Source organism: Bacillus sp. FSL K6-4563 (assembly GCF_038630405.1).
GTDB lineage: Bacteria > Bacillota > Bacilli > Bacillales > Bacillaceae > Bacillus > Bacillus pumilus.
On record NZ_CP152030.1, the window covers coordinates 2471715 to 2529385 of the forward strand.

Below are 57671 nucleotides of genomic sequence, written 5' to 3' on the forward strand. Positions count from 1 at the left end.
TTGCGGCATATGTCGTCATCCATTGTCTCAACTGATCCTCTGAAATCTCTGGGACGGACCATACTTCTTGAATAGAGAAAGAAGGGATTGTTTTTTTCTGTTTAGCTATTTGTTCAATTCTCCGTGCCGCTTTGTTTCCTAAAACGAGACCTTCCAAGAGAGAATTACTCGCCAATCGGTTCGCTCCGTGTAAGCCTGTACAGGCCGCTTCTCCGATAGCAAAAAGAGATGGAACCGTCGTTTCTCCATATTCATTCACGCAGATTCCGCCCATTAAAAAATGCATACCAGGGGAAACTGGGAGCCTGCCGCTTGCCATATCGACACCTACCCGCTCACACATTGCAGCAATGGCTGGAAAACGAACTGAGAAATGTGGAATTTCGCTGATATTGAGATACAGCTCATGACCTAATTGCTGCTCATGAAAAATAGCTCTAGCAACAATATCTCTAGGCGCTAAATCAGCTTGTGGGTGAATGCCTTTCATGATCCTCCTGCGTGTTTCATCTTCTAAATAGGCTCCCTCTCCTCGGACTGCCTCTGAAACGAGACCGACTGCTTTTCCAGCGATCGTCAAGAGGGTGGGATGGAATTGAACAAATTCGAGATCAGCTAATTGTGCTCCGGCTCGATAAGCCATCATCAGTCCGTCTCCTGTTACAGAAGGGTCATTTGTGTTTGTTTCATATAGGGAGCCGCAGCCGCCCGTGGATAAAACAACGGCATCTGCGGTCATGGTATGTACGCGATCTTTCTCATCTTTCCAGACCACTCCTATGCAGGTTCCTTCGTGAACGAGCAGATCAACGACATGGGAATTTTCATATAAATGAATATGTGAGCCAAGCTGATTTTTTAAATACTGCACGAGGGTTTTGCCTGTTTGGTCTCCTCCTGCATGCAAAATGCGATGAGTCGTATGCGCCCCCTCTTTACCTAATTGCGGCACGCCCGTCTCCGTTTGATCAAATGGACAGCCTTCTTCTACGAGCTGCTCCACCATATGCTTTCCAAGACGTACGATCTCTTGTACCGCCCTTTCATCATTGTGATCACAGCCGGCAGCTAATGTGTCTTGTACATGCTGATGAACAGAATCCTGTGCTGAAAAGGCAGCTGCGATTCCTCCTTGTGCAAGCATGGAATTACTAGAGGAAAATTGTTTTTTTGTCATCATGATGACTTCGCAGCTTTCTGAAATGGTTTTTGCAAAGGAAAGCGCTGCAATGCCTGATCCCACCACAATGATTTTTTTGATTGATGACACCATCGCCCCTCCTGTCATTTACACCTGTCTTGACACATATCATTACACAACACTACAATAAATACAAGAAAAAATTTTCTTATAGGAGATGGATGGATTGGTTTATTTAGATTACGCAGCTTCTACACCTGTTTCGGAGGAGGCACTGCATGTTTTTCAGCAGCTAAGTAAAGATTGCTACGGGAATGCAAGCAGTCTACATGATGCAGGCGGAAGAGCAAATGACATACTGACTTACAGCAGACAATCAATCGCTGCCATTCTTGAGGGCGAACCAGAGGGCATCTACTTTACAAACGGCGGAACGGAATCCAATCTTCTTGCGATTCAATCGATGGCAAATGGTCTGCCAGCAGACAGGCAGCATGTCATCACAACTTCTGTAGAGCATCCTTCTGTTCATCATGCGGTTAAAAGCTTAGAGCGTCTTGGCGCGAAGGTTACGATCATTGAACCGAATCAAGATGGGATCATCACTCAGGACATTCTCAAAGATGCATTATTGCCTGAAACAGGATTAGTATCTATCCAGCATGCTAATTCAGAAACAGGGATTATCCAGCCGCTCGCTGAATTAGCACCCATTTTAAAAGAAAGGCACATTCTTTTTCATACAGATGCCGTGCAAACATTCGGAAAGGTTCGTGTGTCCATCAAGGAGCTTGGGGTTGATGCCGTATCCATCTCTAGCCATAAAGTGTATGCACCTAAGGGCGCTGGTGCTGTCTATATGGGCGCTCACGTTCCTTGGAAGCCTTTATATTCAAGTGCAGTTCAGGAAAATGGCTTCCGCCCTGGAACAGTGAACGTTCCATGCATCGGTGCTTTTGCTGCTGCGAGCGAACAATTGATACTTAAGCTAGATGAGCAAAAACGGCAAAATGAGCAGCTTCGTGATTATTTTCTTCAGCAGCTGAAAATGAGACAGCTTCCTGTTCGTACACTTCAGAACAATGGCAATCGCCTTATGTTGCCTCATATTATTGGTTGTTTTTTTGAAGGGTTTGAAGGACAATATGTAATGTTAGCATGTAACCGGCATGGGATTTGTATATCGACTGGAAGCGCATGTGCTTCTGGTTATCATCATCCCTCCCCGGCTGTGAAGGCATTGCACGTATCAGACCGTGATGCTCTTCAATTCATTCGACTATCATTTGGATCGAAGTCGTCAAAAGAGGACATCGATCAGCTTTTGCATACATTTGAACAATTGCAAAAGGAGAAGAAAGGAGCATAAGACGTGGAGCAAGAGAGGAAACTCATTGGCGAAGAGAGAAGAAACGCCATTTTAGAGTGGCTGAAAGAAACAGATTCACCGCTCACCGGGAGCTTTTTGGCTAAAAAGGCAGCTGTCTCTCGACAAGTCATTGTACAAGATATCTCACTATTGAAAGCAAAAAACGAACCCATTATTGCCACAAGTCAAGGCTATGTGTATATGGCATCTCAGCATGCGCCAGAAAGAGAAATTGAACAAATCATCGCCTGCAAGCATGATCCTGTTCGTACAGAAGAGGAACTGACCTTAATTGTAGATTTTGGGGTGACGGTAAAAGATGTGATTATAGAGCACCCTGTTTACGGTGAACTAACGGCCTCGATTCGCGTCAGCACTCGCAAGCAAGTAGCTGATTTCGTTCATCATATTTCTAACACGGGCGCCTCCTACTTGTCAGAACTAACAGACGGTGTGCATTTACATACACTCACTTCTTACAGTCAAAAGCAGCTTGACCAAGCCATCCAAGCGCTCGATGATGCTGGCTTTTTAATTAAAGATTAAAAAAATAGTGTCCTGCAAGGGACACTATTTTTCATTCGTTAGTTCATATGTTTGGTAGCTGCCGAGCAATTTGACTTCACAGCCAATTGCTTCTAATTCCTGAATCGCACCAGGGACAAGGACATCATCCATTTCTTTTTCTATATCTATAATAAATAAATAGTGTCCAAGACCAGTTTTTGTTGGACGAGATTCAATTTTTGACAAGTTGAGATTTCGCCAAGAAAAGGCAGATAACACGCGGTGCAATGCACCTGATTGGTCATCCTTTGGCAGACTGACGACAATGGTCGTTTTTGGCTTCGATGAGAACCCTGCATTCATTGGGAACGATGCTTTAGGATCTTTATGTAAAATAACAAAGCGTGTATGATTGTGCGGATAATCATGAATGTCTTTTTTTGCAATCGTTAAACCATACGTTTGTGCGGCAATTTCATTCGCAATGGCCCCAGCAGCCTCATCCGGATGCTCACTGATATATTTCGCTGCATAACCTGTTGATTCAACTGGACGATGCGGAATATCTGGGTACTGCTTTTTCAGAAATTGATGACACTGGGCAATCGCGTGCGGATGTGATTGGATCACATCTAATGTCTCCCAGCTTTCCGCTCTTGATGGGTGGACAAGCAAATGCTGCCGAATCGGTGCTGTCATTTCACCAACAATGGACAGCGCTTCTTCATGAATTAAATAATCAATCGTTAAGTTTACAGATCCTTCGAGTGCATTTTCAAGTGGAACGACCGCCAAATCGACTTCGCCTTTTGACACAGCATCCATACATTGCGGAATCGTTGCATAGGCACGCTGCATTGCATCTGCTGGAAAGCAAGAGCATACGGCCAAATGAGTAAATGTTGCCTCTGGTCCAAAATAACCTACAGTTAATTGCTTCATCTGCTATGATCTCTCCTTTTACGCCCCAGAACCTAGAATTTCAACTTTTTCGACAAATTCAAGTTTTCTTAATTGATTCATGACTGTATTGATATCATCTGCCATACCAGCCGTGCTAATGGATAGCGTGACATTCGCTCTTCCTTGCAGCGGAATCGTTTGGTGAATGGATAACACATTACAGCCAGAGTCAGCCACAATTTGAAGCAGTCTTGACAAAGCCCCAGACCGATCCTCAAGGTGGAAAAACAATGTGATGATCTGCTCTTTCACCATCGTATAAAATGGAAAAACAGCATCTCTGTATTTATAAAAAGCACTGCGGCTTAAATCCGCTTGTTGAACAGCATCGGCAACTGAATCCGCTTTTTTGCGATCGAGAAGCTTTTTGACTTCAAGCGTTTTTCGCATCGCATCTGGAAGGACATCCTCTCTTACTAAATAGAACGTTTCTTCTTTCACCTGTTTTCTCCCCTTTTAAAAACGGGAGAGCCCATGGACTGGACCCTCCTTTTGATCAATCAATAAATTCAAATTCAAATTCAAGCAGACGAATGATGTCGCCGTCTTGTGCACCACGCTCACGCAAGGCATCATCGACACCCATTCCGCGCAATTGTCTAGAGAATCGTTTCACGGACTCATCTCTTGAGAAATCTGTCATCTTAAACAGTCGCTCAAGTGCTTTACCCGTTATGACAAATGTACCGTCAGGATCTCTTGTGATCTCAAATGGTGCATCTCCCTCATCAAACCTGTACATTACGCGGTTATCAGACAGTTCCTCTTCATTATAAAGCGGGAATTCCGGTGTTGTTTCAAGCTGATTGGCGATTTCAAATAAAAGCTCACGAAGCCCTTCTCTTGTGATCGCACTAATTGGGAACACTTTATAGTCATCCGTTAATTTTTCTTTAAATGCCGCTAGATTGTCAGCAGCATCTGGCATGTCCATTTTGTTCGCTACAATGATTTGTGGACGCTCAGTCAATCTCATATTGTATTGCTCAAGCTCTTCATTAATCGTCACATAATCTTCGTACGGGTCACGTCCTTCAAGTGCTGACATATCAATGACATGGACAATGACACGTGTCCGCTCAATGTGGCGTAAAAATTGATGACCTAAGCCAACACCTTCGTGCGCGCCTTCGATCAGTCCTGGCAGATCCGCCATGACGAAGCTTCGGTTATCATCTGTTTCGACAACTCCTAGGTTCGGCACAAGCGTTGTGAAATGATAATCCGCAATTTTCGGTTTCGCAGAAGAGACAATTGAAAGCAGTGTCGATTTCCCGACACTTGGGAAACCAACAAGTCCAACATCTGCAAGTACTTTTAATTCTAAGATGACGTCACGCTCTTTACCTGGCTCGCCATTTTCAGAAAGCTGTGGTGCAGGGTTTGCCGGTGTTGCGAAACGTGAATTTCCACGTCCGCCTCGTCCGCCTTTTGCAATGACTGCCCGCTGTCCATGCTCTGTTAAGTCTGCGAGTACCTGTTCCGTCTCTGCATCCGTCACAACCGTACCGGGCGGAACTTTGACAACCATTTCTTCCGCATTTCGGCCGTGCTGGTTTTTACTCATTCCGTGCTCGCCGCGATCCGCCTTAAAATGGCGCTTATAACGAAAGTCCATCAATGTTCTGAGTCCTTCGTCTACTTCAAATACAACATCTGCACCATTTCCACCATCGCCGCCAGCCGGCCCGCCTTTTGGCACATATTTTTCACGACGAAACGCCACCATACCGTTTCCGCCGTCACCGCCTTTAACATACACTTTAACCTGATCTACAAACATAACTTCCTCCGTTTCTCTGCATCACATATCTCATTCTTGCCTCAAACAAAGCTCGATCATGGACTCATGACTTGTCACATGAAATTGAACTACACTCATACATGGATAGTTTGCGTCATGAAACGCATTTAACGCATCCAAACTTGTTAATTTTCCTTTGAAATCAAAATATAAGATCACATCATTCTCTTCATGATCTGTTTGGAACGTGACCGTTAAATGATTTTCAGTTTTCTGGCAAACTGATTGATCGAATATCGAAAACAACTCCTGTGATACCGTTAGCAGCTGCGATTCATATGCTGATAAGTCTCGGGTTTCACCAAGCACTTCGTATTCTAAGGTGATAAAATGCGACTCCCAATTAAATGTTAGAAAGTAATAGGCCAATTGGGGAATTTTTAAATTTGAGAGTTTGGATTCATGCTGTGCTTCAATGACCATTTCTTCTATAATTTCAAACACACGGTCATATTTTTCTAATGTCAAGTTGCCCTTGATCAGCTGCAATTTATTCATCCAGTCATGTCTTGAACGACTGAGCAGATAGATCAATTCATTTGTTAATGCAACGTGAGTTAATTTTTCGTTTTGTTTACTTGATATCTCTTCCATTATCGCACTCCCAATCGTTTGGTCTCTCTTTTAGGAGTCTTATCATCAATATGTCTCCCTGAATTATAACAGAGAAGACAGCATAGAAAAACACTAGTTATGTGAGGAAAGGTTGTTTTTTCTGATCTATAGGAGAAAATGAGGCAAAGTCAGCAAACGTTCTTTGATATTGATGGAGTGCATCTCTTTTTCATCTTCGATACTACTTGTAAAAAGTGAAAAAAACTCCAGTCAATGACCGGAGTTTTTAGCAATTATTGTGCCGCAGGATATACGCTCACTTTTTTACGGTCACGACCGAAACGTTCGAATTTAACTGTTCCGTCGATTTTAGCGAAAAGAGTGTCGTCGCCTCCGCGTCCAACGTTTTCACCTGGATAGATTTTCGTTCCACGTTGACGATAAAGGATAGAACCACCAGTTACGAATTGACCATCAGCACGTTTAGCGCCTAAACGTTTAGACTCAGAGTCACGTCCGTTCTTTGTAGAACCTACCCCTTTTTTAGATGCGAAAAATTGAAGATCTAATCTAAGCATGAAGTTCACCTCCTATTTTTTTGTAGATATTCTCACATAATCGTGATAATCTCGTTCGATTGTTTCTAAGGAAACGACCATGCCTTCTAAAAGCAGCTGGGCTTTTTCAAAAGATACTGGATCTGTATCAGCCGGCAATTCAAAAGAGAAATAGCCGCCTTCCTCGCCAATATCAAGCAGAGGGTCCAATCCTGTCAGTGCAATAATTGAATTGACTGAGCCGAAAACAACAGCAGATACTCCTGCACAAACGAGATCCTGACCTTTTTCAGCAAACTCGGCATGTCCAGTCATCTGAAAAGACGTAATGCTTTCATCTGCTGCCGACCGAGTAATGGTTGCTTTGATCATATCACTCACACGCCTTAAGCGTTGATTTTTTCGATAACAACTTTAGTGTAAGGTTGACGATGACCTTGTTTCTTGTGGTTGTTTTTCTTCGGTTTGTACTTGAACACAGTAATTTTCTTACCGCGACCTTGTTTTTCAACTTTAGCCGTTACTGTTGCTCCAGCAACTGAAGGGTTACCCACTTTGACAGTGTCTCCGCCGACAAACAATACGTTTTCAAAAGTTACTGTTTCACCTGCTTCAGCAGCTAGTTTTTCAACATAAACAGTTTGACCTTCTTCAACTTTTACTTGTTTACCACCAGTTTCGATAATTGCGTACATCTCTGCACCTCCTAATAAACTCAGACTCGCCGAATACAGGGGGCCTTAGGCTCTTTACACCTGCTTCGCGCGGTTGTAGCACGGGTGCTACATATCCATAACATTAAAAAATATATCAAATTAGACGCAGAATGTCAACGTATTTTCATCACTAGTACGGCAAAAGAAGCTCTTCCATGGAGGAGGTAGTTCTTCGATCTGAAAAATATGCATGAAGCAGTTCATTTTCGTCAAGCTGGCTCATTTTCACGCCATCTCTTTCAATAATAATCGGATGCTTACAGCCTCTTTGGAATCGCGCCATGACTTCATATACTTTTTCCTCAGCGCTCGCTCTCAGCGGAATCAGCTTTTCTACCTTTTGCTCTTTTTTACCGTAATAACGTTCTAGTAAAAAACGAACCCTGACATAATGCCGCTGCCGGTACTCCATCACGAGTGAATAGGCTAAAAAGGTGAGCAGCACCCAGCCGTTGAATTGAAGCGGCGCAAACAAAAGTAATCCGCCTGTCAACAGACTAAAAAAGACAAGGGAGCCTTTTATGGCAAGGGCATGTGCACGTTGGAAAGGGTAATATGCTGATAAGAGCAAAAAGAATAATTTCCCGCCATCTAGCGGCCAAATCGGCAAAAGATTCACAAGGAAAATCGCCATATTATAAAAAGTGAACATCGTAAAAATGTCGTGTGAAATAAGAGAAGCTTCCATGAAAAACCACGCCATAAGCTGGAGCGGTACATGCTGGAGCGGCCCGCATAAAATGACCGCCAGCTCTTCCTTTAGCGGGCGGTTCCCATGCTCTTCTACTTCTACCGCTCCGCCAAACGGGAGTAGAAAAATCCGCCGAATGCGCCAATGATAATAGCAAGCAGCCGCTGCATGTCCAAGCTCATGGACAAAGACGATAATGAGCAGACAAAGCAGCGGCTTGATTTGACCAGAGAGGATCGCAAACGCCATCACAATCCACAGCAGCGGATGAATGTGAATTTTCGTCAGCATGACCAGCCATCTATTCAAAGGTCATCACCTGAATAGGATCGATAAACTGTTCATTTTGCTTAATGGCAAAGTAATATGTGCCCTTTCCTTGATCATCAAGTGAGATCTGGCCAATTTTCTCACCCTTGTCGACAAAATCGTATAAGGCCACATTGGCTTCCTTTAATTGACCGTACCAGCTATAGGTGTTATCCGCATGCTGCACGACCACTGTCAGCCCTGTGTCACTTTTCTTTTTCACTTCTACTACATAGCCTTCCTTCATACTGTCAATCGCTTCAGCCGATGTTTCGATTTTGACACCTGCTCCATTTTGCGTAAAGGATTCCTGTACTTTTCCAGAAGCAGGTACGGCCAGTTCTTGGTTCGCTTGTACATCTTTTTGGTCTTCCTTTTTGTCGGTTAAAAAGGCAAGGGGGTTTCCAACTGTTTTCTCAAACCAGCGATTGGCAGCAGCAAATTGAAAATCTTGCTCAAAGGTCTGCGTAATGATCGGCTTCAGCTGCTGAAACGGCCCTGCCTGACCTTTAAATGAAATGGCTACAATCAACACAAGAGACGCAGATAATAAACATTTCAGCACAAAGGCATTGGGGTTAAATAGCGGATGCTGATATTTCTTCGGCTGATGAGACGACGATTCAAAGGAAGACGACCCTGAATGCTTTTCTTCCTCTGTCAGCATGACCCATGGAGGGATATCCTCTTTTTTCTTGAAAGTCGTCTTCTTAGATGGAGCAGCTGACTGCTTCGTTTTGCGGCGCTGCGCGATTTTCTTTCGGTACTCGTCCACACTTTTCATGAGATCACCCTTTACATACAAACAGTTTGTACATTTTATGTGGTGACCTCATCTGATATGCAACAAAAAGACCGATTCTGATCGAATCGGTCTCATTTTACCTGAATGCTTATTAAGCTCTTACACCAAAAAATGCTTTCAGCTTCGCAAACATTCCTTTGTTTTCATCTTCAAATGATTGAAGTGGAACAGATTCGCCTAGTACGCGGCGGGCGATATTACGATACGCAATCGAGACTTTATTTTTAGCATCCATGACAATCGGTTCACCATTGTTTGAAGCCTTAATCACGTCATCATCATCAGCGACAATGCCAAGAAGATCAATCGATAAGTGATGGACAACTTCATCCACATCCATTGAATCGCCACTTTTCGCCATGTGTGTACGAATACGGTTGACAATCAAACGAGGTGGTTCGATATCTTCTTGTTCTAACAAGCCGATGATACGGTCGGCATCTCTTACAGCTGAGATCTCAGGCGTCGTCACGACAATTGCCTTATCTGCACCAGATACAGCATTTTTAAAGCCTTGCTCAATTCCAGCAGGGCAATCAATGACGACATAATCAAAGTCTTGTTTCAATGATTGAATTAATTCTTTGATCTGCTCTGGTTCTACAGCCGTTTTATCGCTTGTTTGAGCAGCGGGTAAAAGATACAAAAGATCCTCGAAACGCTTATCTTTTACAAGCGCTTGGTGAATTTTACATCTTCCTTCTACTACATCGACTAGATCATAAATAATGCGGTTCTCAAGCCCCATCACGACATCTAAATTCCGAAGGCCAATATCGGTATCAACTAGACACACCTTTTTCCCTTGAATTGCTAGTGCTGTGCCTAAGTTTGCAGATGTTGTTGTTTTGCCAACGCCGCCTTTTCCTGAGGTAATCACAATAGCCTCGCCCAATTTCACATTCCTCCCTCAAGCCTTGTCAGATTAGGTCTTATATGAGCCAATTGCTGCAGGCGTTCAATGATCATGTTGCCATCTATATCTAAATAAGCACATTCCATTTCATTTCCATCTTCTTTTTGATCTGGTGCACGGTTAAACACTTGTGCGATGCGAAGCTGTGTTGGAATCATACGAGATGCCGCAATGACAGCTTGTTTATTCCCATTACATCCAGCATGTGCCACGCCTTTTAAAGCGCCGAGCACAAAAATATTTCCCCCTGCACGAATCGTTCCGCCAGGATTGACATCTCCTACTAATAAGAGATCTCCTTCAACATACAGTACCTGTCCAGAGCGCACAATTTTGGCTACAGAGGTAATTTCGGCCTCTGCTTTTAATCGTCTCGCCTCTTCAGTTGACATGACGTCACTTTCAATAGAGTGAATGACGAGATGTTCATTTTCAGAGACTGCTTCAGTCAAACGCATTTCCTGATCCTCTGTTAAATACCGAAAACCAAGCTTAATATGCACATTAACCTTATGACCTTCCCTTCCATCTGTATATTGCTCAAGTAAAAGAACCTCTCGCAAGCCAGAAAGAAGGTCATCAAACGAACAGTCATCATTTAACTGTAATGTTAATCCGTTTTTTGTACCTTTTATTGTCACATATTGCTGTTTTTGAGTTTTCAAGATGCTCACCTCAACAACATACTCATTTCGCCGTATTTGGACAAACTCCTGCTTTTATTCGTCGATCAGTCCTTGTTTCATATTGATGAAAAAGAGCCTAAGCGGCACAACAAGTATGAGAGACGCAGCAGTATTTAAAAGAATCGTTGGAATAAAGCGTTCGATGACATACGTATTAAACGGCATAATACCTGGTTGAATTGTCGCTTGAACGCCGTATACATAAAACTCCATCACGGAAACAGCAATAATCGACAGAAAGACGACCACTAACATATTTGTTTGCAAAACTTTAAAGGCTTTCGCTAGCAAATAGCAGAGCGCTCCAAAGCCAAACATATGAACACCAAGTATGCCTGTATACGAAATATCATATAAAAGTCCAAAGATAAAACCGAAAATCACACCATATTTTTGATTCACAAAAGCCGTCATAAATACAAGTGCGAGTAAGATGAAATGAGGAGCTAAAATTTGATTGTCTGAAACAAATGGGAGCTTCACTAGATCGACAAAAATACTGTCAAATACGAAGATAAACAACATGACGAAAGCAAGAAGGAAACGTCTCACGATCCTTCCTCCTTCGTCAATTCAGATGCATCTGCCGTACTTGAGCTGCGATTCACCACAATCACGCGGTCTAAATTGTTGAGTTCAGCCGCTGGTTCTACATAAATGATTTTTGTCAGGCCGTAATGATCTGGCTCGATTTCACTCACCTTACCAATCGTCAAGCCTTGAGGGAATACGCCCCCTGCTCCAGATGTTTCAACAAGATCTCCTTTTTTGACATCTCCATCTGCATCAGATTTCAGAATATTCATTGTCAGCATTTTTTTCTTACTGTCATAGCCGTTAATAATTCCGTTGAGTTCTTCTTTGCCCTTTTTCGCAAAAATTTTCGTTGAAATTCTATTATTTTGGTCAGTAGAGCTTAGCAACCTTACAGTCGAAGTAAAATTGTTGAGCTTATCACTTTCAATTTTCCCAATTAACGCACCACTCTCATTTGTGACCGCCATATCTTTGTCAACGCCTTGTTTTTTCCCTTTATCAATCATGACAAAGCTATCCCAAAGGGACGGGTTTCTAGCGATAACCGTTGATAGAATTGGCGTATAATCACGAATAGAGTTCACATAACCGAGCTGCTTGCGAAGCTTTTTGTTCTCATCTTCTAGTTCTTGAAGTTTCGCCTCATATTGGGTTTGTCCATCAAGTTTTTTTCGAAGACGTTCGTTTTCATCGTATGTGTTCTTTAAATCTTGTACGTTCCCATAAATACCGGCAATAAATTGTGATGGTTTATGAAAGACACCTTGAAAAAAGCCTGTCGTATCCCCCACTAATTTTTCCGGCCACGAAGCACCTCTGCCGCTTTTCACTGAAAAACCAATCATGGCCACCAGTACGATGACACAGACAAGGAGCAACATTAATCTTTTATTCATAAAAAACTGCGGCATGTCTTACACCTCTTTATTTACGCCCGATTATCGATTATCTTTTGATTTTCCTTTGAACAAATGAATATGCTCTAGTGCTTTTCCTGTTCCGATCGCCACACAGTCAAGCGGATCTTCAGCAATAATGACTGGCATCTTCGTTTCATCACTAATGACTTTGTCAAGATTACGAAGCAATGCACCGCCGCCAGTTAAGACGATTCCACGGTCCATAATATCTGCTGCCAGCTCAGGCGGAGTTTTTTCAAGTGTCATTTTCACCGCATCAACAATTGTTTCCACTGTATCACGAAGCGCTTTTGCAATCTCATCTGCTGTAATCGAGATTGTTTTTGGCAGACCAGTTAAAAGGTCACGGCCCCGAATATCCATTTCATCATGTACATCAGGCTGCGCAGAACCAATTTCCATTTTAATAGCTTCTGACGTACGATCACCGATCATCAGGTTATACGTTTTACGGATGTAGCTGCTGATCGCATCATCCATTTCATCTCCTGCCACGCGGATTGATTGTGATGTCACAATACCGCCAAGAGAAATAATGGCTACCTCTGTTGTACCGCCGCCAATGTCAACAACCATACTTCCTGTTGGCTCCCATACAGGCAGGTTAGCACCGATCGCCGCAGCAAATGGCTCTTCAATCGGGTATGCGTCACGTGCACCAGCTTGTCTTGTTGCATCAATAACTGCACGCTCTTCTACAGCTGTAATACCAGATGGTACACATACCATCACGTAAGGTTTACGAGCAAAAAGCCCTTTGCCTTTTAATGCTTGATTAATGTAATATTTCATCATTGTTGCTGTCGTCTCGTAATCTGCAATGACTCCGTCTTTCATTGGGCGAAGTGCCACAATATTACCAGGTGTACGGCCAATCATGTTTCTCGCGTCATTTCCAACCGCCACTATAGACTTCGTATCAGTTTCCAAAGCTACGACCGAAGGTTCTCTTACAACAATGCCTTTTCCTTTAATAAAAACAAGCGTGTTCGCTGTTCCAAGATCTATTCCAAGGTCTTTTGTACCAATTCCAAACATATGTATGTATCTTCCTTTCTTAAACCAAAATTCCCTTTAGGGAAAAACTCATAAACTCTATTATATCGTAAAACATTGAAAAAAAAAGTGTTACAAATACCCTTTTTCCTTCAAACTCACAAATTTTTGATCACCTATGACCAGATGATCAAGCAGCTGTATTCCAATCAGCTTTCCACATTCAAAAAGTCGCTGTGTAACTTCAATATCTTCCCTGCTGGGCGTCGGATCTCCAGATGGATGGTTGTGCACACATATAAATGAAGCGGCCGATCGTTTAAAGGCTTCTTTGAAAATTTCACGCGGGTGAACGATCGATGAATTCAGGCTTCCAATAAACACGGTATGTTTATGAAGAACTTGATTTTTTGTATTGAGATAAAGACAAACGAAATTTTCCTGTGTCAAAAATCTCATATCTTCCATCACAAAGTTCGCTCCGTCTTCTGGTGTGCGGATCACATAGCGGTTATCCGTCGTTTGATGGTGTAATCTAGTGCCGAGTTCTAAAGCAGCTAAAAGAGAAATCGCCTTCGCCTTTCCAACTCCTCTAATCTTCGACATTTCTTCAATTGAGGCTTCTTTTACAGAGCGAAGACCGCCAAATGTTTGCAGAAGTCTTGCAGAAATTTGGAGAACTGATTCTTTTTTCGTGCCTGTTCTTAGAAGGATCGCAACAAGTTCATGATTTGACAAACTGCTGGGCCCGTATTTGATAAATCGTTCTCTCGGTTTTTCATCATGAGGGAGATGCTTTAGCAGCATAGGGAAATCGTTCAGGATGACCACTCCTTTTAGAATTCCTTCCTGTCTTCAAAAAGGGGTGATTCCAAAGGTTTCAAGCACTCTGACTGTTTTCGCAATAGGTAGACCGACAACGGAAAAATAATCACCATCTATTTTTTGAACAAACAGTGCGCCTTTCCCTTGAATGCCATAGCTTCCCGCTTTATCAAGGGGTTCGCCCATATCGATATAGCGGTCTATTTCATTTTGAGTCAGCGTCCAAAATGTCACTTCTGTCTGTTCATAAAATGTTTCTTTTCTATTCTCTGACTGAACCGTGACACCCGTCAAGACTTGATGTGTCTTTCCTGATAATAATTGAAGCATAAAAGCCGCTTCTTTCTTATCTTTTGGTTTCCCAAGACATTTGCCGTCAATTGCAACAATTGTATCTGCACCAATGACCACAGCTTTGGGATTTAATCTTTGAATATCATTTGCTTTTTGTTCTGCCAACCATTGGACGTTCTCAGCAGGGGAAAGGTTTCGATTAATTTCTTCTTTTAAATGACTTGCTTGAATGTCATAAGAAAACCCTGCTAGATCAAGCAATTCTTTTCTTCTAGGTGATTGCGATGCGAGAATCAATTGGTTCATGTTTGTTCATCCTTTCAGGGTTTAGCCTAAGAAGTAAGATACCCATTCATCCTAGCAAATGTACATCTTACCGACAATTTACGAAAATTCATTTTTCATGTACCTTCATCATTATGTTGGATGCAAAAGAAAAAAACTAGTCATTTTTTGACTAGTTTCGTTTCTTAAAAAATGATTTTACGTATTTAATTGATCAAGCAATGCCTGCTGAGATTTCCATCCATTTTCAGCAGTTGGGTCATTTAAGAGCTGCACAGCTTTTAGCAAACTGCTTTTAGCCGGTGCATCCTCTGTTTTGGCACTTTCAAGCTCAGAAATTAGCTGCGTGACTTCCTTTTGATCCACTTCATCGCCTGCAATCACTTTGGATGATAATACAGATGCCTTTTCTATTAAACTAGTCAGCTCATTCGGCACTTGAAATGAGAGCTCCTTTCCTCCCCACGCCTCAAAGTGCTGATCAATCAATTTCTTCCCTACAGCGCTTGTCATCCCCTGCTCTGTCGCAAGCCCGGCAATGACATAATATCCATCATCCATGGAAACCTTTTTCCCAGCATATCCTGCATCTTTTAAACTGCCAACTAAGTCATCTGCTCCTTTTTCAGAAGAGAATTTCCCAGCCTGTACAACAAAGGTTGATAAACTGCCAGAGGCACTTTTTTCATCTTTGTTCTCTTTTGATTCATCTGTAGTACCTGCATTCGGCGCATCCCCACCAGCTTTCATCGATGATTGATTTCCAGAACCAGATGCCGAGACACTGATATCTCCACCTGAAGGATTTGATGTACCATCTTGACTTAAACTAAGCGCAAACACCCCAAGGCCTGTCCCAAGAACGACCGCAAACACAATCGTTGTCATCACTCTCTTGAAGGGACCGCGATTTTTACCGAACTTCTGATCAAAGGAGCTTTTTTTCTTTTGATAAGGTGTGACGACTTTTGGATCAGAATGATAAATATGATCAGCAGCATCATCCCACTGGAAATCTTCTTCTTTCGGTTTAGACGAATCTTCCTGAGAAGCCGCTGTCTCCTGTTCAGAATGTCTCTTTTCCTCCCAATTCGAAAACGTCACTTGATCCTCTTGCTGTTTTGGCGGCTGATGATCATCTTCATGCACCATTTCTTCCTTGCCATTAATATTGACCTTTAGCCCTTGTTTTTTTGCCTGCCTCTTTTTCACTGTCATTCCCCGCTTTCTGACATGTTTGTAAGAAAGACCTTTCTGTCCAATGAATCAGCGCGAATTTAACCCGTCCTTCTTTCTGTTTCACACTTTACCATAGCAGTAAAAAAAAAGAACAAGACTTTTGTCGGCAGGGCAAAAAAGTGTTCGCCAATTTTTTCACCCCTTCGACTATCCAAATAGAAACAAGACAGGAGCACCACAGAGATACAGCAAAAAAGAAATAGTGATCGAAGGAACAAAAGGGAATGGCTCGTTTACTCGAAAGGAAAAGACCTTTGCATAAACCATTCCAGCGATACATGAGAGAAAAAGCATGAGAAGGAACGGCTTGAAGCCAAAGCAAAACGCAAGCACACTGAACAACTTCATATCAGCTCCGCCCAGACTATTCGGCTTAAAATAATCTAAACTAGAAAACAAAAGAATGCAAAAAATCAGAGAAGCCGCCCCTTCCCACCAGATAAGAAGCGGTTCCAACGTGCGGTATATGACGAAAAGAGGGAAAAAGAAGAGAAACAGCTCGTTCGGCACCCTCATATAGAGAAGATCACTCACGACAGCAATCACGAATAAACTACAAAGAATCACAAGGAAAAGACTTTCAAACGAAACACCAGCGATCCTATAAATGAACAAAAAAAGACCGCCTGACAGCATTTCAATCGTTGGATAGAGCCAAGACAGCCGAATGCCGCAATGTTTACAAGACCCCTTCCATACAGCATAAGAAACGAGCGGGATCATCTCATGCAGGGATAGCGGCTGTTTACAGGCTGTGCAGTGAGAGCGAGGGAAGAGAATAGACCGCTTCACTGGCAGCCTTTCGCCAGTGAGATGTAAGAACGATCCCATCGTGATGCCTGCAAGAAACAGAAAAATCTCAATCATATGTGGTGCTCCTTCCGGTAATAAGATAGACCGGATTTTACCATGACCCTATCCACCAAAGCATCTAGTGAAAATATGATTTTTCCCCTCTTCTACATATAAAAAGAAAAAGACGCAGGAGGCATCAAAGCCATTTGCGTCTTTTCGTTATCCAATCATACGATTTCGTAAATCTGAAATAAAATAAAGAGAGCCTGTCACAAGGATCACCGCTGAAGGATCATCACTTTTTTTCTGAATGAACTCAAGCACTGTACGAGGGTCATCATCATACGATGTTGCCTCTAACTGACTGCATGCATAAAGCTTTTCCGCTGATTCAGCTCTTGGAAAATCAAATGAAACAAAATGGATAGAGGAACTAATGGCTTCAAGTTTTTGAATCATTTGCTTGTACGGCTTATCTTTTAAAGCACTAAAACAGACATGCACTTGTTTACTAGAAAAATGAGCTTGTACCGTTTCAATTAAACGGTCGATTCCTTCTTCATTATGAGCGCCGTCTAAATAAACTGGTGGATGGTCTTTGACTTTTTCAAATCTTCCAGCCCAAACTGCATGCCGAATACCTTCATATACCTGCTCTTCTGTCACGCTAATATAGCCTTCTTGCTCCATCCATTCAATGAGAAGAACAGCAAGGGAAGCATTTTGCTGTTGATGCGTTCCGATTAACCCTGTTTCAAGCTGCGGATACTGCCTTTTTGATGTGCTTAACGTAAATCGTTCTCCTGTTTCTGTTGGCTGCTGATGACTGAAGGTACAAGTATCCTGTAATGAAATGCATTCCGTCTTCTTCTCTTTTGCGATATTTTGAATGACCGCAAGTGCTTCCGGTTGATGAACTGCGGTGATCATCGGAATACCCTCTTTGATAATGCCCGCTTTTTCAGATGCAATTTGTTCAAGTGTATCACCTAGAATCGCCATATGATCATGACCAATCGATGTAATCGCTGTTAAGATAGGTACGGCAACATTTGTTGAATCAAGTCTTCCGCCAAGCCCTGTCTCTAATAGGACAAAGTCTACTTGCTGCACATCGGCAAAATAAGCAAATGCACATGCGGTAATGATTTCAAACTCTGTTGCTGCGCCAAGCTCTGTTTGATCTAACTCATCAACAAAAGGCTTGATTTTATTCACCAAACTCAGCCATTCTTCATCCTGTATAGGTGCTCCGTTCACGCTGATTCGTTCATTGAACGTTAAAATAAACGGGGAGGTGAAGGTGCCGACTGAATAGCCTGCTGCCTGTAAAACGGAACGAGTAAACGCAATCGTTGAACCTTTTCCATTTGTACCTGCAACATGTACCACTTTTATGCGTTGTTCCGGATGGCTTAGTTTGTTCATCAGCCACTTCATTCTTTCAAGACCCGGTTTTACACCAAAGGCCAGTCTACTGTGAATCCACTCAATGGCTTCATGATAGGTTGTAAACAATGTCATCTCTCATTTCATCCGAAATTTTCAAAAAAGACGACTCCATTTTGTTAGGAGCCGTCTTTTCAACCTTATGCTTTCAGCTCTTCAATACGCTTTTGAACAGCTTCGCGTTTTGCGACATAGTCACGTTCTTTCGCACGCTCTTCTTCTACGACACTTTCAGGCGCTTTTTTCATAAAGCCTTCGTTGCCAAGCTTTTTCTGGACGCGCTCTACTTCTTTTGTCAACTTATCAAGCTCTTTTTGCAGACGAGCGATTTCCTCATCTAAGTTGATTAAGCCTTCAAGCGGCAGAATGAGCTCTGCTCCAGAAATAACAGCCGTCATCGCTTTATCACTAGCTGGGACATCTGTGCCAATTTCAAGTACACTTGGGTTCGTAAAACGCTCGATATATAAACGGTTTTTCTCTAAGCGTTCCTGCACATCAGATGTAGAAGCTTTAATGTAAAGCTCCACCTGTTTGCTCATTGGCGTATTCACTTCACTGCGGATGTTACGAACAGAACGGATGAGTTCCACAAGCAGCTTCATATCAGCAGACGCTTGTTCGTTTGAAAGCTCCGGCTTCACCTCAGGCCAAGCCGCTACAGTAATCGATTCACCTTCGTGCGGAAGATGCTGCCAGATTTCTTCTGTTAAGAATGGCATGAACGGATGAAGAAGTCTCATCGTCTGATCTAATACGTACGCAAGGATCGAACGAGTCGTTTTCTTCGCTGCTTCATCTTCTCCATAAAGCGGAAGCTTCGCCATCTCAATATACCAATCACAGAAATCATCCCAAATGAAGTTGTATAAATGTCTGCCCACTTCACCAAATTCATACTTGTCAGCTAGCTGTGTGACACTTTCAATCGTTTCATTTAAGCGAGTTAAAATCCATTGGTCAGCAACTGATTTTTCTCCTGTTAAATCAAGCTCATCATACGTTAAGCCATCCATGTTCATTAAAGCAAAACGTGATGCGTTCCAAATTTTGTTCGCAAAGTTCCAAGTGGATTCAACCTTTTCAAAGCTAAAGCGAAGATCCTGACCTGGTGAGCTTCCAGTTGCTAAGAAATATCTTAATGAATCTGCACCGTACTTGTCGATGACCTCCATTGGATCAATTCCGTTACCTAGCGACTTACTCATTTTACGTCCTTGCTCGTCACGGATCAGCCCATGAATCAGAACGTCTTTAAACGGTTTTTCTCCTGTGAATTCAAGACCTTGGAAGATCATGCGAGAGACCCAGAAGAAAATGATGTCATAGCCTGTAACAAGCAGGTTTGTTGGATAGTAGCGCTTGAAGTCTTCACTATCTGCATCCGGCCAGCCCATTGTCGAGAAAGGCCAAAGCGCTGAACTAAACCATGTATCAAGCACATCGTTATCCTGTTCCCAGTTTTCTATATCTTCTGGTGCTTCCAGTCCAACGTATACTTCTTTCGTTTCTTTATGATACCAAGCTGGAATGCGGTGTCCCCACCATAGCTGACGAGAAATACACCAGTCACGGATATTTTCCATCCAGTGTAAATACGTCTTTTCAAAGCGGTCGGGAACAAATTGAACTTGGTCGTCCCCATTTTGAAGGTTAATGGCTTCGTCTGCCAGTGGCTGCATTTTTACAAACCATTGAGTAGATAAATAAGGTTCAACGACAGCTCCGCTTCGCTCACTATGACCAACTGAATGCATATGGTCCTCAATTTTGAACAAAATACCCTCTTCTTGCAAGTCTTTTACAAGCTGTTTACGGCATTCAAAGCGGTCCATTCCTTTGTATTGCAGTGCATTTGCATTCATTGTGCCATCTTCATTCATGACAAGAATACGCTCTAGGTCATGGCGGTTTCCAAGCTCAAAGTCATTCGGGTCATGAGCAGGTGTAATTTTCACAGCTCCTGAGCCAAACTCTATATCGACATAGTCATCAGCAACGATTGGAATCTCGCGTCCTGTAATTGGCAAGACCACTGTTTTTCCAATTAAATGCTGATAACGTTCGTCATCAGGATGCACGGCAACGGCTGTATCTCCGAGCATTGTTTCAGGTCTTGTCGTCGCAATTTCAATTGAACCCGTGCCATCTGAAAGTGGGTATCTTAAGTGATAAAACGCGCCTTGAACATCTTTATAAATGACTTCAATATCAGAAAGTGCCGTTTTCGTCGCTGGATCCCAGTTAATGATGTACTCTCCGCGATAGATCAGCCCTTTTTCATACAATTGAACAAACACTTGGCGTACCGCTTTATTCAGACCTTCATCTAATGTAAAACGTTCACGTGAGTAATCAAGACCAAGTCCCATTTTCGCCCACTGACTGCGAATAAAGTCCGCATATTCTTCTTTCCATTTCCACGTTTCTTCCACAAATTTCTCCCGGCCAAGGTCATAACGGCTTACGCCTTCTTCGCGAAGCTTTGCCTCAACCTTTGCTTGGGTCGCAATACCGGCATGATCCATTCCTGGAAGCCATAGAACGTCATAGCCCTGCATCCGCTTCATACGTGTCACGATGTCTTGAAGTGTAGAATCCCACGCATGCCCAAGGTGCAGTTTTCCTGTCACGTTTGGTGGAGGAATGACGACTGTATATGGATCTTTCGTTTTGTCATTTTGTGCTTCAAAGAATTTTCCTTCAAGCCAGTACGTATAGCGGTCTTTTTCAATCGCATTTGGGTCGTACTTTGTTGGCATTTCTTGATTATTTGTTTCCATTTATGTAACCTCCACATTTTTTCGGCTGATGAAACATAAAAAAGCCTTTTCATCCTTATAAAAGGACGAAAAAGCTTTTTCGCGGTACCACCTTTTTTCATGGAACACATAGACGTGTCCCATACACTCTAAAGGATAACGGGGTTCTCCCGAATTTCTCTACTTGTTCATTCAAGAAATTAAGCTCACAGGCGACCTTCCAAACAAGTGCATCCTAGGAAACCTTTCAGCTCATGGTCTCCCTCTCTTTAGGGTCTTGCTTGTACTCTTCCTGATCCACGCTTACGATATATCACGTTCATCAGCACATACTCATCTTTTATTTATATTACTAAATGCCTTTTGTTTTCGTCAATCATCTTTTCCGCTTTTCTTCTTCTTTATACAAATTGGGCAAGCACCCTTTTCCTCTTTGCCCATATGATAATAACAAAATGAAGAAGGAGGGCGTTTGCTTTGAAAAAGATCAATCCTTACACACTTCCCCCCTGGCTGAGACAAATTCGGGCAGTGGCCTCCCAAGTCGTTCTCCCGATTGCGATATTTCAAGGGTTTCGTACGATCATTTTCCCCACAACATTTGACGTCCTCATCCTAGGTATTCTCATTTTTCTCGCCTGCGCCTTTCACCTTGATTGGTTTTAAACACTCGCGCTTATGTACACACAAAATAACCTCGTCATTCCGCTGATGACGAGGCACTTTGTTCTTCTTCAAGCCGTCTAGCCTGCTCAATCTCGTGAATCTTCATGACGGTCGGCTCTGAATTTTTCATCTGCCAATACGCTCTTAACAGCTGTTGACAGCTTTCCATCTCATCCTGCCCGCCTGCTTCATAGGTTTTAACTGTATCAAACAGACCTTGCGGATAAGCAAGGTAACTAAGAAACAAATGAAGCTCTTCCTCCCGAAGAGGATTTCCTTTTTGGTACGTATAAAACAAGGAAGTGCATTCAGGACAAGACGTGGGATAGGTTTTGAATGTCCGATAGTAAAAGGTCAGAAGGTCATAAATGGGGGCGGTTTTTTTAGACCGCTCAAAATTGGTGAAATGTCCTGTACCCACATCATTATACAAAAAGTGATGAATCGACAACTGCCCATGATTTAACACAACACGTGTTGTTTCTTTATCTTTCATTTCTTCATGCCAGTCTTCTAGTCGTTCGAGGGCAAATTCGCTGGCAGACATCGCCTCTGAAAAATACATCGCAGCAGCCAGTTCAAATGGCGACATATACCAAGTTTGCTCTGCCCGCTCTATGAATCGTTCATACATGTCTTTCTCTGTTTCCCATTTGGTCTTGATTTGTGTGTAGTGCGCTTCGATCTCTTGCTCTGTGATATCCATCATCACTTCAGTCCGCTTATGAAGTCTTGCAATCTCTTGAAATAAATATTCATGTTTATCGTCCTGCTCTTCTCTCTTTTCATTCGTCAGCCAAGGCATGAGATAATATGCGTACTGGCTTTCACGATGACTTGAGAAAAAAGAACCGCTCTTCGTCCGATAAATCGGCACAAAAGAGCGATAGCCCTTTGATTCTAGTTCAAGCATTTGCTCTGTAAACTGCATATGTCGACTGGCTTTTACTCGCTTTAAGGCAAATACGCCCTGCTTTGTATATACTTTGACGACAGCAGGACTGACAGGTTCAACGTATTCCGCCTCAAGCCCGTATTCGTATAGGACAGATTGGATCTCATCCACGTTCACTCACCACATTTTCTCGATCGGTCATCTCTTGTTAGGCATTGCTTTTTTGATATTCAGGAATATAAAGAATCTGCCCTTCTTCAAGCTCCGCATCCACTGATAATGAGTTTGTGCGAAGAAGCTGCTGCACATTCAACTGATATCGCTCACAAATACGATCGACCGTATCTTCTTGCTGAACTATACATATTTTCATGCGAGAAAAATCTTCCTCCTCCTGCTTAGCAAACAGCTTTGTTAAATAAAGAGAGTTTTCACTGCCAGACGTTTCTCTCACATCTTCTTCAAACTCCTCTTCTTCTTGAGCTGACTCATATACTTTTGGCGCTTCTCGTTCATATAACCGTCCGAGCTGGTACGTGTCATCCTGCGCCTCTTGCTCCTCTTCCACGTGATAAGCCGGTGATTCAAATACCGGATACGGCTGAACCGTTTCTTCCAGCTCTTCAGCTGCTTCGGGATCTTTTCTCACTTCCACCTCAAAGAATGTATCCTCCCTTTTCTCTTCTTCTAAGAGCTTAGGCGGTTCAAAAAATGGCGGTTCTTGCACCTGAGCTTCTGGTAAGGAGCGATAACCAAGCGCCACTTCTTCTTGGCTCTCCGATTCTTCCAGTTCTTCGGTTTCTTCTTCCCTACTCACCAGCTCTATCTCAATTTCTTCTTCCTGCTTTTCTTCTTCGGCGCGCGTGTCATGCTGTAATACAGCCTGATCCTCATCAATCTCACGTTCATAGTCTTGTAGCTCTTCTTGCTCTTCATCTTCTGGCTGCAGCTGATAATCGTAGGTCACGTCGCCATATTCTTCTTCAGAACGATGAACAAATTCATATGGCTCCTCTACAGGCACTTGAGGCATTTCCTCGTCTAATAGACCCTCAATCGCCAGATCAGCTTGAATGGTGAGCAAACGATTTTCTGTCAGCTGGTAATCAAACGCATCAATAAACACAAACACATCATTTAAATGACTGATTTTGTTTTTAGGAATCGTGATATCGACTGGGAATTGATGCAGAAGCTCCGCCGTCCCGTCTTCTCTGACCTTCACCTCATCAGCTTCTCTGTATGATGCATAGGAACTCAATTCACCCAATAGCTCCTCTTGATTTATGTTGTATTCTCCTGTTAGCTCGAGTGAACCTCTAATCGAAACATAATCATTCACTTCTTGAACGAGAATGTCAGGATCGAGAGAAATAGACAGCAGCTCACTGACTTCCTGTCCGCTTTTGAAATAGATGGATTCTTCTACTGAAAACTGTAATCGATTGTTTTGAGACAAGTCGGTGTCCTCCTTTCATCTAATCCTTCAAAATAAAATTAGATGTCAATACAGATGTATGTGAGAGGCAGTGAAAATATGATTGGTTTTCAGCAACACAAAAAAACCGATATGTCTCCATATCGGCGCAGCGTGTAGACAAACCCTCGCATTCGTTGTCAGTCCTGCGCGCAGGTGCTCACGAATATCAATTCGCTCCGCTCCTGTGCTCGACCTTCCTAGACTTCAAAGGTTTTCAATTCACGCTGAAAGGAAGAACACAAGGCTGAAAGCAAGCCTTGTGTCATGATCAAAAGCCGATATGTTTCCATATCGGCTTTCGTTTATCGACGTAGTTTTTGAAATACTTTTTCCACTGTCTCAATCGTATATTCGATGTCTTCATCTGTGTGAGCTGTTGACAGGAATAGTCCTTCGAATTGAGAAGGGGGAAGGAAGATGCCGTGGTCGGCCATTTCCTTGTAAAATTCAGCAAATAAAGCGAGATCAGCTGTTTTGGCTTTGTCATAATTGACCACTTCTTCATTTGTAAAGAAGAATCCAATCATCGAACCCGCACGGTTAAACGTTAATGGAATTCCATGTGCTTTCGCCGCATTTGAAATGCCTTCTTCCAGCCGGTCTCCTTTTCGTCTAAACTCTTCATAAGACTCAGGTGTCAGCTGTTTTAAGGTTTCTAAGCCTGCTGTCATCGCAAGTGGGTTACCAGATAACGTTCCTGCTTGATAAATTGGACCGCTTGGCGCAATTTGTCTCATAATATCCGCTCTTCCGCCATAAGCGCCGACCGGAAGACCGCCTCCGATCACTTTACCAAGACACGTCAGATCAGGTGTGATGCCAAAGTAGCCTTGCGCGCAGTGATAATCCACACGGAAGCCGGTCATGACCTCATCAAAAATGAGTAAAGCTCCGTATTGCTCTGTGATGTCTCTCAGCCCTTGTAAAAAACCGTCTTGCGGAGGGACAACCCCCATATTTCCTGCAACCGGCTCGACAATGACACCTGCAATATCGTCTCCAAATTCCTGAAAGGCAACTTGAATGCTTTCTAAATCATTGTACGGCACTGTGATCGTGTTGCTTGCAGTTCCTTCAGGTACCCCTGGGCTATCTGGAAGCCCTAGCGTTGCGACACCTGAACCTGCTTTAATGAGCAAAGAATCACCGTGGCCATGATAGCAGCCTTCAAATTTCACAATTTTATTTCTGCCTGTAAAGCCTCGAGCCAGACGAAGTGCACTCATGGTTGCCTCTGTACCAGAGCTGACCATACGAATGACTTCGATAGAAGGAACCCGCTCTGATACAAGCTTAGCTAATTCATTTTCAACTAATGTCGAAGCACCAAAGCTTGTCCCCTTTTCTGCCACTCGCTGAATGCTTTCAACCACACGGTCATTCGTATGCCCTAAAATAAGCGGTCCCCATGATAAGACATAATCGATGTATTCATTTCCATCAATATCATAGATTTTGGCGCCTTTGCCTCGTTCCATAAAAATCGGATCTGTGTTCACTGATTTAAATGCACGTACAGGGCTGTTGACACCACCAGGCATTAAATGCTGCGCTTCTTCAAATGCTTGCTTTGATTTTTCATAGCTACGTCCCATTTCAACGTCCTCCTGTCTATCCGTTCTTTATTCTGAGAGCCATTTTGCTGCATCTTTTGCATGATACGTAATGATGAGTTCTGCTCCTGCACGTTTCATGCTTGTCAGCATTTCAAGAACAAGCTCTTTTTCAGAAATCCACCCATTTTGAGCAGCGGCTTTGACCATTGCATATTCTCCGCTCACATTGTAAGCAACAATAGGGAGTGTAAATTCATTTTTCACATCACGCATAATGTCTAAATAAGAAAGAGATGGTTTCACAATGAGGAAGTCAGCTCCCTCTTCTACGTCAGATTGCGCTTCTCTTAGTGCCTCTAAACGGTTTGCAGGGTCCATTTGGTATGTTTTACGATCTCCAAACTGCGGTGTGCTATGCGCCGCGTCACGAAACGGACCGTAAAACGCACTTGCATATTTCACAGCATATGACATGACAGGTACATGAATAAAGCCAGCTTCATCAAGCGCCTCACGAATGGCAATAACAAATCCATCCATCATATTGGAAGGAGCAATGATATCTGCACCTGCGCGCGCTTGGCTAACAGCAGTTTTCGCTAATAGCTGAAGAGATTCATCATTTAAAACTTCTCCATCTTCAACGATTCCGCAGTGTCCGTGATCTGTATATTGGCATAAGCAAGTGTCTGCAATGACCACGAGCTCTGGGAAATGCTTTTTGATCTCAAGCGTCGCTCTTTGCACAATGCCATGGTCGTGATACGCTTCACTGCCCACATGGTCTTTATGATCTGGAACACCAAATACAATAATTGATTTGATGCCTAGGTCGACAAGCTCTTGGACTTCTTCTTTTACAAGGTCCACTGAAATGTGATAAACACCCGGCATTGAAGAGACTTCTTTTCGGACATTTTCTCCCTCTACAAAAAAGATCGGATAAATGAAATCAGATGGTCTTAAAAAGGTTTCTCTGACTAATTCTCTCATTCCTGCACTTGTCCGCAGTCTGCGGTGTCTGTTAAATTTCATCATTGGTTCAACTTCCTTTCAGATAAACGGCACATCAATTCAAGCATTCCGTCTATCGTATAAGTATCTGGGGTTTCAGAAGAAATCCCGTATTGAAGCAGCGCCTCTTTTGTCAGAGGACCGATCGTCACAAAACAGGTGTCAGAAGCAGCTAGCTTCGCTGCATCTGCCTCCATGGCATGCATAAATGAATGGACAGTGGATGAGCTCGTAAATGTAATAAAATCAAATGATTGCTTCGTCATTGCCGTTTTGAGAGCGGCAATTCCTTCCTCATCCTTGACCGTTTCATATAAAATCCATTCCTTTACTTCTATGCCAAGTGGAACAAGCGTTTTCTTCACGACATCTCGAGACAGGTGTCCTTTTGCTACAAACACACGCTCTCCCGGACGCACATGGTCAAGCAGCGCATCTGCGAGCTCTTCCGCTATGAATCGTTCTGGTACGACATCCACCTTCAAGCCGTGCTGCTCAAGATAGGCAGAGGTTTTCTCACCTACCGCAGCCACTTTCAAATGGGATAAACTCTTATGTAAATGATGGTCTTCTATGTAGCTCAGAAAAAAAGACGCCCCATTTACACTCGTGAAAACAAGCCATTGGCTATTTTCTAAGTCCTTTAAAAAGGCCTGCGCTTTTTCATTTGTGAGCGTAGGCTCAAACCGAATAAGAGAGGTTAAAACAGCATGGCCGTTCAGCTCTTCAATCTTCTGCTGAAACACACCCGCTTGACGTTCATTTCGAGTGACAAGCACCGTCTGTCCGTGAAGCGATTGGCCTATGGTCATTGGGAGGACAGATCCTTTTTCACCTTGTCGATTAAATCCTTTGCTCCCTTATCAGCCATCTGCTTCGCACATGCTGTTCCAATTGCCTCAGGGTCAGAGCCTGATACAGTTTCTCGAATAATCGTGTGTCCGTCAGCAGATGCCACAAGACCCGTCAGTTCAATTTCATCGCGCTCATTTATCGTTGCATAGCCAGCGATCGGCACCTGACAGCTGCCATCCATTTGTTTGAGGAAGGCTCGTTCAGCGAGAACCGTTTTCTTTGTGTATTCATTCGTAAATTGAGCGAGAAGCTGCAATAGCTCTTCATCATCTCCGCGGCACTCAATTGACAAAGCGCCTTGACCAACTGCGGGCAGGCAAGTCTCAGGAGATAAAAATTCAGACACGACCTCTTTGCTCCATCCCATTCTGGACAGACCGGCAGCCGCTAGAATAATGGCATCATATTCTTCATTTTTCAGCTTTTCCAATCGTGTATCAATGTTTCCTCTAATCCATTTAATGTTCAGATCTGGTCTTTCCTGAAGAAGCTGGGCACTGCGCCGTAAGCTGCTCGTTCCCACAATAGCACCCTTCGGCAGCTCATGAAGACGCAGATGATCCTTCGAAATCAGAGCGTCCCTTACATCTTCACGCTCAGGAATACAGCCAATGACTAATCCTTCAGGAAGAGCAGCCGGCATATCCTTCATACTGTGAACTGCCATATCGATGTCGTGATTCAGCATCGCCTGTTCAATTTCTTTGACAAACAGTCCTTTTCCGCCAACCTTTGATAAGGTCACATCTAAAATTTGATCACCCTTTGTCACAATCTCTTTTATTTCAAAAGAATAAGAAGGGTTTAGTTCAGACAGCTTTTGAATGACCCATTTTGTTTGTGTAATTGCAAGCTTACTTCTTCTAGAACCTACTTTAATTGTACGCAATTCGTCTTCCTCCCGACAATGCCCTTAAGACTCATCATTATTTATTGAAACCAATGAAAGGTTGATAAGCTACCAAGCAGAAAATAATTGATCATCAGCACAAAGAATGAACCGACATTCCACAGTGCCACGACTTTGCCCTGCATATTTTTCACCAATCTGATATATAAGTAAACACCATATAAAAACAGCATAATAAACGAACCAAGCACCTTTGTATCTGTCCAGTACAACGTATCATACGAAATATATGCCCAAATGATGCCAAGAATCAAACTAAGTAAGAGCATCGGCACGCCAATAATGTTTAATACGTATGCCATATGATCAAGCTTCGATAAATCTTCAATTCTCAGAAGCCATTTTCCCCATTTTTTCTTTTTCAGCAAACGATATTGAAAGAGATAGAGTAGAGAGAAAGCAAATGAAAGTGAAAAGGCACCGTATGATAAAATCGCCATCGTAATATGAATCACAAGCAATTCACTCGTCAGCTTCCCCGTTAGTTCTGCTGAGTGGAGATCAGATGGTGTAAAGGTGTGAATCGCCATCAAGGAAAAACCGATGACATTTGTAAAAAAGACGATAAATTCAACACGCAATATTTTTGTGAGAACAAGTGAAAGTGTCACAAGCACCCACGTATAAAAATATAACCCCTCTGCTACATTCAACACAGGGAATCGGTCTGTTTCCATCATAATATAGAACATGTAGACTGTTTGCAGCAGCCAGACAATAGAAAGCAACCAGAAAGCCATTTTTCCAGCCTTCCGGTTGTGTTGAAGAAAATCTATGAAATAGAACAAGACACTTAGTGCATAGATCAAGGTCGTCGCTTCGCCTAGTCTCGCTACAATGGATTCCATCATCGCTTAATCACTCACTGGCAACTGTAGCAAAGCCTTGTGCCATATTTGGTTTAAACAGCTGAAATGACCCTTGCTCCACCTGCATCGGCTCCACCTTTTGCTCTTCATCTTCAACCTGTAAATCAAAGATTTCTTTGAACAGTAAAAGTTTTTCTTCTGCATTCGGCTCCGCGGCAATTTCTTTTGCCTTTAAGATAGGATCTTTCAGCATTTGATTGATAATGCTTTTCGTATGTTTATTTAATAGCTTCATTTCACGGTGTGTGAGATTCGGAAGCTTTCGCTCAATACTCTGCATCGTATCCGCTTGAATCGTCAGCGCCTTTTCTCTAAGTGCAGAAATGACAGGAACCACACCAAGCGTATTCAGCCATTGCTTAAATTCCACAATTTCTGCTTCAATGAGGAGCTCAACCTGCTCAGCCACCGCACGGCGTTCTTTTAAATTAGCTGCCACGATGCCCTCAAGATCATCAATGTCATACAAAAAAGCACCTTCTACTTCAGAAATGGCTGGATCTAAATCACGAGGGACAGCAATATCCACCATAAATAGAGGTCTGCCCTTCCGCTTTTTATTCGCACTTTCGACCATTTCTTTTGTAATGACAAATTGTTTCGCACCAGTGGAACTAATTAAAATGTCCGCTTCGGATAATGTTTTTTCCAATTGGTTTAAGCTTTTAGGCTCTCCTGAAAAACGGCCCGCCAATTCTTTTGCTTTCTCATACGTTCGATTGATAACCGTTACTTGACCAATCCCTTGACCTTGAAGGTTTTGAGCCGCTAGTTCGCCCATTTTACCCGCACCAAGAATCAGGACATGTTTATCAGAAAGACGTCCAAAGATTTTTTTCGCAAGCTCGACAGCTGCATAGCTGACAGACACGGCATTAGACGCAATGTCTGTTTCCGCATGAGAGCGTTTTGCAACGGTGACCGCCTGTTTGAATAAATAATTGAAAACGGTACCAATGGTCTTCTCCTCTTGAGCTACTTTAAAGCTAGAGCGCACTTGACCAAGTATTTGTGTTTCGCCAATCACCATGGAATCAAGTCCACAGGCCACACGGAATAAATGCTCGACCGCTCCATCATTTTCATAGAACTTCAAATACGGCGAGACATCTTCCTTTTCTAAACCGAACCAATCAGCTAAAAATCTTTTTATATAAAACCGTCCAGTATGAAGCTGATCTACCACTGCGTAGATCTCTGTTCGATTACATGTTGAGATGACGATATTCTCTAGAATGCTTTTTTCTTCTTTAAGCTTGGACATCGCTGTTCCGAGCTCGCTCGGTTCAAAGCTCAGCTGTTCCCGTATCTCAACAGGGGCTGTTTTATAATCTAAACCCACAACAAGAATATGCATAACTTCAGCTTGCACCCCCAACGCCCTGTCTAATTTATAATAATTACAATATAGAATTTATTATTTATAGTGATTATAACATATATTCATTTTTAACTGGATGAAAATTGTGAACAGATTTCAAAAATGTTGTGATATAGTAGAAAAATGTTCGACACCCATTATGCCATATCATCACTTCAAGCAATTTACCAGATTTGGCGCGTGCGGACAAATGATCTGCTTAAAAGAAGGTGACATCTTTGAAGAAGAAATCCATTTTGCTACCGCTCACTTTGCTGGCTGTAGCGCTATATGCCATTCTCTCAGGAGGTCAATTTGACATTTGGAAGGATCAAGAGAAATGGTATACACTCGTACTGCTTTTTGGCCTTGCTTTCTTATATCAAGGAAAGAAGGAGCAAGAAAGCGCTCATGTGTTTATCGGTATGCTGATGACGGGCCTTTCGCTACACTTTATTCTTCAGCCAAAATTGGACTACTGGCCAGACACATTTACGATGATCGTATTCATCGTTGGACTTGCTCTTTTTGTGAAATCATCTCAGAAAAAAGAATATCGTATTGAAAGTGTTGTTCTCATTGCACTCGGTCTGTTCCTTTATTTCTTTCAGCAAATTACAAAGCAGCTAAGTTCCCTTTCGATCCCTACTTCCGGTTTTGAATTGTACTGGCCTTATGTACTGATTGCTGTCAGTCTCCTCTTATTATTTTTAAAAAGGAAATAACTTATACAATAAAAAGGCATCTGCTCATGACAGATGCCTTTTTTTAGTTATTAATCTTCGCAAGGATGGCATTCCAGGCTTCGTCTTTTCCCTTTTTTGTTTCAGAAGAGAATAGGACTAGTTCATCTGATGGGGCAATGTCGAGTGTCTGTTTGACGACTTTCGCATGTTTTTCCCATTTGCCTTTTGGAATTTTGTCCGCCTTTGTTGCGATGACGATCACGGGAACGCCGTAATATTTCAGGAATTCATACATGTTCACATCATCTACTGATGGCTTATGACGCAGGTCCACAATTTGGACAACTGCTTTTAATTCTTCACGCATTGTAATATACGTTTCGATCATTCTACCCCAGGCTTCACGCTCTGTCTTTGATACTTTAGCAAAGCCGTAACCTGGAACGTCCACAAAATGGAGCATATCATTGATGATGTAGAAATTAAGCGTTTGAGTCTTACCTGGTTTAGAAGACGTACGTGCTAAATTTTTACGATTAATCAATGAGTTGATGAACGAGGACTTCCCAACATTTGATCGTCCAGCAAGAGCGATTTCAGGCAGTCCCCCGCTCGGGTACTGCTCTGGTTTTACCGCACTGATGACGATATCTGATTTTGTTACTTTCATCTTCCCTCTCCTACCAACGCTTTCTCAAGCACCTCATCTAAATGCGAGACTGGAATAAAGGTTAGTCCTTCTCTCACACTTTCAGGAATATCATCAATATCCTTCTCATTGTCCTTTGGAAGAATAATGGTTTTCAGTCCTGCGCGATGTGCGCCTAATGCTTTTTCTTTTAGTCCGCCAATTGGAAGCACTCTTCCTCTTAACGTAATCTCTCCTGTCATACCAACCTCTTTTGACACAGGTCGTCCTGTGAGGGCTGATACAAGAGCCGTCGCAATGGTGATACCAGCTGATGGCCCGTCCTTTGGAACCGCACCCTCTGGAACATGGATATGAATATCATGCTTTTCATTAAAATTAGGATCAATGTTCAGTTCATCTGCTTTCGAACGAATATAACTGAATGCCGCCTGTGCAGATTCTCTCATGACATCACCAAGCTTACCTGTTAACAACAGCTTGCCTTTACCCGGAGAAAGTGATACCTCAATTGACAAGGTGTCTCCGCCAACAGTGGTATACGCAAGTCCTGTGACAACTCCCACTTGGTCTGTCGTTTCAGCCTGACCATAACGGTAAAGTCTTTTTCCGAGAAATTCAGATAAGTTCTTTTCTGTCACCGTGATGCGTTTGCGGTCTTCAGCCACAATCGCTCTTGCCGTTTTACGGCATATCCCCGCAAGCTGACGCTCTAATCCACGAACACCAGCTTCTCTTGTGTAATAGCGAATCGTATCATAAATCGCTGCTTCACGGAGCTGCAAGTTCCCTTTCTTTAATCCGTGCTCCTTTAGCTGCTTCGGCAGAAGGTGATCTTTCACAATTTCTGCTTTTTCAACCTCTGTATACCCTGCAATCGTGATAATCTCCATTCTATCACGAAGTGGACCTGGAATGGTTGCTAAATTGTTGGCAGTGGCAATAAATAGCACCTGAGATAAATCAAATGTTTCTTCAATATAGTGATCGCTGAAGTTATGATTTTGCTCTGGATCTAAGACTTCGAGCATCGCAGAAGATGGATCGCCTCTAAAATCAGAGGACATTTTATCAATTTCATCTAAAAGGAAGACCGGATTCATCGTTCCTGCCTTGCTCATTCCGCGAATGATACGGCCTGGCATCGCACCTACATACGTTCTTCTATGTCCACGAATCTCAGACTCATCACGCACACCGCCAAGGGAGATACGGATAAACTTTCGGTCAAGTGATTTGGCAATCGATTTGGCAAGTGACGTTTTCCCTACGCCAGGAGGTCCTGCTAAGCAAAGAATCGGTCCTTTTAACGAATTGGTCAGCTTCTGGACAGCAAGATATTCAAGCACCCGTTCTTTGACCTTTTCCAGCCCGTGATGCTCATCATCTAAAATTTCACTTGCAAGCTTTAAATCGAGACGATCTTCTGTATAGATGCCCCACGGGAGGCCGATCAGCCAATCAATATAATTTCGAATCACAGAGCTCTCAGCAGAGCTTGAAGGAATTTTTTCATAACGATTCAATTCTTTTAGCGCCGTTTCACGAACAGAATCCGGCATGCTCGACTCTTCGATTTTAGACATTAAAGAACTGACTTCGCCCGTTTTCCCTTCTTTGTCTCCAAGCTCCTTTTGAATGGCTTTCATTTGTTCACGTAAATAATATTCTTTTTGCGTTCGTTCCATTGAACGTTTCACGCGCTGCCCGATTTTCTTTTCAATCTCGAGCACTTCTTTTTCATTGTGAATTAAGCTGATGACCCGGTTCAGCCGTTTTTTGACATCTACTGTTTCCAGTACTTCTTGTTTGTCCTTTAATTTAAGCGGCAGGTGAGAAGCAACGATATCTGCCATTCTCCCCGGTTCTTCAATGTCCGTCACTGTTGCATATGTTTCAGCTGAGATTTTTTTTGAAATTTTTATGTATTGATCAAAGTGATCTAACAATGTACGCATGAGGGCTTCTGCTTCTGCGTCCTTTAATTCTTCTTCTGTCAATTCTTTAATGTCGACGGACGTATAGTCCTCCAGCTCGACATATGATTCGATCTGCGCTCGATTTAGGCCTTCAACGAGTACACGAATCGTTCCATTTGGCAGCTTCAGCATTTGTTTAATTTTTGTGTAGGTGCCGACTTTGAAAATTTCCTCTTCACCTGGTTCATCTATTGAAATTTCCCGCTGTGTAGCTAGAAAAATCATATGATCGTTCATCATCGCCTGTTCTAATGCTTGAACAGACTTTTCGCGTCCAACGTCCAAATGCAAGACCATTGTTGGATAAACAAGCAAACCTCGCAATGGAAGGAGCGGAACATTCTTTTTGATTTCATCTGCCATGTTGATTGACACCTCCGTCACTAGTATGAATCATTATAATATACCTGTTTCAGTCTTGTACAATGTAAAAGACTTGAGAAATGTTGATCTTACCGTAGTATACCCTTTCTTTTTATCTTGAAAAAGAAAAAAAGATCTATTTCACTAAAAAATCCCCATATGTGATGGGGATTAAACAGATTTTCTTTTCATTTCTTCTTCTAGTCCATCTTTCTTCTCGTCTGGCGGGTTAACCAAACACTGATCCAGCACTTCTTGGAAGTGCTTCACAGGCACAATGGTGACCCCTTCAATCTCTTTTAAGATCGACTGCTGGTTGTCATAAGGAATAATGACGGTTGTGGCACCAGCCTGCTTCGCTGCCTTTATCTTCGGTATCACACCACCGATCGGCTTCACCTGACCTTGCAATCCGATTTCACCCGTCATGGCTGTCAGATGATCAATCGGGATTTGATGTATGGCTGAGAAGATTGCGGTTGCCATGGCAATCCCAGCAGACGGTCCATCAATTGGGGCACCGCCTGGAAAATTAATATGGATGTCATATTCATTTGTCCGAATGCCTAAATTTCGAAGTACCGTTAATACATTTTCAACTGACCCTTTGGCCATACTTTTTCGTCTAATGGATTTCGATTGATTGCCAATGCTTTCTTCTTCTGCAATGCCTGTAATGTTGATACTGCCTTTCTCAAGCGCCTTACAGATGTTCACTTCAATCTCAAGCAAGGCACCGCTGTTTGGTCCATAAACGGCCAGTCCATTGACTACCCCCACTTTTGGCTTTTCCGGTACTTTTTGTTCATATCTTGGTGTCAGCTGGCTCGAATGAATAACCCATTCTACATCTTCGATCGTGATGTCTTTTCGATTTTCCGTGACCGCCATGCCAGCGGCAATCTGCACCATGTTGACGGCTTCACGTCCATTTTTCACATAGGAGGTTAACAGGTTCAGCCCTTCATCACTTAATACCTTTTGAATTTTTTGGACAGCCTTGGCAGCGACGATTTTCAGTTCATGCTGGTCAAGGTCTTTAAAGAAAATTTCGAGACATCTTGACCGGATCGCTGGTGGAATTTCGTCAGGTGTTCTTGTCGTGGCACCTATCAATCGAAAATCGGCCGGAAGTCCATTTTGGAAAATATCATGAATGTGATTCGGGATTTGGGTATTTTCTTCACTGTAGTAGGCACTGTCTAAAAAGACTTTCCGATCTTCCAGCACTTTGAGCATTTTGTTCATTTGGATCGGATGCAGTTCGCCAATTTCATCGATAAACAGAACCCCGCCATGAGCATGTGTGACGGCTCCTTGTTTTGGCTGCGGAATGCCTGCCTGTCCCATTGCTCCAGCCCCTTGGTAAATTGGGTCATGCACGGAACCAATAAGCGGATCTGCAATGCCTCGTTCATCGAATCTCGCGGTTGTGGCATCGAGCTCTACAAAGACCGCATCTTTTTTAAAAGGAGAATCAGCGTGACGCTTCGCTTCTTCCATCACAAGACGGGCAGCGGCTGTTTTACCGACTCCCGGTGGTCCGTAGACGATGACATGCTGTGGGTTCGGCCCACATAGTGCCGCTTTTAGTGCACGAATGCCGTCTTCCTGCCCTACAATATCCTGAAACCCCTTTGGCCGGACTCTCTCTGATAAAGGTTCACTCAGCTTGATTGACCGCATCTTTCTGAGTGCCTCCATTTCTTTCTTTGACTCTTTGTCTATCGTCACCTTTTGTGTGCGCTGATTTCGCAGTAAGTTCCAAAAGTACAGCCCGATGACGATACCAAAGAACAGTTGTATGAATAAAACGATTCCTGTCCAGCTCAATCGGTGCTCCCTCCTTCATCTATCGTATGTATTGGTTTCTGTCTGCTAGTATTTCCTAGAGCTGGACGGAATAAACACAACTTCCACGATAAATAAAAAACTCCTGAATCAAAAGGATTCAGGAGTGAGACTACTCTTATGCAGATGTTTTCGTATCTTTATTAACGACTGTGCCGTCCTTTAACACAAGACGCGGCGACACGCCATCAGCAACTGTTGCACCAGTGATTACACATTTTTCAATATCATCACGTGATGGAAGGTCAAACATCACATCAAGCATGATGCCTTCAATGATTGAACGTAGACCACGAGCTCCTGTTTTACGCTCAATTGCTTTTTTCGCAATTTCGCTAAGAGCATCTTCTTCAAATTCTAGCTCTACATCATCAAGCTCAAGCATTTTTGTATACTGCTTAACGAGTGCATTTTTAGGCTTCGTCAAGATCTCTACAAGTGCTTTTTCATCTAACGGCTCTAGGCTTGCAATAACCGGTAGACGGCCGATGAATTCTGGGATTAAACCGAAGCGAAGCAAGTCTTCTGGGAGTACTTTTGATAAAAGAACTTCTTTTTCAAGATCTTCGATTTTATTTTCCGCACCGAATCCAATGACTTTTTGACCTAAGCGGCGTTTGATGATTTGCTCAATGCCGTCAAAGGCTCCACCACAAATAAAGAGGATATTTGTTGTATCGATTTGAATGAATTCTTGATGAGGATGCTTACGTCCACCTTGAGGCGGTACACTAGCGACAGTTCCTTCAAGAATTTTCAATAGTGCTTGCTGAACACCTTCCCCAGATACATCACGAGTGATAGAAGGGTTTTCTGATTTTCTTGCTACTTTATCGATTTCATCAATGTAGATAATACCTTTTTCTGCTTTTTCTACATCATAATCGGCTGCTTGGATCAGCTTTAGTAAAATATTCTCTACGTCTTCACCAACATAACCTGCTTCAGTTAAAGATGTTGCATCTGCAATCGCAAATGGCACATTTAAAATACGAGCAAGCGTTTGAGCAAGTAATGTTTTACCGCTTCCTGTTGGCCCAATCATAGAGATATTACTTTTCGAAAGCTCAACATCATCAATTTTGCTGTTGGAATTGATCCGTTTGTAGTGATTATAAACCGCTACAGCTAAGGATTTCTTCGCATTTTCTTGGCCGATGACATATTCATCAAGAATCTCCCGAATTTCATGAGGCTTCGGAACATCCTTGAATTCAACTTCTTCCTCAGTGCCGAGCTCTTCTTCAACTATTTCCGTGCAAAGCTCGATACATTCATCACATATATATACGCCAGGTCCTGCGACCAGTTTACGCACTTGATCTTGCGTTTTTCCGCAAAACGAGCATTTTAATTGACCTTTTTCCTCGTTGAATTTAAACATTCTTTCACCCCTTATTCTTCTTCACTTGCCTGTAGCTAACAGTCAGCTACCTTTCTGGGTCCAGTATGTATGCATTTTACCATACTTTCCTAAAAGACGGTAATGATGTGTTTCTAACACTGCACATCGAGATATGTATAACAGAAAGATGCGACTTACACTATCGTTTCCAAAAGAAGCGATGATAAGTCAAAAATTGTACAAAACAAGGCACGAGTCACTCGCGCCCTGTTTTATTATTATGCACCATATTAACGGTTTTCTACAAGAAAATCAATTGCTTTACGAACTTTTAGATCTTCTTTCATTGCGTCAGTAGATCCGATCGCTTGTTTAATATTTTCAATTGGCATGTTGTATGCTTCAGCCATTTTTGAAAGCTCTTCTTCTACTTCTTCATCAGACACTTGTAAGTTTTCTGCAGCAGCAATTGCTTCAAGTGTTAGGTTAGATTTTACGCGTTTAGCAGCATCTTCTTTCATTTGCTCTTTCAGCGCATTTTCATCTTGTCCTGAGAATTGGAAGTAAAGCTCAAGGTTCATTCCTTGCATTTGAAGGCGTTGTTCGAATTCTTTCATCATACGGTCTAGCTCTGTGTCAACCATCGCTTGTGGGATGTCAACTTCCGCATTTTCAGAAGCTTTCTCAACTAGCTCTTCACGAAGTTTACCTTCTGCTTCGTTTTCTTTCGCTTCTTCAAGACGTTTCTTTGTTTTTTCAGTTAGTTCAGCAAGAGTTTCTACTTCTTCGTCAACATCTTTCGCGAACTCATCGTCAAGTGCTGGAAGTTCTTTTGCTTTGATTTCGTGAATTTTCACTTTGAATACAGCTGGTTTACCTGCAAGGTCTTCAGCATGGTATTCTTCTGGGAAAGTGACTTCTACGTCTTTTTCAGCTCCAGTTTCAAGACCAACTAACTGCTCTTCAAAACCAGGGATGAATGAATTAGACCCTACTTCAAGAGAGTAGTTCTCAGCTTTTCCGCCTTCGAATGCTTCTCCATCAACGAATCCTTCGAAATCAAGAACAACTGTATCGCCGTTTTCGATTGCGCCTTCTTCTTTGATAACAAGCTCAGCTTGACGGTTTTGCATGCCTTTTAACTCTTCTTGTACATCTTCATCAGTGACAGTAGCGTCGTCTTTTTCTACGTTAAGACCTTTGTAGTCACCAAGTTTCACTTCAGGCTTCACTGTTACTTTTGCAGTGAAGATTAAGCTTTCGCCTTTTTCGATTTTCTCAACATCGATTTCAGGGCGGTCAACTGGCTCGATACCAGCTTCGTCGATTGCTTTTGGATACTCAACTGGAAGAAGAATATCTAATGCATCTTGATAAAGAGATTCTACACCAAAACGCTGTTCGAAAAGACCACGTGGTACTTTCCCTTTACGGAATCCAGGGATCGATACTTGCTTAACAACTTTCTTAAACGCATCATCAAGTGCTTTGTTAAATGTTTCAGCATCAACTTCTACCGTTAAGATGCCTTCGTTACCTTCTTGTTTTTCCCATTTTACTGACATGTGTGTTTCCCTCCAAAAATCTATTCAGATTGTGCGTTGTTACATTCTAAAGCATCATAAAGACTTCGTCCAATTAAAAACCACGCACGCCGCTAAAGAAGCGGTATTATGTATACAACATTTGACTTGATTATACATATCGTCTTTCAACCATTGGAATCGACAACTGCACGATATATGCACAAATACAACCATTATATTATAACATAACAAGTCCGTCTTTCAACTAAATCGACAAATTACAAATAAGAAATTTCTTCAATATCTTTCAGCATTGTGCAAGCTTCTCTCAGCTCTCGTTCATCAAATTCATACAATAGATGCAATTCTTCGAGGTCAATCTCGATCCCATGCATTTCATAGCCGACTTTATGAAGTGCTGCTGCCCAAAGATTCGGATCTGTGTATTTAGGAAGAAATGGATATAGGACAAATAAGTGCCGGCGCCATAACTCTTCCACGCCTTGATAAAGGGTTGGGTTCTCATTGCCGAGTGTATCATCGAGCTTTCGAAGGACTTGCTGAAGCAGCGGCATTTGCTCTGGTTTAACAGCCTCAGAAGGAACAAGCGTTAAAGAATCACCGAACTTCGTCACATGAACCGGCTTTGCCACATCATGATCTGACAGAAGCTGCAGAATCAATGATTTGACCAAAGGGTTTCCATCAGGCTTTTGTAGGATCGTATTTAATAGACCCATGTGCGGCGTGATGTTTCGGTCTTTCAGCGAATGGATGAACTGCACCTGCTCCTCTGGACGCTCGAGCAGATCATCTATATTGATTTCACTGCCGTCCTCTTCATCTTCATCTAAAATCTGTTCAGGCGATTCGATCATTTTTCTACTAAATTCGAGCAGCTTGTAAAAATGCTCCGCGCTTTCTGCTGGAAGGTGGTTTTCCTCAAGTACTGCTTCAATTGTCTGCTTCACTTCTTCATATTCTTTCAGCTGAATTAATATTGTCATATACACTTGAAGCACGGTGAAGTAATGACCATATCCTTCATGCAGCATCTTTTCACACACACGCTTTGCATCCTGCAGCTCGCCCAGCTCCAGAAAACAAATCGCCATACCGAGATGAATATCGGATTCTTCATCGTCATCATAAGATTTTGCTTCTGAAAACAAGTGAAGTGCCTCTTGATACTGTTTATCTTTTAATGCTGCCATTCCTTTTTCAATCAGTCTTTCTTTCAGACCAGGAAACAAAATGACATTATCTTTCTTCTTGTCATGTTTCATGCTTACGTTCCTTTCGGGCGCATATTTTTTATCAGTTTACCAACGAAGGTTAGTAAACACAAGTAACGAGAGGTTTTCATGCAAAAAAGAAGCCGTCACACCTCGGGCGGACGGCTTCTTGTTGTTTACGCACGCAGCCAGCTGCTGCGCTTATCTTCAAATGCTTGAATGTCATCTTCTAGTAGTAAAGTTAATGAGATTTCATCATAGCCATTCAGGAGCATTTCTCTCCAGTGAGGATCCACATCAAAAGGAGTGATATTCCCTTCGTGATCTTCTATTTGCTGTTTTTCAAGATCAACCGTCATCTCATACCCTTTGTTCTCATATGACGCAGCGAATGTTTTCCACACATCATAATCAAGACGAATCGGAAGCATCCCATTTTTAAAACAGTTTTGGTGAAAAATATCTGCGAATGATGGTGCGATGACAATTTTGAAACCATAATCATCAAGTGCCCAAGGAGCATGTTCCCTTGATGATCCGCAGCCAAAGTTTTCTCCTGCGATCAAAATGGATGAACCTTCATAAATCGGCTGATTCAGTTCGAAATCAGGATTTGGGCTGCCATCGGCTAAATACCGCCAGTCGAAAAAGGCAAACCGACCATATCCTGTTCGTTCAATTCTCTTCAAAAATTGCTTCGGAATAATTTGATCTGTATCTACGTTGATACGGTTAAGCACAGCGGCTTTTCCTTTGTGTGTGACTAAAGGCTCCATCTATGACAACTCCTTACACGACTGTTTTCTCTTGATTAAACTTCCTGACATCGACAAATCGGCCATGTATTGCAGCCATTGCGGCCATTGCCGGGCTGACAAGATGCGTTCTCGCACCTTTTCCTTGACGACCCTCAAAGTTACGGTTTGATGTGGATGCGCAGCGTTCACCTTCTGGTACCACATCGTTATTCATGCTTAGACACATACTGCAGCCAGATTCTCTCCATTCAAATCCTGCTTCAAGGAAGATTTCATGAAGACCTTCTTCTTCTGCTTGCAATTTGACGCTTTGAGAGCCAGGCACGACAATCGCTCTGACATGATCAGCTACCTTTTGTCCTTCTATCATAGAAGCTGCTTGGCGTAAATCAGTCATTCTTGAGTTCGTACATGAGCCAATAAACACATGCTCAATCGTAATATCTTCAATACGCTGATGCGGATGAACACCCATGTATTCGTACGCACGGACCGCTTCCTTTTGGTCATCCTCTTGCGCAAAATCTTCAGGTCCTGGGATGGATGCATCTACAGGCAGCACCATTCCTGGGTTAATTCCCCATGTGACCATTGGTGAAATCTCATTCCCATCTAAAACAATCGTTTTATCATAGGTTGCACCCGGATCTGTTTTAAGTTCTTCCCATTCTTTAATCGCTGCTTCGAAGTCTTCTCCCTGCGGTGCATATTTGCGGCCACGGCAATATTCAAAGGTGACTTCATCAGGTGCAATCAACCCTGCTCTTGCGCCTGCTTCAATCGACATATTACAAACGGTCATACGTTCATCCATCGTCATGTTTCTGAATACTTCCCCAGTGTATTCAATGACATAACCTGATCCGAACTTCACGCCATGCGCGCCAATGACTGCTAAAATGACATCTTTGGCCGTTACCCCTTTTTGCAGCTTTCCGTCTACTCTAATTTCTAATGTTTTCGGACGCTGCTGCCAAAGTGTTTGTGTGGATAGTACATGTTCAACCTCACTTGTACCAATGCCAAAAGCAAGTGCGCCAAATGCGCCATGAGTGGATGTATGACTATCTCCGCAAACGATTGTTTTTCCCGGAAGTGTCAAACCAAGCTCTGGTCCAACGACATGGACGATTCCTTGGTCTACACTGTGAAGGTCAGCTAGACGGACACCAAATTCAGCACAGTTGCGCTCTAGAGCACTCACTTGTTTTTTAGCAACCTCATCTTTGATCACAAATCGATTCACAGTCGGGATGTTGTGATCCATCGTCGCAAACGTATTTTGAGGTCTTCTCACCTTGCGCCCTTTTTGTCTTAATCCTTCAAACGCTTGAGGCGATGTCACTTCATGCACCAAGTGCAGATCAATATATAAAAGGTCTGGTTTCCCCTCGCCGCTTTTGACAACGTGCTGATCCCATATTTTTTCGATGATTGTTCGAGGCATAACCCTTTTCCTCCCTCTACCTAATTCCACAAGATTCTATTTATACAATTGTTTTCGCGCGCTGCTTGAGTGCGTCTACAACTGCATGAGTGATGTCTTCAGTTGTTTGATACGTTCCCTCTTTTGCCGATAAATCCTTTGTTCTTTTGCCAGAGGCAAGAACAGCTTCCACAGCTTCTTCTATGGCAGCCGCTTCATCTTCTAATGCAAAGGATGTTCTAAGCAAGCTTGCTGCCGACAAAATAGTTGCCAGAGGGTTTGCGACGTTTTGCCCCGCAATATCGGGTGCTGATCCATGAATCGGCTCATATAAATGAAGGCCGGTGCTTGATAGACTAGCAGATGGCAGCATACCGAGTGATCCAGTAATCATTGAAGCCTCGTCACTTAAGATGTCACCAAACATATTCTCTGTCACAATGACATCAAATTGTGCAGGCTTATAAATCAGCTGCATGGCGGCATTATCAACGAGCATGTGCTCAAATTCAACGTCTGGATATTGAGAAGCCACTTCTTCTACCGCATCCCGCCATAGTTTACTAGAAGCCAGAACATTCGCTTTATCCACAGACGTTACTTTTTTCCGTCTCGTTAACGCCATGTCGAATGCTTCTTTTAGTACACGGACAATCTCTTCCTTTGTATAAAGAAGCGTATCAACCGCAGCTTCTTTTCCTTCTTCATCTGTATAGCGCTCGCTTGGTTCACCAAAATAGAGACCACCTGTTAATTCACGAACGATGACAAAATCGACTCCGTTAATGTGATCCTGTTTTAACGGTGACGCCTCGCTTAAGCTATCGAACACTTTGACAGGACGAATATTAGCAAATAAGTCCAATTGTTTACGAATGGCGAGTAAGCCTTTTTCCGGACGAAGCTCTGGTGGATTTTGATCCCATTTGGGTCCGCCGACTGCTCCTAATAAAATCGCATCAGCGCTCTTGCATACATCAACCGTTTCTTTTGGGAGCGGATTATTTTTTTCATCTATTGCGATACCGCCAATGAGCGCCGTTTCGAATTCGAATTCGTGCCTAAATTGAGCCGCTGTCTCTTTGAGGACAGCGACCGCTGATGTCACAACTTCCGGTCCGATTCCATCGCCGGGCAAAAGTGCAATTTTCTTTTTCATGAGGACCTACCTCCTTTCCTATGAGATCGCGTGATGTTTCTCAATTTCAATGAGATTTGATTTAAAGATTAAATGCCTGTTTACTGCATTGACGTAGGCTTTCGCCGATGCTTCCAGCACATCTTGCGCTACACCGCGTCCTGCTGTTTCTTTTCCTTCTATTGAAACATTGACATATACTTCCGCTAGTGCATCTCTGCCTTTTCCATTTGATTGAATACGGTAGTCTAGCAAATGAATTCTTTCCTCCATACAGCGCTCCAGTGTGTTGTACACAGCTTCTACACTGCCTGCGCCTGTAGCTGCTTCTTGAATAACTTCTTGCGTTTCTTGATTTTTCAGAGAGACCGTTGCTGTCGGCATCTGTTCTGTTCCATAATGCACTTGAAGACTTTCAAATTCGTAGCCAATTTTTCGGTCTGCTACTTTTTCTTCCAATATAATAGAAATCAAATCATCATCTGTAATTTCTTTTTTCTTCTCCGTCAAGTTCTTGAAGGTTTCGAAGAACTTATTGATTTCTTGTTCTGTTAGTTTAAAACCTAACGTTTTCATGCGGTCTTTAAACGCATGTCTTCCGGAGTGTTTCCCAAGGACAAGTACATCTGTTGTCACACCGACAAGCTCTGGAGATATGATTTCATAGGTTGTTTTTTCTTTGAGGAAACCATCTTGGTGAATACCTGATTCATGTGCAAAAGCGTTGTTACCAACGACAGCTTTATTGCGCGGTACAATCATTCCTGAGTATTTGCTCACTACATCACTTGTACGCTTAATTTCATTCAATTGAATCGTTGATTCGACCTGGTAGAAGTCTTTTCGAATATGAAGAGCGACTGCAATTTCTTCTAAAGCGGCATTTCCTGCACGTTCTCCAATTCCGTTAACAGCCGTTTCAATTTGATTTGCTCCATTTTCAATGGCTGCAAGTGAGTTTGCTACAGCCATCCCTAGATCATCATGACAGTGAGCAGACAAGTTGACGCGGTCGATATTTGGAACATGTTCCTTCATATATTTAAAGATATTGCCATACTCTTTTGGCGCTAAGTATCCAACTGTATCTGGCAAGTTAATGACACTCGCTCCAGCGTCAATGACCTTCTCTACAATTTCTGCTAAGAAAGCAAGATCTGTACGACATGCATCTTCTGCTGACCACTGGACAACTGGAAAACGTTCCTTCGCGTATTTCACCATGGAGACAGCCTGTTCTACGACCTCTTCACGTGTTTTCTTTAGTTTATGCTCCAAGTGAATATCAGAAGTAGCGATAAAGATATGAATTCTTGGTTCCACTCCATCTTTTAACGCTTCCCATGCAGCATCAATGTCACCTTTTACACATCTCGCAAGACCAGCAACTGAACAATTTTTGATCGTTCTAGCAATTTCTTGTACGCCTAAGAAATCCCCTCGGGATGAAGCGGGAAAACCCGCTTCAATGATATTAACCCCAAGGCGCTCAAGCTGCTTTGCAATGATTAGCTTTTCTTGTGCATTTAAGTTCACTCCTGGTGATTGCTCTCCATCTCGAAGTGTTGTGTCAAAAAAATTAATTTTCCGCACCGACGCTCACCGCTTCCTTTTTCTTTCCTTGTTTGACGAAAGGCATCATTTCACGAAGCTTTCTTCCAACGATTTCAATTTGGTGCTCATTTTCATTAGCATTGATCGCATTGAAACGTGGACGATTCACTTGGTTTTCAACAATCCATTCTTTTGCAAATGTTCCGTTTTGGATATCAGTCAAGACGGCTTTCATCGATTCTTTTACGTTTGCATCCACAACTCGTGGTCCTGATACGAAGTCACCCCATTGTGCTGTATCAGAGATTGAATATCTCATGCCTTCTAATCCTTCTTCGTACATAAGGTCAACGATCAGTTTCAGTTCATGTAGACACTCGAAGTATGCAAGCTCTGGCTGATAACCAGCTTCTGTTAATGTTTCAAATCCTGCTTTTACTAGTGAAGTAAGACCCCCGCAAAGGACTGCTTGCTCACCGAATAGATCCGTTTCCGTTTCTTCTTTAAATGTTGTTTCAAGAACGCCCGCTCTTGCTCCACCAATTGCTTTTGCATAAGCAAGTGCTTTATCTTTCGCTTGACCAGATACATCTTGATAGATGGCAAATAGTGCAGGTACACCAGCGCCTTGCTCATATGTTCTTCTCACAAGATGTCCTGGACCTTTTGGAGCCACAAGATACACATCTACGTCACTTGGAGGAACGATTTGATGGAAATGAACGTTGAATCCGTGTGCGAATACAAGTGAGTTGCCTGCTTCTAATTGATCTTTGATTTCTTCGTCATATACTTTCTTTTGCTGCTCATCTGGAAGTAGTACCATGACGATGTCTGCTTGTGCTGCCGCTTCTTTTACTGTGAATACTTGATGGCCGTCTTCTTGTGCTTTTGTATAAGATCCGCCTTTTCTCACGCCGACGATGACATCTACGCCGCTTTCTTTTAAGTTCAATGCATGTGCATGACCTTGTGATCCATATCCAATGATGGCAACCTTTTGACCATTTAATACGTTTTCTTGAATATCACCGTTATAATATACTTTTACCATTTGACTCTCTCCTTTTGTTTAGACAATTGAAATTGTTTTATTTTGTTGCGGCTTTTGCTGATTATCTCTCGCAAAGGCCGTGGTGCCAGTTCTGGCGACTTCTTTAATGCCGTATGGCTTAAGTAATTCAATGAGTGCTTCAATTTTTGAAGACTCACCTGTCACCTGAATGACGACACTCTCTCTGCTCACATCTACAATAGAAGCTCTAAATGGTTCAATGACCCCTGTGATCTCCATTCTAGATGCTGGTGCAGAAACGACTTTTATCAAAGCCAGCTCTCGCTGGACGATTGATTGGTTTGTAATGTCTGTTACTTTGAGAACATCAATTTGTTTGTTCAGCTGTTTTGTTAGCTGTTCGATGTCTTTCTCTTGGTCTACATGGACGACGAACGTGATGCGTGATACATCTTGAATCTCAGAATGGCCGACCGTAATGCTTTCAATGTTGTAATGTCGTTTAGTAAAAAGGCCAGTGATTCGGTTCAGTACGCCTGATCGATTTAATACAGTCAACACAATAATTCTTTTCAAGGTTTCACCCCCACCATCTCATGAAGTCCTTTCCCCGGTGCTACCATTGGGAATACTTTTTCATCTCTCGCTACATTGACATCGATGAAAACAGGCTCTCTAGAGGTTAGCGCTTCTTCAAGCTTTTCTTTCGCCTCTTCGTCTGTTGAGATTCTGATTCCTTTAATGCCATAAGCTTCAGATAATTTAACGAAGTCTGGCTGCTCTGAAAATTTAGAATATGAGTAGCGTTCTTCGTAGAAAATTTCTTGCCATTGTCTTACCATTCCAAGGCTGTGATTATTTAGAACAATCACTTTCACTGGAAGGTTCAGCTCACGGATAACGGCAAGTTCTTGCAAGGTCATTTGGAAACCTCCGTCTCCTAAAATCGCCACAACCGTTGCCTCTTGATCAGCCAGCTGAGCGCCGATGGCTGCCGGTAAACCGAAGCCCATTGTACCAAGGCCACCAGATGTGACCCACTTATCAGCATTTTCAAATGGATAGAACTGCGCTGCCCACATTTGATGCTGTCCAACATCAGTTGCCACAATGGCTTCACCTTTTGTGAATTGATGAATGTATTCAATCAGCTTTTGAGGTTTAAAGCCCTCTGCTTCGTTTTCAACGTACCAGAGTGGATATTCTTCCTTCCACTGATCTAGTTGGTTTTTCCATTCGTCTGACTCTCCTTGCTTCCCGTCTTGCTTAATCAGCTCTTCAAGGACTAGCTTACTGTCTCCAACAACCGGGATATGGGTATGAATGTTCTTGCCAATTTCTGCTGGGTCGATATCGATATGTGCTACCTTCGCATGTTTCGCAAAGTGATTGAGATTGCCAGTTACCCTGTCATCGAATCTCGCACCAATTGAAATGAGCAAATCACATTGATGAAGAGCCATGTTCGCTGCATATGTGCCATGCATACCAGCCATCCCTAGGAAAAGAGGATGCTTTGCCGGGAAGCCGCCAAGTCCTAGCAGTGTATGAGCGACTGGAATTTGCTGCTGCTCTACATACTGCCTTAACTCTTCAGATGCTTTGCCATGAAGAACGCCAGCTCCTGCTAGAATGACCGGTTTCTTCGCTCTACTGACAGCTTCTACTAATTTGCGAATTTGCAAATAGTTTGGCTCTACTTTTGGCTGATAACCAGGTAAATCAATTGGCTGATCGTATTCAAACGTTCCTTCAATGCCTGCCACATCTTTTGGAATATCAATCAAGACTGGACCAGGTCTTCCTGTCGTTGCGATGTGGAACGCTTCTTTAATGACGCCCGGTAATTCCTCTGGATTTCTCACCTGGTAGCTGTGCTTTGTGATAGGCATTGTGATGCCGAGCACGTCTGCTTCCTGGAAAGCGTCTGATCCAATGACTGAGGTTGCCACCTGTCCTGTGAAGACAACAAGAGGAAGTGAATCAATCATCGCATCTGCAATTCCTGTGACTAGGTTTGTCGCTCCTGGTCCTGATGTAGCAATGACAACACCCGGTTTACCAGATACTCTAGCGTATCCTTCTGCTGCATGAATCGCTCCCTGCTCATGCCTTGGCAGGACATGAAATAAACCAGAATCATAAATTTTATCGTAGATCGGTAAAACCGCTCCGCCTGGATATCCGAAAATGACTTCTACTTTTTCTCTTTTGAGTGCTTCAATTAGCATGAGTGCACCGTTCATCGTTTGTGGTGCTTTAGATGTTTCCGTCTCCACTTGTACATTTGTCCCCATTTGATTTCCTCCTCTTTGTCTTGCTTCAGTCAAGTTTTTTCACCCTTTTCTATTCAAGATCGAGATTTTAACCATATAAAAAAGCCTTCTCACCCCACAATGACACTACTTTTCACTAGGTCAAAGGGGCGAAAAAGCTTTGTTTTTCGCGGTACCACCCTTGTTCACGGCAACATCTGCTGCCGTCTCATGGACATCTTTCATCCATTTTGGTAACGAGTGAGCAATGTCACTCGGTCTGCCCTACTATCATTTCAAGCAGACACTCAGAGGTGAGTTCACTTTAGAAAGTAACACCGGTTTCCAGCTACCACCGGCTCTCTGTAGATACTGACTCTAAAACTACTAGTCCTCTTCAACGTTTATCGATATCTATTTAGCTTGCGTGAATGTTTTTATCTGTAAAAACGACTTTTTCTCCTTCTTCAACGACTCGCTTGCGGAATTGTTCAAGAAGTTTGTTTGTGTGAACCCCAGGTTTCCCTTCACCGATTGTACGGCCGTCAACCTTTACAACGGCAATCACTTCGGCTGCTGTTCCAGTTAGAAAAACTTCTTCTGCTGTATACACATCGTGCCTTGTGAATGGTTCTTCTTTCACTTCATAGCCTAAGTCTTCTGCAATCTCCATGATGGCATTTCTTGTGATGCCTTCAAGAGCGCCGATATAACCTGGCGGTGTATAGAGCTTACCTTTTTTATAAATAAACACATTGTCTGCAGAACCTTCTGCCACGTACCCTTGATCGTTCAGCATCAGTGCTTCACTCACACCGGCCATATGGGCTTCGATTCGGACAAGGATGTTATTCAAATAATTTAATGATTTCACTTTTGGACTCAGTACATCGGGACGATTTCGCCTCGTCGGTACCGTCACAATATCAATACCTGTTTCATATAGGTGCTTTGGAAAGATGGCCAGCGGCTCTACAATGATCACTGTGTTGGCTCTCCCGCAGTTGTTTGGATCTAAACCAAGATCACCAGCTCCTCTTGAGACAACAAGACGGATATAGGCATCCTTCAGTCCGTTCCTTTCAACTGTATGAATCATTTTTTCCGTGAGTTCCTCAAGTGAATATGGAATGTTCAGCATAATCGATCTGGCGGAATCATACAGGCGGTCTAAATGTTCTTTCATTCGAAAGATATTTCCGTTATACACGCGTATCCCTTCGAACACACCGTCACCGTATAAGAAGCCATGATCATAAACTGAAATTTTCGCATCCTCTTTTTTCACGAGTTCATCGTTTAAAAAGATCCACTGTTCCTTTTGGTCTTCCATTTTCAGTGAGCACCCTCTCTTTCAAACAAAAAGTAGTTGAATTTTCAGACACTTTATATTAAAGCGCCTCACGCTTGCTCTGCGTGTTTGTTTAGCTTTTGTTGAACCCATCTTACGCCGCTTTCCATACAGTGTCAACAGCATTTTTAAAATTATTAGACAATTTAGACTAATCAAAATTAAATGTATACGCTTACACCTTTGCTAGACAAGGAATGAAAAAAACTTAAAATTTTTTGTATTTTTTCTTCAATTGATTTACTTTACCTGAACGCTTTTCATTTGAGAAAACGTTTGTCATATTTTTTCACATTGTTTTGAATGAAGACTGGTAGATTCCAGCGCTTTTGATTTTCTTTCGGTATGCCTTTCTAAAGCGTTTTCCTATGAATTTATGATAGAATGAGAGCATCTTATAGAAGGAGGGCAATACATGGCTAACATCAGAGGTTATATCGGAACGTATACAAAGGGAGACAGTAAAGGCATTTATACTTTTACATTAAATACGGACAAGCAGCAGATCGAACAAGTAGAAGTGGCTGCTGAACTTGAAAATCCTACATATTTAACCGTCTCAGATTCTCAAAAATTTGTGTATGCTGTTGTGAAAGAAGGATCACAGGGCGGCGTGGCTGCTTATCAAATCGATGCTGAAACCGGCACACTTCGTTTCATCAACCAAGAACTTGCCGAAGGCGCTTCTCCTTGTCACGTCAGCGTGGACAGTCAAACAAAAACAGCTTTTACAGCAAACTATCATAAAGGAACAGCAGAGATGTATGAAATCGATGCTGAAAATGGCTCAGTGATTCGCACGCTGTCACAGGCGCAGCATGAAGGAACTGGCCCTAACGAAGATCGTCAGGAAAAACCGCACACTCACTTTATGGGTCTGACACCAGATGAACAATTTGCAGTGGCTGTTGACCTTGGGACAGATGGCATTTATACGTATAAGAAAGAAAACGGCAAACTTGAGCTTGCTCATACATTTGAAACAAAACCAGGCACCGGGCCTCGCCATATTACATTCCATCCAACGAAACCTGTGGCATATGTGATGACAGAGCTAAGCTCAGAGGTGATTGTGCTTCGTTACTTTGAAGATGGTCATTTCGAAGAGATTCAAACGATCGCAACCATTCCAAGCGACTTTACAGAGAACAATCAAGGCAGTGCCATTCACGTCTCTTCAGACGGCCAATTTGTTTATGCAGGAAATCGCGGACATGACAGCATTGCGATTTTTAAAGCAGACGCTGACGGCCAATTAAGTCTTGTCGAGATTGCTTCTTCTGAAGGAAACTGGCCTAGAGACTTTGTGCTTGATCCAACTGAAGAATTCCTCGTCGGTTCAAACCAAGAGTCTAGCAACCTAGTGTTATACAAACGCGACAAAGAAACAGGACGACTCACTGTCTTACAATCAGACATCTCAGTCCCTCATCCAGTTTGCGTGAAATTTTTAGGATAATGAAAAAAAGCCTCCAACTGTGGAGGCTTCATATTGTTGACAAAGGGCTAAAATGATCTTGATTTTAGCCCTTTGTCTTCTTTTCAGCGTGTAGACGGCATCCCGCCATCTTCAAGCTTTTGATCAATCAGAGACGTATCGGTTTTTTCACCGAACCATTTTGACAGCCTGTCCTGCGCTTTTCCTTTCACATCATCATCAATGTAGACCGCTACTTGAATCAGAGCAAATGTGATCGCTCCTAAATCATCTGTATAGCCTACACCAATCAATGTATCGGGAATGAGGTCAATTGGAAGGATAAAGTATCCGAGTGCCCCAATAATAAGGGTCTTCGCTTTGACAGGTACTTCAGGTTTTTGCAATGTATAGTAAAGTAATAGCACAGCATAGACAAGAGAGACACCAGCTTTTTGTGCCGTCTTTTTTAACTTTTCCCAAAAGGCATGATCATTAAAATGCTTCTTTGAACGCTTCAATAGTTCTTTTTTCTCAGAACGATTCATCATATCGCCTCCATTTACAGCATAGACCTTTTCCCTTCGTTATACAAGATATTCGCCAATTCGACAAACAAAAAGCAGCAGAAAGCTGCTGCATTCTACTGCTCTTTGTAAAACTTTTCGATTGCCTTATCGATGTACACCCATCCTTTATAAGACACATGAATCGTATCTTTAAAGAAATAAGGATCGTACTCATGCTTAGTCAAATCTGCGACTTCATACCCGTTATCGCGTATTTGACGATTGATTTTCTCATAATACTCTGTACGTCCCTCTTTCGGAAAACCGGTATAATCATACCATTTTCCGTTAACAGGAATCGTCACAAACAAAGGCTTTGCCCCTGCCTGTTTTAAAATATCCAGCATGATTTGAAAATCTTTGTATTCTGGTGATTCCGCATAAGAATGACCTTCACGGGAATCTTTCATCTTTTTCATGATCGGTTTCAGCTTGCGGTCAAACAGTTTTTGATTAATATAAAACGGGTTGTTCCCTGCTTTTTCCGCACCTAAGACACTTGCTTCTTTTTCAAGCTCAGTCCATGTTTTTCCTTTGACTGATGGAGACGGTTGAAGCTTACGTTCATGTCCCGATCCAATTGTATAGTACATGTCTTTCTTTTGAAGCATGCCATAATACATTTTTGCAATAGGAGAAATCGCGCCATAAGCGAATTTGTTCCCAGAAAGCTCTGCTTTAAAAAGCTCTGTGATGACCATGTCGTTCTTCACTGCTTTAAACTTCATGATTCTCTTGATCAGTTCTTTTTTCACAGCTGGATCAATTTCTTTATTATAAGCGAGATTCAGTGCTTGAAGCGCTGAATAGTTCGGTGCAAAGTGATTTTCGTCAGATCCCCATTTCACAAACCACTGCGGGGACACGATAAACACAAGCTTCTTCCCTTTTAATTCATCCATATGCGCTGCAAAGTTCATCGCATGAATTAATGATTGCGATCCACCTTTTCCAATAAGATAAGGTGTAAACCCTTGAGGATTCTCATGAAAGAAATTCGAAGGGTGATATGGATCAAAACGTGATAGTTCAGAAGATCCATAGATCGGCAAATAAGTTGGATCTTTTAGCATTTCGTCTTGTAAATAAAGCCCTTGGAACATCCCCGGATCTAATTCTGTGGCTGACTTTTGTAATTTGTCTTTTGGGATCAGATGTGAGAGCCATGCATTTGGTACAAGAAGAACACCAATGAATAGAACAGCCGCTAAAATAAGCGGCCCAAAAAAACGCTTTTTCATTACTTCATCTCTGCCAGCTGCTCAGCAATGTGATTCGGTGTATCCCACACATCACGATCAAACTCTGTAATCGGAACAGTAATTCCAAGTTGACTTTCGATTGCCATAAGCAGTTCTACTGTACCAAATGAATCTAGAAGACCTTCGTCAAAAATTGCAATCTCTGGATTTTCTTTCACAACGTCATCCTGACAAACCTCTGCAATAATACCGTATACTTGATTTTTAAATTCCATAATTTTCTACTCCCTTAATCATTAATGATGAAATGGTTTTCCTGAAAAAATATAAAATCCGAAACAAATCACATGGAATGTAATAATGATCGACACAACCATTGTGACCTTATTATCCGGCCACCACTTGTGTTTTTTATTCCATTTCTCGAATAAATTGTAACCGGACATCACAACTGCGTGATATAGTCCGTAAATAATATATTGAAGTGCTAGACCATGCCAAGCACCCATCAATAGAAAGAGGACAAAGTACCCAATATTTGATACAGCCATACGGTTCTTGATCCACTTCTTTTTTGTCATAAAGAACACAAATCTCATAAACACGTAGTCTCTGAACCAGAAGGACAGGGACATGTGCCAGCGATTCCAGAAGTCTTTAATGTTCCGACTGATAAACGGTTTGTTAAAGTTTTCTGGTGATTTAATGCCCATCATATAACTCACACCAACAGCAAATGCTGTATAACCAGCAAAGTCAAAGAACAAATACATACTGTACGCATACATATATGTTAACTGTTGAACAAAGTGACTGCTGCTAATGTGATGAATATTCATGAGAATATACGTGTGAATCAGATAACCAATAATGAACTTGTATAAGAAGCCGATAAAAATTTTATGAATACCGGCGTATAGAAGATCACTGTACGCTTCCTTTTCAGGCGGCGTATCCATATCCTTTTCAAACCGGCGGTAACGATCAATCGGACCTGATGAAATCGTCGGGAAAAAGACAATGAAATAGACCAAACGATGAATCGGCATTTTCTTCTTAATCAAGCCGTCTCTTGTCTCGATAATTAACTGAACACCTTTAAATGTTAAGTACGAGATCCCTAAAAAGCTCAGCCAGTTCATTGGCGGCGGTTGATGCGGCTGATGAGTTAAAAAGAACGGTAAAACCTTTGATAGTACAAGCGGCAAAATCGATGCCACCACTGCCATATAGAAAACAGACGCTTGATTCGCTTTCAACCGGTACGAAAGGTACAGGCGGATGATCAAGACTTGCCACACTGTAAACAAGAAAAGCAGCAGCGCGCCATGTGCATCCTTAGAGAAAATAAGGGCGAGTGCCACAACCGTTGCAAACATGTTGTAGCCCTGCATTCTTTTGCCGCGAAGACCAAGAATGATCGTCGGCAAAAGAAGAACACCAATTAGAATGAAGAAAAAGAATGAACTAAACGGAATCATAGAAGAACCTCTTTCGCGATTCTTTTACGGTCAACCTTCCCGTTTGGCGTCATGTATAGCTGCTCAAGATAGACAAACTTTCTTGGAATCATGTACGCAGGCAGTGAATCCGCCATTTCTTTCTTAATTGCACTTGTCAGCTGATATTCTTTTTCAAAAGAATGCGCTGCTGGAACAATGGCTGCAATTAAGTACTCCACATGACCGTTTGGCTGGAACGGCACAATCACACAAGCATTGACATACGTTGTCTCGCTCACATGATATTCAATTTCTTCAAGCTCCATTCGGTATCCATGCAGCTTAATTTGATAGTCCAGACGGCCGTGGCATGTAATCAAACCATCCTGCGTCACACCTGCATCACCTGTACGGTAAGCAGGGCGCCCTTCGTATTCAAAGAACACTTTATCTGTTAAGGCTTGTTCACCTAAGTAGCCTCTCGTGACGCTTGGCCCCACGATGACAATTTCCCCTTTTTCACCGTCAGGAAGTGCATTGCCTTCTTCATCTAAAATAACGATATCTGTATCCGGTTTGGCGTAGCCGACTGGTAAAGAATCGTGCTGATCAAGAATCGCTTGCGTGACTTCAATCGATGTGATCGCAACAGTTGCTTCAGTCGGACCATACGTATTAAAGACCTGCGCCTTTGGAAAACGCTCAAGGAGCGCACTTGCTACAGATACAGGAAGTGCCTCTCCGCAGAACAAGAAAACTTTCAACTCTGGTAAAAGCTCCCCTGTAAAGGAAGGGTCCATTAAGCACATTTGCACAAAGGAAGGTGTTGATGTCCACACTTCAACGTCAGATTGACCAAGTGCTGCAAACATATCCTTCGGCTTATTCACTAGATCTTTCACTAAACAGTAAAGCGTGCCGCCTGATTGAAGCGCTGGATACAAATCCATCACTGATAAGTCAAAAGAAAATGGTGCTTGATTTAAGAACGTGCGTCCCCCGCCAATTGGGAAGTCTCGGCACATCCACTCTGTAAAGCTTTCTAAATTATTGGCTGTTACCTGAACGCCTTTCGGTTTTCCGGTACTGCCAGACGTATAAATGATGTAAAAGACATCATCCTGTTGAACCCACTGCGAGGATGGCGGTGCTTCTTTTTCAAGAGCTAAAAGAGATGCCGCACTTTTCACTTCAATGTGTTCTTCTACATCTAGTACATTCTGCTCATTTGCACAAATCAACAGACTGGCTTTTGAGCTTTCAATAATTGAGACGATACGCTCAGCAGGGATTGAGATGTCGACCGGAATGTATGGTCTACCTGATTTCACACTGCCTAAGAAAGAAATGAGCATCTCTGGCTCCATATGACCGTATACAATGACAGGTGCACTATCTGTAGCGACTGCATCTATGGCACCAGCCATTTGGTCTGATAGATGCCAAAGCTCATCATATGTGATCGAAGCATGTTGAGAAACAAATGCTGGCTGTGTTGGTTTCGTTTGTTGGTATTCTTGAATCGTGTGTAATAGTTTCATAGTTTAATCTCCAATTAAAAATCGTTGTAAATGAATGATCCCGTATTAGCTGTGTGGAATCCGTAAATAAAGAACAATAATAGCAAAATAAGTAAGTAAAAGCTCGTATATCCTATCCATTTTACAGACTTATTTTCTGATAGCTTTTTGAATAGCATATTGATAACCTCTTTTCTTTTGACACTTATAGAGACGCATGAATCATTAAAAGAGTTTCATATCAAAACATAAAAAATTTTAAGAAATCATGAAAAAAGATGTCGAACCTTGGAACGTCTCTTTTGGCAAAGCTGTCTTATTGTAACAAAGATTTAATACATTTGAAATAAAATCCGAGCTTAAATTTGCCTTAAAATTGGTGAAAGCTGTCGAATAAACACAAAAGCCACCTAGTTTGCCTAGATGGCTTTGATTTCAATTACTTCTTATATTTATTGACTTCGAACATGAGAATGTTTTTGAACACCACATAATCCTTTTTACTTTCAAAGGGACCTTTATTGTTGTCATGCTCATCAATTTCATAAAACCCTGGTCCTTCTCCGGCATCACGCTTCTTGTACCAGGATAGGAAAGCGTTGACTTCTTTCATGGAGAGGTCATACTCTTTTTGCAAACCATTGACCATTGTGATGATGAGAAGGGCATTACCGTCTTCATCAGTTGCATCGTCTTTTGGTGGTGTGGTTGGTTCAGGGTCTTTGTCGCCTGGGGTTTCGGTGTTGTTTGGAAATTCTAGGTCTTTTAAGGAGATAGAGATGACAGATTTGTAGTTTCTATCAGCAATATCGGTATAATTCAAATTTATATTATATTGACGTCCTCCTATTACATATAACATATCCCCTATAATAACTGATGAAGCACCAACACGAATATCATTGTTAGGTACAACTACTTTCACCATTTCTTCTTTTTCAGCATTATAGACATATAATCTATTAGGTGAAATGCCTGGTAAAATCATATTATCTTTATAAGTAACTCCACTCAGATATACTTTTTTAAATCCTCCTTTTTTTGCAGACCAACTATCATTAGAAGCATCAAATTCAAAAATTTCACTATTATTGTTTTCTCCAATAATATAGAACTTCCCTTTCAAAACTAGACCAATTGCTCTTTGTGTTTTAAATGATGGTGAAGCTTCCTTTTTCCATTTGTTTTCTGTTAGATCATAACTAAAAAATTCATTGCCACCTAATACATAAATTTTATCTCCCATAACACCAGCTTGAACATTATAAGCACCTTTAGAAGGACTTTCAAAAGGAATATCAGTTAAAACTTCCCACTCGTCTTTTTTTGTATCGTACACTTCAAATTTATTGAAGGAATTTTGGTGATTTCCTGCTAGAACATAAATTTTAGACCCCACAACAACAGATGCTGCTCCCCCTCTCCCGCTAGGCATATCTTTCCTTTTCGTCCATTTATCAGCGGAAGGGTCATACTCTAATGTTTCGTTAAGAGCATTAAATCCTCCAATTACATATATTTTCCCATCAACTGCATTAGCTACAGCTCCAATTCTTGCTGTTGGCAAATCAGCTAATTGATTCCATTCATCCTTAGCAGCATTTGCAACTTGAAATACCTGTGTGAATGAAAGAATTACTAGTAACATCATGACGATCCATTTT

At 42.3% G+C, this 57671-nt stretch carries 55 protein-coding genes and 3 other annotated features (2 of these 58 cut by a window edge); of the genes, 5 read left to right on the plus strand and 50 right to left on the minus strand.

From position 1 onward, the window contains the following. Positions 1–1273: the 5' portion of an L-aspartate oxidase gene (nadB, locus tag MHH54_RS12525; protein WP_106032655.1), read on the minus strand. 302 nt of this gene lie to the left of the window's left edge; the window shows 1273 of its 1575 coding nt (coding positions 1–1273); it begins with the start codon at positions 1271–1273; its stop codon lies beyond the left edge, outside the window. Positions 1274–1358: 85 nt separating this feature from the next. On the opposite strand from nadB, the gene MHH54_RS12530 reads away from it, so the two are divergent. Both MHH54_RS12530 and MHH54_RS12535 read left to right on the plus strand, forming a co-directional pair. Continuing rightward, the gene (locus MHH54_RS12530; RefSeq protein WP_113387189.1) at positions 1359–2510 is read left to right on the plus strand and encodes an IscS subfamily cysteine desulfurase; all 1152 of its coding nucleotides are present in this window, start codon (positions 1359–1361) and stop codon (positions 2508–2510) included. A gap of 3 nt (positions 2511–2513) precedes the next feature. Then, on the plus strand, positions 2514–3056 hold the full coding sequence (locus MHH54_RS12535) for a transcription repressor NadR (protein WP_003216377.1): 543 nt from the start codon (positions 2514–2516) through the stop codon (positions 3054–3056). Between the two features lie 24 nt (positions 3057–3080). Here MHH54_RS12535 and pheA read toward each other — a convergent pair whose 3' ends face one another. The 20 genes from pheA to MHH54_RS12635 form a co-directional block, all read right to left on the minus strand. After that, a complete protein-coding gene (gene pheA / locus MHH54_RS12540) occupies positions 3081–3959 on the minus strand; it encodes a prephenate dehydratase (RefSeq protein ID WP_003216746.1) in 879 nt (292 codons plus the stop codon). 18 nt (positions 3960–3977) lie between these two features. Further along, entirely contained in the window at positions 3978–4421 is a 444-nt protein-coding gene (locus MHH54_RS12545; protein WP_003216269.1) for an ACT domain-containing protein, read from the minus strand. Positions 4422–4476: 55 nt separating this feature from the next. Beyond that, a complete protein-coding gene (gene obgE, locus MHH54_RS12550) occupies positions 4477–5763 on the minus strand; it encodes a GTPase ObgE (protein WP_003216191.1) in 1287 nt (428 codons plus the stop codon). A gap of 30 nt (positions 5764–5793) precedes the next feature. Beyond that, a complete protein-coding gene (locus tag MHH54_RS12555; RefSeq protein WP_003216825.1) occupies positions 5794–6378 on the minus strand; it encodes a sporulation initiation phosphotransferase B in 585 nt (194 codons plus the stop codon). A gap of 254 nt (positions 6379–6632) precedes the next feature. Further along, entirely contained in the window at positions 6633–6917 is a 285-nt protein-coding gene (gene rpmA, locus MHH54_RS12560; RefSeq protein WP_003216586.1) for a 50S ribosomal protein L27, read from the minus strand. Positions 6918–6929: 12 nt separating this feature from the next. Next, on the minus strand, positions 6930–7268 hold the full coding sequence (locus tag MHH54_RS12565) for a ribosomal-processing cysteine protease Prp (RefSeq protein ID WP_003216478.1): 339 nt from the start codon (positions 7266–7268) through the stop codon (positions 6930–6932). Between the two features lie 14 nt (positions 7269–7282). Then, positions 7283–7591: a 50S ribosomal protein L21 gene (rplU, locus tag MHH54_RS12570; RefSeq protein WP_003216781.1), complete on the minus strand. Its 309-nt coding sequence runs from the start codon at positions 7589–7591 to the stop codon at positions 7283–7285. A 12-nt stretch (positions 7592–7603) separates the two neighbouring features. Continuing rightward, positions 7604–7676, minus strand: a sequence feature (ribosomal protein L21 leader region). Positions 7677–7742: 66 nt separating this feature from the next. Next, a complete protein-coding gene (locus MHH54_RS12575; RefSeq protein WP_034620586.1) occupies positions 7743–8612 on the minus strand; it encodes a M50 family metallopeptidase in 870 nt (289 codons plus the stop codon). Continuing rightward, positions 8605–9396 (minus strand): M23 family metallopeptidase, encoded by a 792-nt coding sequence (locus tag MHH54_RS12580; protein WP_342500300.1) that lies wholly within the window; start codon positions 9394–9396, stop codon positions 8605–8607. Before MHH54_RS12580 ends, MHH54_RS12575 begins: the two co-directional genes overlap by 8 nt. 112 nt (positions 9397–9508) lie before the next feature. After that, positions 9509–10312 carry a septum site-determining protein MinD gene (gene minD, locus MHH54_RS12585; protein WP_003216504.1) on the minus strand — a complete coding sequence of 268 codons (804 nt, stop codon included), beginning with the start codon at positions 10310–10312 and terminating at the stop codon, positions 9509–9511. A gap of 2 nt (positions 10313–10314) precedes the next feature. Beyond that, positions 10315–10998: a septum site-determining protein MinC gene (gene minC / locus MHH54_RS12590; RefSeq protein ID WP_003216790.1), complete on the minus strand. Its 684-nt coding sequence runs from the start codon at positions 10996–10998 to the stop codon at positions 10315–10317. Between the two features lie 54 nt (positions 10999–11052). Continuing rightward, entirely contained in the window at positions 11053–11571 is a 519-nt protein-coding gene (gene mreD / locus MHH54_RS12595) for a rod shape-determining protein MreD (RefSeq protein WP_003216271.1), read from the minus strand. Next, positions 11568–12467 carry a rod shape-determining protein MreC gene (gene mreC, locus MHH54_RS12600; protein ID WP_003216396.1) on the minus strand — a complete coding sequence of 300 codons (900 nt, stop codon included), beginning with the start codon at positions 12465–12467 and terminating at the stop codon, positions 11568–11570. Before mreC ends, mreD begins: the two co-directional genes overlap by 4 nt. A gap of 27 nt (positions 12468–12494) precedes the next feature. Further along, complete coding sequence (locus MHH54_RS12605; RefSeq protein ID WP_003216532.1) at positions 12495–13514, minus strand: rod shape-determining protein; 1020 nt, start codon at positions 13512–13514, stop codon at positions 12495–12497. A gap of 90 nt (positions 13515–13604) precedes the next feature. Then, positions 13605–14279, minus strand: coding sequence for a DNA repair protein RadC (radC, locus tag MHH54_RS12610; protein WP_034620589.1), 675 nt, complete (start codon positions 14277–14279; stop codon positions 13605–13607). A 48-nt stretch (positions 14280–14327) separates the two neighbouring features. Further along, positions 14328–14897 (minus strand): Maf family protein, encoded by a 570-nt coding sequence (locus MHH54_RS12615; protein ID WP_342500301.1) that lies wholly within the window; start codon positions 14895–14897, stop codon positions 14328–14330. Between the two features lie 177 nt (positions 14898–15074). Further along, positions 15075–16094, minus strand: coding sequence for an SPOR domain-containing protein (locus tag MHH54_RS12620; protein ID WP_342500302.1), 1020 nt, complete (start codon positions 16092–16094; stop codon positions 15075–15077). Between the two features lie 168 nt (positions 16095–16262). Continuing rightward, the gene (locus MHH54_RS12625; protein ID WP_342500303.1) at positions 16263–16982 is read right to left on the minus strand and encodes a prepilin peptidase; all 720 of its coding nucleotides are present in this window, start codon (positions 16980–16982) and stop codon (positions 16263–16265) included. Between the two features lie 147 nt (positions 16983–17129). After that, positions 17130–18434 carry a folylpolyglutamate synthase/dihydrofolate synthase family protein gene (locus tag MHH54_RS12630; protein WP_003216210.1) on the minus strand — a complete coding sequence of 435 codons (1305 nt, stop codon included), beginning with the start codon at positions 18432–18434 and terminating at the stop codon, positions 17130–17132. Between the two features lie 65 nt (positions 18435–18499). Continuing rightward, complete coding sequence (locus MHH54_RS12635; protein ID WP_268491459.1) at positions 18500–21142, minus strand: valine--tRNA ligase; 2643 nt, start codon at positions 21140–21142, stop codon at positions 18500–18502. Between the two features lie 58 nt (positions 21143–21200). Beyond that, positions 21201–21430, minus strand: a binding site (T-box leader). A 168-nt stretch (positions 21431–21598) separates the two neighbouring features. Here MHH54_RS12635 and MHH54_RS12640 point away from each other — a divergent pair. Next, the gene (locus tag MHH54_RS12640; RefSeq protein WP_003216497.1) at positions 21599–21787 is read left to right on the plus strand and encodes a hypothetical protein; all 189 of its coding nucleotides are present in this window, start codon (positions 21599–21601) and stop codon (positions 21785–21787) included. Between the two features lie 34 nt (positions 21788–21821). Here the strand turns inward: MHH54_RS12640 and ysxE are convergent, their stop codons facing one another. The 8 genes from ysxE to hemA all read right to left on the minus strand — a co-directional run bounded on the left by ysxE (position 21822) and on the right by hemA (position 30723). Continuing rightward, complete coding sequence (gene ysxE, locus MHH54_RS12645; RefSeq protein ID WP_342500304.1) at positions 21822–22853, minus strand: spore coat protein YsxE; 1032 nt, start codon at positions 22851–22853, stop codon at positions 21822–21824. A gap of 37 nt (positions 22854–22890) precedes the next feature. After that, positions 22891–24141: a LysM peptidoglycan-binding domain-containing protein gene (locus tag MHH54_RS12650; RefSeq protein ID WP_003216314.1), complete on the minus strand. Its 1251-nt coding sequence runs from the start codon at positions 24139–24141 to the stop codon at positions 22891–22893. Positions 24142–24464: 323 nt separating this feature from the next. Then, complete coding sequence (gene hemL / locus MHH54_RS12655; RefSeq protein ID WP_003216796.1) at positions 24465–25757, minus strand: glutamate-1-semialdehyde 2,1-aminomutase; 1293 nt, start codon at positions 25755–25757, stop codon at positions 24465–24467. 27 nt (positions 25758–25784) lie between these two features. Continuing rightward, a complete protein-coding gene (gene hemB, locus MHH54_RS12660) occupies positions 25785–26756 on the minus strand; it encodes a porphobilinogen synthase (RefSeq protein ID WP_003216644.1) in 972 nt (323 codons plus the stop codon). Beyond that, positions 26753–27544 carry a uroporphyrinogen-III synthase gene (locus MHH54_RS12665; protein WP_003216187.1) on the minus strand — a complete coding sequence of 264 codons (792 nt, stop codon included), beginning with the start codon at positions 27542–27544 and terminating at the stop codon, positions 26753–26755. Before MHH54_RS12665 ends, hemB begins: the two co-directional genes overlap by 4 nt. Then, positions 27541–28476: a hydroxymethylbilane synthase gene (hemC, locus tag MHH54_RS12670; RefSeq protein ID WP_003216588.1), complete on the minus strand. Its 936-nt coding sequence runs from the start codon at positions 28474–28476 to the stop codon at positions 27541–27543. Before hemC ends, MHH54_RS12665 begins: the two co-directional genes overlap by 4 nt. Before the next feature lie 41 nt (positions 28477–28517). Beyond that, positions 28518–29348, minus strand: a complete 831-nt coding sequence (locus tag MHH54_RS12675) for a cytochrome c biogenesis protein (RefSeq protein ID WP_003216469.1) — start codon at positions 29346–29348, stop codon at positions 28518–28520. A 7-nt stretch (positions 29349–29355) separates the two neighbouring features. Then, positions 29356–30723 (minus strand): glutamyl-tRNA reductase, encoded by a 1368-nt coding sequence (hemA, locus tag MHH54_RS12680; RefSeq protein ID WP_003216303.1) that lies wholly within the window; start codon positions 30721–30723, stop codon positions 29356–29358. 242 nt (positions 30724–30965) lie between these two features. On the opposite strand from hemA, the gene MHH54_RS12685 reads away from it, so the two are divergent. Continuing rightward, positions 30966–31451, plus strand: coding sequence for a hypothetical protein (locus tag MHH54_RS12685; protein WP_044139987.1), 486 nt, complete (start codon positions 30966–30968; stop codon positions 31449–31451). 43 nt (positions 31452–31494) lie between these two features. Here the strand turns inward: MHH54_RS12685 and yihA are convergent, their stop codons facing one another. The 14 genes from yihA to ilvE form a co-directional block, all read right to left on the minus strand. Beyond that, positions 31495–32082, minus strand: a complete 588-nt coding sequence (yihA, locus tag MHH54_RS12690) for a ribosome biogenesis GTP-binding protein YihA/YsxC (RefSeq protein WP_003216344.1) — start codon at positions 32080–32082, stop codon at positions 31495–31497. Next, a complete protein-coding gene (lon, locus tag MHH54_RS12695; protein ID WP_342500305.1) occupies positions 32079–34403 on the minus strand; it encodes an endopeptidase La in 2325 nt (774 codons plus the stop codon). Before lon ends, yihA begins: the two co-directional genes overlap by 4 nt. Before the next feature lie 171 nt (positions 34404–34574). After that, positions 34575–36236: an ATP-dependent protease LonB gene (lonB, locus tag MHH54_RS12700; RefSeq protein WP_342500306.1), complete on the minus strand. Its 1662-nt coding sequence runs from the start codon at positions 36234–36236 to the stop codon at positions 34575–34577. Positions 36237–36372: 136 nt separating this feature from the next. Further along, positions 36373–37638, minus strand: coding sequence for an ATP-dependent protease ATP-binding subunit ClpX (gene clpX / locus MHH54_RS12705; RefSeq protein ID WP_003216176.1), 1266 nt, complete (start codon positions 37636–37638; stop codon positions 36373–36375). Between the two features lie 251 nt (positions 37639–37889). Further along, on the minus strand, positions 37890–39164 hold the full coding sequence (gene tig, locus MHH54_RS12710) for a trigger factor (protein ID WP_253622369.1): 1275 nt from the start codon (positions 39162–39164) through the stop codon (positions 37890–37892). Between the two features lie 239 nt (positions 39165–39403). Further along, positions 39404–40411, minus strand: coding sequence for a DNA damage checkpoint antagonist DdcA (gene ddcA / locus MHH54_RS12715; RefSeq protein ID WP_050943638.1), 1008 nt, complete (start codon positions 40409–40411; stop codon positions 39404–39406). Positions 40412–40536: 125 nt separating this feature from the next. Then, on the minus strand, positions 40537–41136 hold the full coding sequence (gene leuD / locus MHH54_RS12720; protein WP_003216415.1) for a 3-isopropylmalate dehydratase small subunit: 600 nt from the start codon (positions 41134–41136) through the stop codon (positions 40537–40539). Between the two features lie 13 nt (positions 41137–41149). Beyond that, positions 41150–42565 carry a 3-isopropylmalate dehydratase large subunit gene (leuC, locus tag MHH54_RS12725; RefSeq protein WP_339160311.1) on the minus strand — a complete coding sequence of 472 codons (1416 nt, stop codon included), beginning with the start codon at positions 42563–42565 and terminating at the stop codon, positions 41150–41152. Positions 42566–42605: 40 nt separating this feature from the next. After that, on the minus strand, positions 42606–43703 hold the full coding sequence (gene leuB, locus MHH54_RS12730) for a 3-isopropylmalate dehydrogenase (protein ID WP_003216515.1): 1098 nt from the start codon (positions 43701–43703) through the stop codon (positions 42606–42608). 18 nt (positions 43704–43721) lie between these two features. Further along, positions 43722–45275: a 2-isopropylmalate synthase gene (locus MHH54_RS12735; protein WP_342500307.1), complete on the minus strand. Its 1554-nt coding sequence runs from the start codon at positions 45273–45275 to the stop codon at positions 43722–43724. Continuing rightward, complete coding sequence (ilvC, locus tag MHH54_RS12740) at positions 45262–46290, minus strand: ketol-acid reductoisomerase (protein WP_003216490.1); 1029 nt, start codon at positions 46288–46290, stop codon at positions 45262–45264. Before ilvC ends, MHH54_RS12735 begins: the two co-directional genes overlap by 14 nt. Before the next feature lie 18 nt (positions 46291–46308). Beyond that, complete coding sequence (gene ilvN / locus MHH54_RS12745; RefSeq protein WP_003216637.1) at positions 46309–46827, minus strand: acetolactate synthase small subunit; 519 nt, start codon at positions 46825–46827, stop codon at positions 46309–46311. Then, positions 46824–48548, minus strand: coding sequence for an acetolactate synthase large subunit (gene ilvB / locus MHH54_RS12750; protein ID WP_003216845.1), 1725 nt, complete (start codon positions 48546–48548; stop codon positions 46824–46826). The genes ilvN and ilvB overlap by 4 nt, the downstream gene beginning before the upstream one ends. A 121-nt stretch (positions 48549–48669) precedes the next feature. Further along, positions 48670–48916: a binding site (T-box leader), on the minus strand. An 8-nt stretch (positions 48917–48924) separates the two neighbouring features. Then, positions 48925–49839, minus strand: coding sequence for a branched-chain-amino-acid transaminase (gene ilvE / locus MHH54_RS12755; protein WP_342500308.1), 915 nt, complete (start codon positions 49837–49839; stop codon positions 48925–48927). Positions 49840–50272: 433 nt separating this feature from the next. Here ilvE and MHH54_RS12760 point away from each other — a divergent pair, with 433 nt between their 5' ends. After that, positions 50273–51316 (plus strand): lactonase family protein, encoded by a 1044-nt coding sequence (locus MHH54_RS12760; RefSeq protein ID WP_003216692.1) that lies wholly within the window; start codon positions 50273–50275, stop codon positions 51314–51316. An 83-nt stretch (positions 51317–51399) separates the two neighbouring features. Here MHH54_RS12760 and MHH54_RS12765 read toward each other — a convergent pair whose 3' ends face one another. The 7 genes from MHH54_RS12765 to MHH54_RS12795 form a co-directional block, all read right to left on the minus strand. After that, the gene (locus tag MHH54_RS12765; protein WP_034620597.1) at positions 51400–51822 is read right to left on the minus strand and encodes a YkvA family protein; all 423 of its coding nucleotides are present in this window, start codon (positions 51820–51822) and stop codon (positions 51400–51402) included. Positions 51823–51917: 95 nt separating this feature from the next. Beyond that, positions 51918–53084, minus strand: a complete 1167-nt coding sequence (gene dltD / locus MHH54_RS12770; RefSeq protein WP_137054891.1) for a D-alanyl-lipoteichoic acid biosynthesis protein DltD — start codon at positions 53082–53084, stop codon at positions 51918–51920. Then, the gene (gene dltC / locus MHH54_RS12775) at positions 53084–53320 is read right to left on the minus strand and encodes a D-alanine--poly(phosphoribitol) ligase subunit 2 (protein ID WP_003216498.1); all 237 of its coding nucleotides are present in this window, start codon (positions 53318–53320) and stop codon (positions 53084–53086) included. Before dltC ends, dltD begins: the two co-directional genes overlap by 1 nt. Before the next feature lie 21 nt (positions 53321–53341). After that, positions 53342–54526 carry a D-alanyl-lipoteichoic acid biosynthesis protein DltB gene (gene dltB / locus MHH54_RS12780; RefSeq protein WP_050943632.1) on the minus strand — a complete coding sequence of 395 codons (1185 nt, stop codon included), beginning with the start codon at positions 54524–54526 and terminating at the stop codon, positions 53342–53344. Beyond that, positions 54523–56028, minus strand: coding sequence for a D-alanine--poly(phosphoribitol) ligase subunit DltA (gene dltA / locus MHH54_RS12785; protein ID WP_106029068.1), 1506 nt, complete (start codon positions 56026–56028; stop codon positions 54523–54525). The genes dltB and dltA overlap by 4 nt, the downstream gene beginning before the upstream one ends. Before the next feature lie 14 nt (positions 56029–56042). Beyond that, complete coding sequence (locus MHH54_RS12790; protein ID WP_024427820.1) at positions 56043–56192, minus strand: teichoic acid D-Ala incorporation-associated protein DltX; 150 nt, start codon at positions 56190–56192, stop codon at positions 56043–56045. A 254-nt stretch (positions 56193–56446) separates the two neighbouring features. Then, on the minus strand, positions 56447–57671 hold the 3' portion of the coding sequence (locus MHH54_RS12795; protein WP_003216587.1) for a kelch repeat-containing protein. The gene runs 5 nt beyond the window's last position; 1225 of the gene's 1230 nt are visible here — the last part of the coding sequence; its start codon lies beyond the right edge, outside the window; the stop codon is at positions 56447–56449.

Coding starts and splice junctions, on each gene's coding strand:
- MHH54_RS12530 (WP_113387189.1), top strand. CDS start 1,359: ATGGATGGATTGGTTTATTTAGATTACGCAGCTTCTACACCTGTTTCG.
- pheA (WP_003216746.1), bottom strand. CDS start 3,959: ATGAAGCAATTAACTGTAGGTTATTTTGGACCAGAGGCAACATTTACT.
- obgE (WP_003216191.1), bottom strand. CDS start 5,763: ATGTTTGTAGATCAGGTTAAAGTGTATGTTAAAGGCGGTGACGGCGGA.
- MHH54_RS12555 (WP_003216825.1), bottom strand. CDS start 6,378: ATGGAAGAGATATCAAGTAAACAAAACGAAAAATTAACTCACGTTGCA.
- rpmA (WP_003216586.1), bottom strand. CDS start 6,917: ATGCTTAGATTAGATCTTCAATTTTTCGCATCTAAAAAAGGGGTAGGT.
- MHH54_RS12565 (WP_003216478.1), bottom strand. CDS start 7,268: ATGATCAAAGCAACCATTACTCGGTCGGCAGCAGATGAAAGCATTACG.
- rplU (WP_003216781.1), bottom strand. CDS start 7,591: ATGTACGCAATTATCGAAACTGGTGGTAAACAAGTAAAAGTTGAAGAA.
- MHH54_RS12580 (WP_342500300.1), bottom strand. CDS start 9,396: ATGAAAAGTGTGGACGAGTACCGAAAGAAAATCGCGCAGCGCCGCAAA.
- mreC (WP_003216396.1), bottom strand. CDS start 12,467: ATGCCGCAGTTTTTTATGAATAAAAGATTAATGTTGCTCCTTGTCTGT.
- MHH54_RS12605 (WP_003216532.1), bottom strand. CDS start 13,514: ATGTTTGGAATTGGTACAAAAGACCTTGGAATAGATCTTGGAACAGCG.
- radC (WP_034620589.1), bottom strand. CDS start 14,279: ATGCTGCTAAAGCATCTCCCTCATGATGAAAAACCGAGAGAACGATTT.
- MHH54_RS12615 (WP_342500301.1), bottom strand. CDS start 14,897: ATGAACCAATTGATTCTCGCATCGCAATCACCTAGAAGAAAAGAATTG.
- MHH54_RS12620 (WP_342500302.1), bottom strand. CDS start 16,094: ATGACAGTGAAAAAGAGGCAGGCAAAAAAACAAGGGCTAAAGGTCAAT.
- MHH54_RS12625 (WP_342500303.1), bottom strand. CDS start 16,982: ATGATTGAGATTTTTCTGTTTCTTGCAGGCATCACGATGGGATCGTTC.
- MHH54_RS12630 (WP_003216210.1), bottom strand. CDS start 18,434: ATGACATTGTTTACAACCTATCATGAAGCCATTGAGTGGATTCACAGT.
- MHH54_RS12635 (WP_268491459.1), bottom strand. CDS start 21,142: ATGGAAACAAATAATCAAGAAATGCCAACAAAGTACGACCCAAATGCG.
- hemL (WP_003216796.1), bottom strand. CDS start 25,757: ATGGGACGTAGCTATGAAAAATCAAAGCAAGCATTTGAAGAAGCGCAG.
- hemB (WP_003216644.1), bottom strand. CDS start 26,756: ATGATGAAATTTAACAGACACCGCAGACTGCGGACAAGTGCAGGAATG.
- MHH54_RS12665 (WP_003216187.1), bottom strand. CDS start 27,544: ATGACCATAGGCCAATCGCTTCACGGACAGACGGTGCTTGTCACTCGA.
- MHH54_RS12675 (WP_003216469.1), bottom strand. CDS start 29,348: ATGATGGAATCCATTGTAGCGAGACTAGGCGAAGCGACGACCTTGATC.
- hemA (WP_003216303.1), bottom strand. CDS start 30,723: ATGCATATTCTTGTTGTGGGTTTAGATTATAAAACAGCCCCTGTTGAG.
- yihA (WP_003216344.1), bottom strand. CDS start 32,082: ATGAAAGTAACAAAATCAGATATCGTCATCAGTGCGGTAAAACCAGAG.
- lon (WP_342500305.1), bottom strand. CDS start 34,403: ATGGCAGATGAAATCAAAAAGAATGTTCCGCTCCTTCCATTGCGAGGT.
- clpX (WP_003216176.1), bottom strand. CDS start 37,638: ATGTTTAAATTCAACGAGGAAAAAGGTCAATTAAAATGCTCGTTTTGC.
- tig (WP_253622369.1), bottom strand. CDS start 39,164: ATGTCAGTAAAATGGGAAAAACAAGAAGGTAACGAAGGCATCTTAACG.
- ddcA (WP_050943638.1), bottom strand. CDS start 40,411: ATGAAACATGACAAGAAGAAAGATAATGTCATTTTGTTTCCTGGTCTG.
- leuD (WP_003216415.1), bottom strand. CDS start 41,136: ATGGAGCCTTTAGTCACACACAAAGGAAAAGCCGCTGTGCTTAACCGT.
- leuC (WP_339160311.1), bottom strand. CDS start 42,565: ATGCCTCGAACAATCATCGAAAAAATATGGGATCAGCACGTTGTCAAA.
- leuB (WP_003216515.1), bottom strand. CDS start 43,703: ATGAAAAAGAAAATTGCACTTTTGCCCGGCGATGGAATCGGACCGGAA.
- ilvC (WP_003216490.1), bottom strand. CDS start 46,290: ATGGTAAAAGTATATTATAACGGTGATATTCAAGAAAACGTATTAAAT.
- ilvB (WP_003216845.1), bottom strand. CDS start 48,548: ATGGGGACAAATGTACAAGTGGAGACGGAAACATCTAAAGCACCACAA.
- ilvE (WP_342500308.1), bottom strand. CDS start 49,839: ATGGAAGACCAAAAGGAACAGTGGATCTTTTTAAACGATGAACTCGTG.
- MHH54_RS12760 (WP_003216692.1), top strand. CDS start 50,273: ATGGCTAACATCAGAGGTTATATCGGAACGTATACAAAGGGAGACAGT.
- MHH54_RS12765 (WP_034620597.1), bottom strand. CDS start 51,822: ATGAATCGTTCTGAGAAAAAAGAACTATTGAAGCGTTCAAAGAAGCAT.
- dltD (WP_137054891.1), bottom strand. CDS start 53,084: ATGAAAAAGCGTTTTTTTGGGCCGCTTATTTTAGCGGCTGTTCTATTC.
- dltC (WP_003216498.1), bottom strand. CDS start 53,320: ATGGAATTTAAAAATCAAGTATACGGTATTATTGCAGAGGTTTGTCAG.
- dltB (WP_050943632.1), bottom strand. CDS start 54,526: ATGATTCCGTTTAGTTCATTCTTTTTCTTCATTCTAATTGGTGTTCTT.
- dltA (WP_106029068.1), bottom strand. CDS start 56,028: ATGAAACTATTACACACGATTCAAGAATACCAACAAACGAAACCAACA.